The sequence below is a fragment of the Kocuria sp. CH-021 genome, from assembly GCF_049716185.1.
In the GTDB taxonomy this organism is placed as follows: Bacteria; Actinomycetota; Actinomycetes; order Actinomycetales; family Micrococcaceae; genus Kocuria; species Kocuria cellulosilytica.
The window spans coordinates 112,578-167,389 of record NZ_JBNAFK010000010.1 but is presented as its reverse complement, the minus strand read 5'-3'; the positions used below and the strand labels follow the sequence as shown (position 1 = coordinate 167,389).

Genomic DNA, 54,812 nt, shown 5'->3' with positions numbered 1-54,812 from the left:
GCCCTGCTGCTGGGCTTCATCGGGCTCTACGTGGCGGCGGCACCGCACACCTTCGACATCCCCGAGCTCGTCGCGGCCGCACCTCTGGCGGGCGATCCGCTCACCGGGGGGTTGGTGCTCGCGGCGATCCTGGTGGGCCTGGCCGTGAAGACCCCCACCGTGCCGTTCCACACCTGGCTCCCGCCGGCGCACACCGACGCCCCGGCCACCGGCTCGGCCGTGCTGGCGGGGGTGCTGCTGAAGATGGGCACCTACGGGTTCGTGCGCATCGCCATGCCGATCCTGCCGGAGGCGTGGCGGGCGTGGGCCTGGGTGATCGTGGCCGTCGGCGTCGTCTCGGTGCTCTACGGGGCGTTCGTGGCCCTGGCCCAGACGGATCTCAAGCGGATGATCGCCTACACCTCGGTCAATCACATGGGCTACATCGTCCTGGCCCTGGGCGCGGTCGGGGTCCTCGCCGAGGGCGCCGCTCAGGCCCGTTCCGTGGCGGTCACCGGCGCGGTGGTGCAGATGGTCAGCCACGGGCTGATCACCGCCGCCCTGTTCCTGCTCGCCGGGGTGATGCAGGACCGGGCCGGCTCCTACGACATGGGTTCCTACGGCGGGCTGGCCGCTCCCGCCCCGCGCTACGCGGCGCTGTTCGCGGTCGGGGCCTTCGCCTCCCTGGGCCTGCCCGGGTTCTCCGGGTTCATCGCCGAGTTCCAGATCTTCGCCGGCAGCGTGGCGGTCGCCCCGGTCACCGCGGTGGCCCTGCTGGGCATCCTGGTCACCGCCGCACTGTTCCTGCGGGCCCTGCAGCGGGTCTTCACCGGCCCCACGGCCGGGCACACCCCCGGGTTCGCCGACCTCCGGGCGCCGGAGCTGTGGTCCGCCGGTCCCCTGCTGGGCCTGTCCCTGCTCATCGGTGTGCTGCCCCGGGTGCTGCTCGAGGTGATCGAGCCGGCCTCGGCCGCCCTCGTGGGCCTGGTGGGACGGTAGCCGGTGGAGGCCTCGATGCAGATGCGCCCCGAGCTGCTGGTGCCCGAGATTCTCGTCTTCCTCGGCGCGCTGGTGGTGCTGCTGGGCGGATCCTTCCTGCCCCGCGACCGGCAGTGGATCGCCCGCGCCGCGGCGGCCCTGGCCCTGCTGGGTGCCGCGACCGCCGCGGCCCTCGCCATGGCCGGGCCCGCGCAGAGCGCCTTCAGCGGCACCTTCGCCGTGGACACCGCCACCGGCGCCGCCCGGGTGATCGCCACCCTGACCACCCTGCTGGTCCTGGGCGTGGCCTCCGGGGAGATCGCCGGGTCCCCACGGGAGTCGGACACGTGTGCGCTGCTGCTCCTCGCCACCACCGGGGTGATGGTCCTGGCCGGGGCCACCGACCTGCTCGTGCTGGTCGTGGGGTTCCTGCTGGCCAGCATCCCCCTGTACGGGATCGTCGGCCTCACGGGCGGGCGCGCCGGGGCGGAGGCCGCCATGAAGACCTACCTCATGGGGGCGCTGTCCGGGATCCTGCTCATGCTCGGGGTCACCGTGCTCTACGCCCTGGCCGGCGGCACCGACTACGCCCTGCTCCAGGAGGAGCTGCCCGCCGCCCCGGCAGCGGCCGTGGGCGCGGGCGTGCTGGGCGTGCTCGCCGGGCTGCTCTTCAAGGCCGGCGGGGTGCCCTTCCACTTCTGGGTGCCCGACGCCGCCCAGGGCACCGGGGCCACCGCCGCCACCTTCCTCACCACCGTGCCCAAGGTGGGCGCGCTGGTGGCCGTGTACCGGCTCGTGGCCGCGGTCTCCGCCGGGGACGGCTCCTGGCTGCTCGTCGCGGCGCTGCTCGCCACGGCCTCGATGTTCCTGGGCAACCTCGCGGCCTACTGGCAGACCGACCCCCGCCGGCTGCTGGGCTGGTCCACGGTGGCCCAGGTCGGGTTCCTGCTCGTGCCCGTGGCCGCGGCCGGGCGCAGCGACCTGGCCCTGCCCTCGCTGCTGTTCTACCTCGCCGCCTACGCCGTCACCAACGTCGCCGCGTTCGCCGTGACCGCCGCGCTGCCCGAGCACCGGGAGCTGGCCGCCTACCGGGGCCTGGTCCGCTCCCGCCCGGGCCTGGGACTGGCGCTGCTCGTGGCCCTGCTGGGACTGGTGGGGACCCCGCCGCTGGCCGTGTTCGTCGGCAAGCTCACCACCGCCACCGCGGCCTGGGACGGCGGGCACGGCTGGTTGGCCCTGGTGGTGGTGCTCAACAGCGTGCTCAGCCTGTTCTACTACCTGCGCTGGTTCGCCCCCGTCTTCGCCCGCCCGGACCGGGACGCCGCGGGGTTCCCCGGCCGCGGCGGGGCGGCCGCCTGGCCGGCCGTCACCGCCGGGGCCGCCGCGATCGCGAGCCTGGTGCTGGGCGTCCTGGCCGGTGTGCTGTGGGCGGCCCTCGACGGCCCCCTGCTCATGTAGGTGCGGCGCCGCCCGGGACGGCGCCCAACGGCCCGTCCCGCGCCCGCCGGCCCGGGACAGGAGCCGTCAGTGCTGCTCCGGCTCGTCCTGCTCGCTGTGCTGGGCCTCCTCGTCGGAACGGTGCCGCACGGTGAACCACTGCGCCACGACGATGACCAGGGCCACCACGGCGGTGACCACCAGGGTGAACGGGTCCGACTGCGCCTTCAGCAGCACGAACGGCACGAGCACCGCCACGTCGAGCAGGATCGCGACCCACGGGATCCAGGGTCTGGCCCCGACGTCGTCCCGGAGGTGGCGGAGGATGCCGAGGTGGATGGCGATGTCCATGGCCAGGTACAGGATGGCGCCGAGGGAGGCGATCTGGCCCAGGTCGAAGAAGGCGGCCATCAGGATCGCCAGCCCGGCGGTGATGAACAGCGACTGGTGGCCCTCCTTCCCCGGCAGGCCGGGGGCCTGGCCCATGTCGCGGAGCATGTCGTAGAGCTTCGAGACCGAGAACAGGCTCGCGACCAGCCCCGACAGCGTCGCGACCACGGCGATCAGCACGGTCAGCCGCACGCCCCAGGCGCCGAACATCGGCTCGGCCGCCTCGGCCAGGGCGTAGTCCCGGGCCTCGACGATCTGCGGCACGGTCAGGCTGCCGGTGACCGCCACGGTGATCAGCAGGTAGAGCACCGTGCACAGGGCGATGGAGATCATGATGGAGCGGCCGATGTTGCGCTCGGGCCGTTCGAGGTCCGCGCCCTGGTTGGTGATCGTGGTGAAGCCCTTGTACGCCAGGATGCACAGGGTGGTCCCGGCCAGGAAGCCCAGCCAGCCCGCCTCCGGCGGGGTGCGGTCGGCCGCGGTGAACAGCCGGCCCAGGGAGGACACCCCCGCGGCGAGGATGCCTGCGACCGCCAGCACGGCGATCCCCACGATCTTGATCGCCGCGGTCACCGTGGCGGAGCGCTCCACCCACCGGTTGCCCACCAGGTTCACCAGGGCGGCGGCCGCGATGGCGACCACCGCCAGCACCGCCACCCACACGGCGGAGCCCTGCAGGCCGAAGGGGCGCAGCAGGTAGGTGCCGAAGGTGCGGCCCAGCAGGGACTCGGCCAGGATCATCGACACGTACATGAACAGGGAGAACGAGCCGGCGACCACCCCGGGGCCGTAGGCGGCCTTGAGCAGCATCGCGATCCCGCCGGCGGACGGGTTGGTGGCCGAGTAGCGGATGTAGGAGTAGGAGCTGAACGCCACGACCACGGCGCCGGCGAGGAACGCCCAGGGCACCCAGCCGCCGGCCAGCTCGGCGACCTGCCCCACGAGGGCGAAGATGCCCGCGCCGATCATCACCCCCGTTCCCAGGGCGACGGAACCGGTCAGGGAGAGTTTCTGCTGCGTCTGCGTGCTCTGGTCCATGAGGAGGTGCACGTCCTTCCTGCCGGGCGGCGAGCGCCTCCCGGCGGTGGGGTGGATCGAACAGGGTCGGTGGGGTGGTCCGGACAGGGTCGGTGGGCCGGGCCCACGGTGTTCAGCGGGCCTCGACGGTGCCCATCATGCCGAGGTCCTCGTGGTCGAGGATGTGGCAGTGGTAGACGGTGCGGCCGCCGAAGTCGTCGAAGGCCACCCGGACCGTCACCTCCCCGAAGGCCGGGACGTTGACCACGTCCTGCCACGTCGGGGCGGAGACGTCACGGCCCGCCTCGGACACGACCTGCATGGGCCACACGTGCAGGTGCATCGGGTGGTCCATGGGACTGGAGTTGGTCAGGGTCCACTCCTCCACGGTGCCCACCCGGACCCGCTGGTCGGTGCGCTCGGCGTCGAACTGCTGCCCGTCGATCGTGAAGGACATCATCTGCCCGGGCCCGCGCATGCCGCCCATCATCCCGCCCATGCCTCCCATGCCCATGGCGAAGTCCAGGGTCCGCCGGGCCTCGACCGGCTCCTCGCGCAGGTCCCGCAGCGCCGGACCCGGGGGCACGGGGCCGGCCTCCGCGGCCCGGTCCCCGGTGACCGCCAGGGTGAGCAGCTCGATCGGCTCGTCGTTGCCGGGGCCGTCCCCCGGCATGGCCCCGCCCATCATGCCGCCCATGCTGCCGCGGTCCACGGGGGCGGCGGTCAGCGCGGAGGTGCCCTCGCGGGTGTCCACGAGCAGCTCCACCCGGTTGCCGGGGGCCAGGGTCACCTCGGTGAGCTCGACCGGCTCGGGCAGGCGGCCGACGTCGCGGCCGAGCAGCCGCACGGTCTGGCCGTCGAGGGTCAGGCGCAGGTACCGGGACGGGCAGGCGTTGACGACCCGCCACAGCTCCCGCTCCCCGGGGGCGGCGGTGGCCTCGGGACGGACCTGGCCGTTGACCAGCACCGTCTCGCCCTCCCGGCCCATCATCTGCTCGGGCGGGGAGACCTCGGCCAGGTTGCCGGAGCCGTCCAGGGTGATGTCGGAGACCACCAGCACGCGCTCGCGGGCCACCGGGACGGGGTCGGGGTCCTCGACGACGATGGCCCCGTAGAGGCCCGCCGCCAGCTGGTCGGCCACGTGCCCGTGCCGGTGCGGGTGGTACCAGTAGGTGCCCGGCGGATGGTCCTCCGGCAGGACGAACTCGTAGTCGAAGGACTCCCCCGGTCCGATGCTCACGAACGGGTTGTCCCCGTTGTCCTCCGGGGACACGTGCAGCCCGTGCACGTGCAGGTTCGTCGGGGCATCGAGGCCGTTGGTCATCGCCACCCGGACCGTGTCCCCGGGCCGGACCCGCAGGGTGGGCCCGGGCAGCGAGCCGTTGAACGCCTGCACGTGCGCCTCCCGCGCCCCGATCCGCACCCGGGCGGGGGCGGCCTCCAGGGCGAGGTCCAGGACGCCGTCCCGGCCGGCCAGCACCTCGGGCTGCACCAGTTCCCGGCCGCCGCCGAGGGCCTCGCCGCCGCCGCTGGTCCACCACAGCCCGGCCCCGCCCACGGCCGCGGCGCCGGCCCCGGCCGCGCCGAGGGCCAGCAGCTGCCGGCGCGTCAGCGGACTCACCGGTCGCCCTCCTCCAGGGTCCGCAGCCGCTCCCGGTACTCCTCGGTGCTGATCTCCCCGCGGGCGTAGCGCTCCTCGAGGATCTCCCGGGACCGGCGCGGTCCCGCGCCCGTCGGCGGCGGGGCGGAACCGCCCTGCCGCGTCCCGCCGCCCGAGCCGCCGGTGAGCGCCTTGACGAGCACGACCACCAGCACCACCGTGCCCAGGATCAGCAGGAGCCAGAACAGCCACATCCAGCCCATGCCCCCTCCCATTCCGTCGCCCCACATCATCACGGTCCTCCTTCGTCGATCGGTTCTGTGCTTCCCACCGGCCGCCGCACGAGTGCGACGACGCCGGGCGCCGGGGTGGTCAGGAACCCTCCGGCAGCTCCTGGAGCATCCGCTCCATCTCGGCGATCTCCGTCTCCTGCGCCCGGACGATCTCCTGCGCCAGCTCCACGGCCTGCGGGTTCGATCCGTCCTGGACCTGGTCCCGGGCCATCTCGATCGCCCCTTCGTGGTGCTGGGTCATCTGCTCCAGGTACAGCCGGGCGGCCGCGGGACCCTCCTCGGCCTCCCGGAGCCAGTTCATGCCCTGGTCGTCGACCATGCCGGAGCCGTGACCGCCGTGCGCGGTGGCCGGGTCCTCCGGGGTGGTGGGGGCGTCCCAGGCGGCGAGCATGGCGCGCATCTGCTCCATCTCGGGCGCCTGGGTGTCCCTGACCCGCTCGGCGAGGTCGCGGACGTCCTCGGGCACCAGGTCCTTGCCGAGCAGGATCTCGCTCATCTGCACCGCCTGCTCGTGGTGCGGGAGCATCATCTGGGCGAACATCACGTCCGCGTCGTTGTGCTCGGCCGCGATCCCGGCGGCAGAGCCGGACGGGGAGTCCGAGGCGGAGGCCGAGGGGGTGCTCGCGGTCCCCGTCGCGGCGGAGGCGGTCGCCTCGGCGCTCGTCCCGGAGTCCGCCGCGGGGTCCTCCTCGCCGGCGGAGCCGCAGCCGGCCAGGGCGAGGGCCGAGGCCAGGGCGAGGGTGCTGAGAGTGGTGGAGCGCTTCACAGGATGTCCTTCTTCTTCTCGAGGGGTGGGAACAGGTGGATCAGGGGGCGGGGACGGCGGCCGGCCGCCCGGTGCTGCGGTGGTCCTCGGCGCTGACGGCGGCCAGCCGGGCCGGATCGAGGTCGAGGCGGCGCAGCAGCTGGGCGTTGAGGGCCACCACGATGGTGGAGACCGACATCAGCACCGCTCCGACGGCCGGGGACAGCACGATCCCGATCGGTGCCAGGACCCCGGCGGCCAGGGGCACGGCGACGACGTTGTAGCCGGTGGCCCAGACCAGGTTCTGGACCATCTTCCGGTAGCTGGCCCGGGACAGGTCGATCATCGACAGCACGGCGCGGGGGTCGTTGCCGGCCAGGACCACCCCGGCCGACTCCATGGCCACGTCGGTGCCGGCGCCGATGGCGATGCCGACCTCGGCGCGGGCCAGGGCGGGGGCGTCGTTGACGCCGTCGCCGACCATGGCCACCGTCATCCCGCGGGACTGGAGCTCGGTGACCTTGCTGTCCTTGTCCTGGGGCAGGACCTCGGCGAAGACCTCGTCGATGCCCAGATCGGCGCCCACGGCCTCGGCGACCTGACGGGCGTCGCCGGTGATGAGGGCGACCTTCACCCCGCGCTCCTGGAGGGCGGCCACGGCGGCGCGGGACTCGGGGCGGACCCGGTCCTCGAGGGCCAGGGCGCCGATGACCTGCCCCTCGCGCAGCACGTGGAGCACCCCGGCGCCGCGCTCGACCCACTCGAGGGTGGTCGCGTCGATCGCCGCCGGCGTGGACAGCCCGCGCTCGCGGAGCATGTTGGGGCCGCCCACGACGACCTCGGTGCCTTCGACGACGGCCGTCACCCCGCGGCCGGTCGCGGCCGTGAACCCGGTGCCGCGCAGCCCCAGCCGGGACGCCTCGGGGTGCGCGCCGGCGGCGGTGACGATGGCGCGCGCCACGGGGTGCTCGCTGTCGGACTCGGCGGCCGCCGCCCAGGCGAGCAGTTCGCCCTCGGAGGTCCCGGGGACGGGGGCCGTCCCGGTGACGGCGTGCGCGCCCTCGGTGAGGGTGCCGGTCTTGTCGAAGAGCACCACGTCGATGGTGCGCATCCGCTCCAGGGCCATCCGGTTCTTGATCAGGACGCCGGAGCGGGCGGCGCGCTCGGTGGAGATCGCGATGACCAGCGGGATGGCCAGGCCTAGGGCGTGCGGGCAGGCGATGACCAGCACGGTGACGGTGCGGACGACGGCGTCGTCCGGGCTGCCGAGCAGCGCCCAGGCGACGGCGGTGAGGACGCCGGCGGTCAGGGCGAACCAGAACAGCCACGCGGCGGCGCGGTCGGCCAGGGCCTGGGCGCGGGAGGAGGACTCCTGGGCGGCGGCGACCATCCGCTGGATACCGGCCAGGGCGGTGTCGGCCCCGACGGCCTCGACCCGGACCCTGACGGTGTTGTCGGTGGCCACGGTGCCGGCCACCACGGTGTCGCCGGGGCCCCGGGGGACCGCCTGGGACTCACCGGTGATCATCGACTCGTCGAACTCGGCGGTCCCGCCGGTGATCGTCCCGTCCGCCGGGACGCGGGCCCCGGAGCGCACGAGCACGACGTCGCTCACCGCCAGCTCGGCCACGGGCACCGTGACGGTGTCCCCGTCGACGACCTTCTCGGCCTCGTCGGGCAGCAGCTCCGCCAGGGCGTCCAGGGCGGAGGAGGCCGCGCCCAGGGCGCGCATCTCCATCCAGTGGCCCAGCAGCATGATCACCACCAGCAGGGCCAGCTCCCACCAGAAGTCGAGGTCGAACCCGCCGATGCCCAGCGTGGTGACCCAGGAGGCGACGAACGCGACCGTGATGGCCATGGCGATCAGCAGCATCATCCCCGGCTGCCGGGACCTCAGCTCGGTCACGCCGCCCTTGAGGAAGGGCATGCCCCCGTAGACGAAGATGACGGTGCCCAGCACGGGAGGGATCCAGGTGGAGCCCGGGAACTCGGGGATGCGGTAGCCCAGCAGGTGTCCGACCATCGGGCTGAAGAACACCACCGGCAGCGAGAGCACGAGCGAGAGCCAGAACTTGTTCTTGAACATCGCCGTGGAGTGCCCCGCGTGCTCCCCGTGCTGGTGGACCTGGTGGTCCTCGTCGACCGCCGAGTGGGCGTGCTCGTGCGGCATGGCCTGCCCGTGGGTGTCGGCGTCGGCGTGCTGTTCGTGGCCGTCGGAGTCCGCGGGCCGGCCCGTGCCGAGCCCGGCGTGCGGTTGTTCCGGGGCGGTGGGGTGGCCGCGGCCGTGGTGCGGGGAGCGCATGATCGTCCTTCTGCGAGGGCTGGTGGCTGGTCGGTGCGGTGGTGCCGTTCGTCAGGCCGTGACCACGGTGTAGCCGGCCTCCTCGACGGCGGTCCGCACGGCCTCGGGGGCGACCGTGCCGCGCACGGTCACGGTGGAGACGCCGCCGGCCGCCAGGTCGACGTGCACCTCGGTCACGCCCTCGAGGGCGGTGATCTCCTCGGTGACGCTCCGGGCGCAGTGGCCGCAGGTCATGCCCTCCACCGGGTAGCTCGCGGTCGCGCCGGCCGCGGGGGACGCCGCGTCGGCCGCGGGAACGGCCTGCTCGGACGCCGGGGCCGGGGCGCAGCAGGCGCAGCCGGTGGAGACCATCGGCAGTGGCGTACGGGTCTCGGGGGTCATCTGGAACTCCTTCGGTCGGATCGTGCGGTGCGACGGGGACGGACATGGCCCCGACCTCTCCCAGGTATATACCCCTAGGGGGTATAGATCAAGGGGGTCATCGGGCGGCCTCCACCGGCGACGGACGCACGCGCTGACGGGTGGGCAGCTCCACGGTGAAGACCGCCCCGGCGCCGGGCCCGGGGGACGTGACGGTCAGCGTCCCGCCGTGGGCCTCGACCAGGGCCCGGGCGATGGTCAGGCCGATCCCGGAGCCGCCGCTGTCGCGGTCCCGGGCGCTGTCGCCGCGCCAGAAGCGCTCGAACACCCGGGACAGGTTCTCGGCGGCGATGCCGTCGCCGGTGTCGGCGACGCGGACGGCCACCCGCCCCGGACCCCGCCGGGAGACGCCGAGGACCACCTGCCCGCCGGGCGGGGTGTGGCGCAGGGCGTTGGTGAGCAGGTTGCCCAGCACCTGGCCCATCCGCTGGCGGTCCACCTCCACCACCCCGGCGTCGTCGTCGAGGTCCAGGACGAGCCGCACGCCCTTGGCGGCGTAGGCCTCGCGCTGGGCCTCCGCGGCGGAGCGGGCCAGCTCGCCGGCCGGCAGCTCGGTGCGGTCCAGGTCGATCCGGCCCTCCTCGGCCCGGGACACGTCGTGGATGTCCTCGACCAGGCGCGTGAGGCGCCCGAGCTGGTCGGCGACGAGCTCACCGGTGCTCTCGTCCCAGTGCGCCACCCCGTCCTGGAGCGCCTCGCAGTAGACGGTGAGCACCGAGATCGGGGTGCGCATCTCGTGGGCCAGGTCCGAGAGCATCCGCCGCCGCAGCTCCTCGGTGCGCTCCAGGCGCTCGGCCATGGCGTTGAACGAGGCCGCCACCGCGTCCACCTCGGCGCCGGCGGCGAGGGCCGGGACCCGGCTGTCGTAGCGGCCGCGGGCCACCCCCCGGGCCGCCTCGGTGAGGGCGGAGAGGGGCCGCCGGAGCCGGCGGGTGAAGAGCCAGGTCACCGCCGCGGCGCAGACCAGGGCGGTGCCCAGGGCCACGCCCAGGGTGATGACGCTGGCGTCGCGGTAGGCCCGTTCCACGTGCAGCAGCTCCGGGGAGTCCGCGGCGTGCCCGGCGATGACCAGGTGCTCGTGGAAGATCGGCGGGCCGGCCAGGGACGCGACCACCACGGCGGCGAGGATGCTCGCGGCCACCACGATGGCCTGGGCCAGGAAGAACCGGGAGGCCAGGCCGCGGGGGCGTCGCCGCCGGGTCATCGGGCCACCATCCGGTAGCCGACCCCGCGCACGGTGTCCACGAAGGCGGCCTGGTCCTCCCCGAGCTTCCGGCGCAGGTGCCCGATGTGCACGTCCACGATCCGCTCGTCGCCCACCCAGGCGGGGCCCCACACGACGTCGATGAGCCGGCGGCGGCTCAGCGCCTCGTGCGGCCGGTCCGTCAGGGCGGCCAGCAGCTCGAACTCGGTGCGGGTCAGCGCCACCGGTTCCCCGCCCACCCGCGCCTCGTGGGCCGCGAGGTCGACGGTCAGCTCCCCGAACACCCGGGCCGGCTCGACCGGGGCCACGGTGGTGCGGGGACGGCGCAGCACCGCGGCCACCCGCGCGACGAGCTCGCGCACGCTGAAGGGCTTGGTGATGTAGTCGTCGGCGCCGGCCGCCAGCCCGGCCAGCTTGTCCTCCTCGTCCCCGCGCGCGGTGAGCATCAGCACGTAGCACTCGGAGAAGCCCCGGATCCTGCGGCACACCTCGATGCCGTCCAGCCCCGGCAGCCCCAGATCCAGCACCACCACGTCCGGCCCCTGGCCACGGGCGGCCTCCACGGCCTCGGGCCCGGTGTGGACGGTGGCGACCTCGTAGCCCGCGCGGTCCAGGTAGGTGGCGACCATCCGGGCCAGGGGCTTCTCGTCGTCGACCACCAGCACCCGCCCGGCCGCTGCGTCAGTGCCAGGATTCATGACTTCAGTGTCCCCCTCCCCCGGGGCCCGGCGGCTCCCGGGGGCGGGCAGGGGCGGAATCTTCGTCAAACCTTCACGGAGACCGCCACGGGGTCCCGCACCGGCCGGTCGAGAATGGTGGGTGGCCTCGCGGCGCGGTGCGGTGCGGGCCGGAAAGGACGCATGGACCCCCTGACTCGCAGATCCCTGCTCATCGGCGGCCTCGGCCTGCTCGGCTCCGGCGCCCTGGCGGCGTGCGCGCCCCAGGCGGAGCCCCCGGCCTCCTCCTCCGACGACGACGCCGGTGGCAGCGCCGGGACCGCGATCACCCACGTGCACGCCATCACGCGCGACGCCGGCGCGGGGACGGTCCTGCTGGCCACCCACGAGGGCCTGTTCCGCCTGCAGGACCGGGAGCTGACCCGGGTGGGACCGGTCGTGGACCTGATGGGCTTCACCGTGGCCCCCGACGGCCGCTATCTGGCCTCGGGCCACCCCGGGACGGGGACGGACCTGCCCGAGCCGGTGGGACTGATCGAGTCCACCGACCGGGGCGAGACCTGGGAGGTGCTCTCCCGCGGCGGGGAGTCGGACTTCCACGCCCTGGCCGCGGGTCGGGACAGGGTGCTCGGCTTCGACGGACAGCTGTGGGCGAGCGCCGACGGGCGCTCCTGGGAGCCCCACGATATCCCCTCCGCCCCTGCCGCGCTGGCGGTCGCCCCGGGCGCCGGGACCGTCCTGGCCACCACCGAGGACGGCGTGCTGCGCTCCGAGGACGACGGCACCACCTGGGAGACCCTGAACACACCGCAGCTGATGTCCCTGGTGGCCTGGGCCGACGACCGGACGGTCGTGGGCGCCGGGGTCGACGGGCGCCTGCTGACCAGCCGTGACGCCGGGCGGACCTGGACCGCCGGCGCGGAGCCGGTCGGGGAGATCACCGCGCTGGGCGCCGGCACCACCGCGGACGGCGAGGTCGAGGTGCTGCTGGTGGCCGGCACCCGCGTCCTGCGCAGCACCGACAGCGGGGACTCCACCGAGCCCCTGCTCTGAGACTCCGAGCCCTCGTGGCGCTCCGGACGTTGCCGGTCGACGCCGGGAAGCGCGGGGAGGTCGGGGAGGTCGGGATCGCGCCCGGAGGAGTGAGCGCACCCAGGAGGACGGCGGCCGGGAGCACCACGCCGGGCGCGGTGCCGGAGTCACACTGCCGGCGGTGATGGGCAGCACGGGACGGACCGGCGCACACTGGCAGTGCCGACCCGGGCGGGCGGTCGGGTCCGCGGTGCGAGCCCGGCGATCGGCGCCGTACTGCCCACCTGCGGCCCCCGCCCGTGCGGGAGCCGCCCACGAAGGAGACGAACCGTGACGACCGTGCTGATGGTTCTCGGGGCCTGCTTGCTGGCCCTGTCGGTGGTGGTCCTGCGCCCGGTGCGTGCCTCGGCCCACTGCGACACGATGGACGGGCCCGCCGTCCAGGACGGGATGCGGGCCCTGGAGACGGGCCGTCCCGGCCACGCCCTGAAGTGGGTCGGCCCCGAGCAGGAGAACGAGCTGCGGGAGATCTTCGACCTGGCCCGGACGGCGCGGGCGCAGGGCGAGGAGGCCCGGGAGGTGGCCGACCGCTGGTTCCTGGAGAACCTCGTGCGCACCCACCGCGCCGGTGAGGGCGCCCCGTACACCGGCCTCAAGCCCTCGGGAGCGCCCCTCGCCGAGAAGGTGGTCGCCGCGGACCGCTGCGTCTACACCGGCACGCTGGAACCCCTCGCGGGCCTGGTGCCCGAGGAACAGGTCCCGGAGCTGGAGCAGCGCCTGGCGGCGGTGCTGGCGCGCAAGACCTACGACGTGGACGACCTCGAGGCCGGACGGGCCTACGTCGAGGCCTACGTCCGCTTCTTCAAACTGGCCGAGGGCGAGGAGCACGAGGACCACCACGCGCACACCGCGCACCGGCACTGACCCCGAGCCGGGGACGGACCCGTGGGACAGCAGCTGGTGACGGTGTCGACGGTGGCCCTGGCCGCCGTCCTGGTCGGCCTGGCCGTCCGCCGCTGGCTGGTCTTCGTGACGCAGGTCGACTCCGGGTCCATGGCCCCTACCCTGCTGCCGGGCGGGCGCCTGCTGACCCGGCGCGTGTGGCGGCGCGGACGGATCCGGCGCGGCGACGTCGTCGTCGTCGTCGACTCGCCGGAGCTGGGCCGGACGGTCGTCAAGCGGATCCTCGGCCTGCCGGGCGAGCAGGTGGTGATCGAGCCGGGCGGCCGGATCCGTGTCGACGGCCGCCCCGTGGCCGAGCCCTATGTGGTGCACCCCGGGGGCCCGTGCGGTGTCTTCCGGGTCCCGGCGGGCCGCCTGCTGCTGCTCGGGGACCACCGTGCCCGCTCCAGTGACAGCCGTACGTGGCGGGAGCCGTACCTGCCGGTGCGGGCCGTCCGCGGGAGGGTGCTCACCGGCCCCGCCCGGACCCGGGAGATGGCCTCGGGCACAACGTCTGCCCGGGGCCGATGACGGATTCCGGCACCTCCGCGGCGGGCGGCGGCGTCAGCGGGGCAGCCGGACGCTCAGCCGGGGCAGCAGGACCTGGACCAGCGGGCCGATGGCCAGCGCGTAGAGCACCGTGCCCAGCCCCACGGTGCCGCCGAGCAGCCAGCCGATCAGCACCACGACCGCCTCGATCGAGGTGCGCACCACACGCACGGAGCCCCCGGTGCGCCGCACCAGGCCGGTCATCAGCCCGTCCCGTGGACCGGGGCCGAGGTGCACCCCGATGTACGCGGCGGTCGCCACGGCGTTGAGGACCACGCCGGCGAGCACGAGCAGCACCCGCAGCCACATCGCCTCGACCGGCGGCAGCACCAGCAGGGTCGCGTCGAGCACCAGGCCGACCACCACCGCGTTGCTGAGGGTGCCGATCCCGGGCCGTTCGCGCAGCGGGATCCACAGCAGGAGGAGCAGCACGCTGACCACGATGACGACCGTGCCCATGCTCACCCCGAACTGCCGGGACAGACCCTGGTGGAGCACGTCCCAGGGGACCACGCCGAGCTCGGAGCGCACGAGCATCCCCATGGTGATGCCGTAGAGCACCAGCCCGGCGTAGAGCTGCACGAGCCGCCGGGGCAGCCGGCGCGGGTCCGGAGGGCGCGCCCCGGCCCGGTCGGTCGAAGGGATCGGGCGGCGCGGAGGACGGGTCATGGGCACCATCCTCGCCCCTGCGGGGCCCGCGCGGCGCCCACCCGGCGTTCCCGGATCGGAGCCCGGGGTCCGGACGACGGGCACCAGCCGGCCCGCGGCTCACCGGGAGGGCGTTCCGGCGGGGCTTCCCGGACCACCCGACCTCGGGGTTGACTGGGCACCGTGCCCGGCGTGCGCCCCGCCGTCGTCCGTCCCGCCCCGGGCCGGAGCACCGACCCCGAAGGAGAACCCGTCATGCGTGGAGTCCTGCTGCACACCCCCGGAGACGTCCGTGTCGAGGACCGCGAGCGCCCGGCGGTCGTCGAGCCCACCGACGCGATCCTGAAGGTCGCCGCCGCCTGTGTCTGCGGCTCCGACCTGTGGCCCTACCGGGGCCTCGAGGACGTCGACGGCCCCGCCCCGATGGGCCACGAGTACGTCGGCACCGCGGAGGAGGTCGGGGACCAGGTGCAGGACATCGCGGTCGGCGACTTCGTGGTCGGCTCCTTCTTCGCCTCCGACAACACCTGCGAGATCTGCCGGTCCGGCTACCAGACCCACTGCGTGAACCGGCAGCCCGGGGCGGCCACCGGCGCGCAGTCCCAGTACGTGCGGGTCCCGCTGGCCGACGGCACCCTGGTGGCCACCCCGGGACAGCCCGACCCGGAGCTGATCCCGTCCCTGCTGGCGGCCTCGGACGTGCTGGGCACCGGCTGGTTCGCCGCCGTGGCCGCGGAGGTCGGTCCCGGCAAGACCGTGGCCGTCGTGGGCGACGGCGCGGTCGGACTGCTCGGCGTGCTGGCCGCGAAGCAGCTGGGTGCGGAGCGGATCATCGCGATGTCCCGCCACGCGGACCGGCAGGCCCTGGCCCGCGAGTTCGGCGCCACCGACATCGTCGAGGAGCGCGGCGACGAGGGCGTCGCGCGGATCAAGGAGCTCACCGGCGGGCTCGGGGCGCACTCCGTCATCGAGGCCGTGGGCACCCAGGAGTCGATGCTGCAGGCCATCCGCTCCACCCGCCCCGGCGGCCACGTCGGCTACGTGGGCGTGTCCCACGACGTCTCGCTGCCCGGCCAGGAGCTGTTCTTCTCCGGGGTGCACCTGCACGGCGGGCCCGCCCCGGTGCGCCGGTTCCTGCCCGAGCTGATCCGGCTGATCTGGGACCGGGAGATCGACCCCGGCAAGGTCTTCGACCTCACCCTGCCGCTGGAGGAGGCCGCCGAGGCCTACCGGGCGATGGACGAGCGCCGGGCCATCAAGGTCCTGCTCACCACGGGCTGAGCTGCCGCCCGGCCCGGCGGATCGGCGGACCGCCGCCGCCCGGACGCAGGGGGGCAGCCCTAGGCTGGGAGGCATGCGCTTGCTGCTGATCCGCCACGGCCAGACCCCCTGCAACGTCTCGGGAGAGCTCGACACGGCGGTGCCCGGCGCCCAGCTGACGAGCCTGGGGCGGGCCCAGGCCCGCGCGGTGCCGGCCGCTCTCGGCCACGAGCGGATCAGCGGCGTCCACGCCTCGCAGCTGGTGCGGACGCAGCACACGGCCGCGCCGCTGGCCGAGGCCCGCGGGCTGGTGGTGCAGGTCCGGGCCGGCCTGGAGGAGATCCCGGCCGGGGAGCTGGAGATGCGCGGGGACCCTGACGCCCGCCGGGCCTACATCTCCTGCCTGCTGGCGTGGGTTCACGGCGACCTGGAGCAGCCCATGCCCGGCGGCCCGGACGGCCACGAGTTCCTCGGCCGCTACGAGGCCGCCCTGCAGCGGATCGTGCAGGACCACGACCCCGCGGACACGGCCGCCGTGTTCAGCCACGGGGCGGCGATCCGCGTCTGGACCGCCCTGCGCGCCGGGATCGACGCCGCCGAGGCGGCGGAGCTGGAGATCATGAACACCGGCGCGGCCGTGCTCGAGCACCGCGCCGGCGGCGGGTGGGAGCTGGCGGCCTGGCACCGCGATCCGCTCGGCGGCGCGGCGCTGGAGGACCCCGCCGCCGAGGACGTCACGGGCGAGAGCGCCGAGGACGTCCTCGAGGAGACCGCCGGGAGCGGCGCCGACGGGACGACGAGCTGACGGAGCCCCCCTGACGGAACAGCGCCGACGGCACGACGACGGCGGGCCCGTCCGCTCACAGCCCCTGCGGGCCGGGCACGTGCTCGAACACGAGACTGGTCTGCGTGGCGGCCACGACCGGGTTCGAGGACAGGTGCTCGATCACGAACTGGCGGATGTGCTCGGTGTCCCGCACCCGGACGTGGATCAGGAAGTCGTCCACCCCGCCCAGGAAGAAGTACTGCGAGACCTCGGGGACCGTCTTCAGTGACTCCCCGAAGGCGGCCATCTGCTGCCGGGCGCCGGGGCGCAGCCGCACGCTGATGAGCGCCTCGATGGTCTGGCCCAGGGCCTTGGGCTCGACCTCCACGGTGAACCGGCGGATCACCCCGGCCCGCTGCAGCGCCTTCATCCGGGCCAGGCACGTGGACGGCGCCACCCCGAGGGCCTCGCTGAGGGCCTGGTTGGTGGCGCGGGCGTTCTCGCGCAGCAGGCCGAGCAGCCGGAGGTCGAGGTCGTCGAGCTGGTGGGCGGGCCGCAGATCCTGCGGTGCGCGCGGTGTGGGGTACGTCACATGACGCTCCATTCTGCCAGTTCTGTCTGACCTGCCGAAGGACCTTCGATTCTAGTGCGCTGAAGGGGAAGAAATCGTAGTTTTTTCTCACCGCACCACCGTTTCTTCGGAAGGCACCGTCATGATCGTCTCCGTTCCCCGCGAAGTGAAGACCAACGAGTACCGGGTGGCCATCACCGCCCCGGGCGTGCACGAGCTGGTGGCCCACGGCCACGAGGTCCTCGTCGAGGCCGGGGCGGGCCTCGGGTCCGGGATCGACGACGACGCCTACACCGCCGCCGGCGCGCAGATCGTCGCCGACGCCGACGAGCTGTGGGCGCGGGCCGACATGGTCCTGAAGGTCAAGGAGCCGGTGGCCTCCGAGTACCACCGCTTCCGCGAGGGCCTGGTGCTCTTCGCCTACCTGCACCTGGCCGCCGAGCCCGAGCTGACCACCGCCCTGCTGGAGGCCGGGGTCACCGCGATCGCCTACGAGACGGTCCAGACCCCGGACCGGCGCCTGCCGCTGCTGGCCCCGATGAGCGAGGTCGCCGGGCGGCTGGCCGTCCAGGCCGGGGCCGCGGCCCTGACCGCCCCGGCCGGCGGCAAGGGCGTGCTGCTGGGCGGAGTGCCCGGGGTGCGCCCGGCCAAAGTCACCGTGCTGGGGGCCGGGGTGGCCGGCACCAACGCCGCCGCCATGGCCGTGGGCCTGGGCGCGGACGTGAGCATCCTCGACATCAACGTCGACCGCCTGCGCCAGCTCGACGACCGGTACGCCGGGCGCCTCACGACCATCGCCTCCAACGCCCTGGAGGTCGAGCGCGCCGTGACCGAGGCCGACCTCGTCGTCGGCTCCGTGCTCGTTCCCGGGGCGAGGGCCCCGAAGCTGGTCACCAACGAGATGGTCGCGGCCATGAAGCCCGGCAGCGTGCTGGTGGACATCGCCGTGGACCAGGGCGGGTGCTTCGCCGACTCCCGCCCCACCACTCACGAGGACCCGACCTTCCGCGTCCACGACACGGTCTTCTACTGCGTGGCCAACATGCCCGGGGCTGTGCCGTCCACCTCCACCTACGCGCTGACCAACGTCACCCTCCGCCACGCCGTGGCCCTCGCCGACCGGGGCGCCGAGGCCGCGCTGGCCACCGACCCGGCCCTGGCCGCCGGGCTCAACGTCCACGCGGGGCGGGTCACCCACCGCTCGGTGAGCGAGGCCCACGGCCTCGAGCACACCGACCCCGCGCTCGCGTCCGCCTGAGCGCGGGCACCCGGTCCCGGGGCGGCCCGTCGCCGAGCGCGGCGGGCCGCTCCGGCGAGCGCCCGGGGCCGGTGGATAGGCTTCGCGGATGAGCCTCTTCCCCGCAGCGGACCCGCACCTCCTCCGCAAGCTCGCCCTGCGCTCGGCGGCCGGCTTCGCCGCGGTGCAGGCCGCCGTCGTCGTCACCCTGGTCGGCACGGACGCGGTCAAGCGCCGGCAGCGCGTGCGGCGCAGCGGCTTCCCCCGGCCGGGGACCTTCGAGGGCGAGGTGGCCGGCACCGGCACCACGGCCTACACCTACGGCGAGGACCTCTACCGGGACATGCTCGCCGCGATCCGCGGCGCCGAGGAGCGCATCCTGCTGGAGACCTACCTCTGGAAGGACGACGAGGTCGGCACCGCCTTCCGCGACGCCCTCAACGAGGCCGCCGAGCGCGGGGTCGAGGTCTACGTGATCTACGACGGCTTCGGGAACCTCGTGGTGCCCCGGTCCTTCTACGCGTTCCACCCGGACGTGCACGTCCACCGCTTCCCCGCGGTGCACCTGCGCCGGCTGCTGACCCCGGTGCAGGCGTCCGGGCTGACGCACCGCAAGCTCCTCGTGGTCGACGACGAGGTCGGGTTCGTGGGCGGCTACAACATCGGCGCCCTGTACGCCACCGAGTGGCGCGACACCCACGTGCGCCTGACCGGGCCCGCCACCTTCGAGCTGAGCCACTCCTTCGCCGCCGTGTGGAACCACTCCTCCGCCCACCGCCCGGACCGGCTGCCGCACCTGAGCCCCGGCGAGTGGGACTCGCGCGTGCACGCGGTCAACAACATCCCGGCGAGCCTGGTGTACCCGATCCGCAGCGTCTACCTGGACGCGATCCACCGCGCGACGCACCACATCCACCTCACCACTGCCTACTTCATCCCCGACCAGCAGATCCTCGAGGCGCTGGTCGAGGCCTCCCACCGCGGCGTGGACGTGCGGGTCATCATCCCGGAGAACTCCAACCACGTCATCGCCGACTGGCTGGCCCGCGGCTTCTACTCGGCGCTGCTCGAGGAGGACATCACGCTGCTGCTCTACCGCAACGCGATGATCCACGCCAAGACGGTCACCATCGACGGGCAGTGGTCGCTGGTGGGCACCGCCAACATCGACCGCCTGAGCCTGGGCTTCAACTACGAGACCACCCTCGAGATCCACGACGAGGCCTTCGCCGCGGACATGGAGCGCATCTTCGCCGCCGACAGCGAGAACTGCCGGGAGCTCACGGCCGAGGAGTGGGACCGCCGCCACCCCGCGGCCCGCTTCGCGGAGGTGGTCCTGCGGCCGCTGTGGCGTTTCCTCTGAGCCGGCGGTTCCGGCCCAGCCGGCGGTTCCACTGAACCGACCGGGGTCGGTGCTCAGGACCCCGCGGCGGGGAGCATCGGCCGGTGCTCGTAGAACGTCTGCAGCACCACGGTGGTGCGGGTGCTGACGGAGGCCACCTGGCGCACCTCGTTGACGAGGGCCTCGAGGGCCTTCGGCGAGGCCACCCGGACGAACAGCATGTAGGAGGAGTCCCCGGCCACCGAGTGGCAGGCCTCGATCGCCGTGATGGACTGCAGGAGCTCGGGGGCATTGTCGGGCTGACGCGGGTCGAGCGGGGTGAGCTCGATGAAGGCCGCGAGCGGTTTGCCGATGGCCTCGGGGTCGAGGATCGCCTGGTAGCCGGTGATCACGCCGCTGCTCTCGAGCTTGCGCAGGCGCGCCTGCACGGCCGAGACCGAGAGGCCCACGCGTTCGGACAGCTGGGCCAGGGTGGCGCGCGGGTCGTGGGAGACCTCGGTGGCCAGTCGCACGTCCATGGGGTCGTCCATGGGCCGAACGCTATCAGCCGATCGTGCCGTGGGTGTTGACACCCCCCTGACCTCATGTGAATATTCCTGTGTGTGACCGGCATCACCGGAAAATTTCCGTTGACTTCACGACAGGAGGGTTTCAATGTCCACGTCTCTGCAGGCGGTTCAGGCCATCATCGGCGAGCCTGAGGTCGTCGAGGACGCCCGCACCGTGGAGTCGAGCCCCGCCTGGCTCCGGCTGAGGTCGGCGGCCACCGCCCTGCAGGCCCTGCAGGTCAAGGACGGGTCCGTCCCCGATCCCGCCGACCACGCAGCGGCGCGCGAACAGGTCGGGGTGATCGTGGAGTCGATCGCCGAGCTCGCCCCGCTGTTCCCGCACGACGCGGCGTACCTGGCGGCGCTGCCCGGCGACTTCGCGCGCTGGGCGGACGGCGGCTTCGGGGAGCCGGACTTCCTCGACTCCCTCGTCGAGTTCCACCCGCAGCGCCACCGCGTCGACGGCATCCGGCACCTCGTCGTGTTCCCGATGTACACCCAGAACGGCTCGGCGAACCGGCACGTCGAGGCCCTGCTCGTGGAGGCGATCTGGCCGGAGTTCATCGCCGAGCTCGAGGCCGGGGACTACGGCAACAAGGCGTTCGTGTCCCTGCGGCTGATCGACTTCACCCCGGGCTACGACTCGAACTCGGCGGTGCTGTTCCCCGAGACGGTCGCCGTGCGGGAGATCCCGGCCTTCACCTGGGGCGCGATCTTCCAGGACCGCGAGGCGGCGCGGTACCGCCGCGTGGTCACCGCGGCCGCCGGCATCACCAGGCTGGACCTGCCCGAGGACGCCGCGGCGCTGCTCGCCGACCAGGACCTCGCCGAGAAGACGTTCGTGATGTGGGACATCATCCACGACCGCACGCACATGCGCGGGGACCTGCCGTTCGACCCCTTCATGATCAAGCAGCGGATGCCGTTCTTCCTGTACTCCCTGGAGGAGCTGCGCTGCGACCTGACCGCGTTCCGGGAGTCGGTCACGATCGAGCGGGCGCTCACGGCGCGCAGCGCGGCCGGCGAGGAGCTCACCGGGACCGAGGAGCAGACCCGCCGGCACGGGAAGCTCGTGCAGTACGCGGTGATCTTCGACCGGATCTTCCGGTTCGCCCTCACCGGGTCGCGGGTGCGCAACTACGACGGGCTGGGCGGCCAGCTGCTGTTCGCCTGGCTCCACCGCAAGCACGTCCTGCAGTGGCGCGACGTCGAGCTCAGCTTCGACTGGGACCGGGTCGCCGACGCGGTCGTCGAGCTCGGCGAGGCGATCGACCAGCTGTACTGGGAGTCGATCGACCGGCCGAAGACCGTGCACTGGATGAAGGCGTACGAGCTGATCGCCTCCGTGGTGCCCCCGAACCCCGCGTCGGCGTGGGCGGAGGGGCTCCCCCGCGAGGTGCTGGCCGGCCCGCCCAAGGGCTACACGGACCTGGTGCTGGACGACGAGTTCCCGCTGTCGATGTTCTTCGAGGCGCTCGACAAGAAGCTGAAGGGCGTCATCGCCTCGACCACCGGCATCCGCGCCACGGACGTCTGAGCGATGACCGACCTGACCGGCCGCACCGTGCTGATCGCGGGCGCCACCAGTGCGTCCGGTCTGGCGGCGACGCGCGCCCTGACCTCGGCCGGGGCACACGTCGTCGCCACGGGGCGCCACCCGGACAAGCTCGCGCCCCTCGCAGCGCTGGGGGCGGACACGGAGACGCTGGACCTCGCGGACGAGCGCGCCGTGCGCGAGCTCCTCGTCCGGCTGCACGACCGCGGCTCGTCGCTCGACGGGCTGCTCCACCTCGTCGGCGGCTGGCGCGGCGGCGGCGGGCTCGCCGGGCAGACGGAGGAGGACTACCGCGCGCTGGAGTCCTCCTTCACCGCGCTGCGGCACCTGAGCCGCGCCGTCGACGACGACCTGCGGGCCTCCCCGGCCGGCCGGCTGGCGATCGTGTCCTCGACCGCGGTCGAGCGCCCGCTGGCGGGCGGCGCCAACTACGCCGCCGTGAAGGCCGCGAGCGAGGCGTGGACCCGGGCGGTGGCGCAGGGCTGGGCGAAGGCCGCCCGCGAGGCCGGCGAGCCGCTGCGCGCCGCCGCGGTGATCTTCCGGGTGAAGGCCCTGGCCGGCCTGGAGGACCGCCTCGCGGCCGCCTACGCCGGGCTGTGGGCCGCAGAGGCCCCGGAGCTCAACGACTCGATCATCGAGATCCAGGAACAGGTGAGGAACTGAATGAAGAAGATCCATGACGACCGGCTGCGGGGATTCGCCTCGGACAACTACTCCGGGGTCCACCCGGAGGTGCTGGACGCGCTGGCCGAGGCCAACGGCGGCCACCAGGTCGCCTACGGCGAGGACGAGTACACGGCACGGCTGCAGGACGTGATCGGGCAGCACTTCGGCGAGGGCACCTCGGTGTGGCCGATGTTCAACGGCACGGGCGCCAACGTGGTCGGGCTGCAGTCGATGCTCCCGCGCTGGGGCGCGGTGATCTGCGCGGACACGGCGCACATCCACGTCGACGAGGGCGGTGCGCCCGAGAAGTCCGCCGGCATCAAGCTCCTCCCCGTCCCCACGGGGAACGGCAAGCTCACGCCCGAGCTGATCGCGGCGGAGGCCTGGGGCTGGGGGGACGAGCACCGCGCCCAGCCGCTCGTCGTCCACCTCACCCAGTCCACCGAGCTCGGCACCCTCTACACGCCGGAGGAGATCCGGGCCGTCACGGAGTACGCGCACGCCCACAGCATGTCCGTCTTCCTGGACGGGGCCCGGCTCTCGAACGCGGCGGCCGCCCTGGGGCTGCCCCTGCGCGCCTTCACCACCGACGTGGGCGTCGACGTGCTCTCCCTGGGCGGCACGAAGAACGGGGCGCTGGGTGCCGAGGCCCTGGTGGTCCTGAACGAGGCCGCGTCCCAGGGCCTGGTCTACCTGCGGAAGAACCAGATGCAGCTGGCCTCGAAGATGCGGTTCGTCTCCGCCCAGCTGCTCGCGCTCCTGGACGGGGACCTGTACCTGCGCACCGCGGGCCACGCGAACGCGATGGCCCGGCGCCTGCGCGACGGCATCGAGGCGGGCATCGCCGACGGGTCGCTCCGCGGCATCGCCTTCACGCAGGAGACCCAGGTCAACTCCGTCTTCGCCACCCTCCCCGCCGGCCTCGCGGACCGGCTGCGCCGGCGGTTCCGGTTCTACGACTGGGACCCCGCCACGGGCGAGGTCCGCTGGGTGTGCAGCTTCGACACCACGGCCGAGGACGTCGACGCGTTCCTGGCCGCCCTGCGCTCCGAGCTCGCCCCGGTCGGCTGATCCCGGCGGGCACCCGCCCGCTCCGCGACACCGTGCCGGCGGGGGCAGTTCCCTGCCCCCGCCGGCCGAGCACGCCCTCGTCCGTCCGGCGAGCCTGCGCACCCGCAGCCCGTGCTCTCCCCTGCTCCGCACCAGGAGCCTCCCACCCGTGCCCGCACCCGTCCCTGCTCGGACCCGCGCCCGCACCCGCCCCTGCCCGAAGGAGACCCACCGTGACCACCACTTCCGCCCTGCGCGCCCGCGCCGGCACCGACCGGCCCGCCTACCGCAGCATCGACCCCGCCACCGGTCAGCTCGTGACCGAGGTCCCCACCGCCACGGACACCGAGGTCCAGGAGGCGCTCGCCGCCGCCGACGCCGCCTTCCGCGACTGGCGCTCCCGTCCGATCGAGGAGCGGGCCGCCGTGGCCGCCCGGGTCGGGGAGCTGTTCGCCGAGCGCGCCGACGAGCTGGCCGTCATCGCCACCCAGGAGATGGGCAAGCCGGTCTCCGAGGCCCGCGAGGAGGCGCAGTTCTGCGCCGAGATCTTCGGCTACTTCGCCGAGCACGGCCCGGCCCTCACTGCCGACCAGGCCCTGCCCACCCCGCACGGGTCGGGGCGGGCCGTGATCCAGAAGCGCCCGGTCGGGGTGCTGCTGGGGATCCTGCCGTGGAACTACCCCTACTACCAGGTGGCCCGCTTCGCCGCCCCCAATCTCGTGCTGGGCAACACGATCCTGCTCAAGCACGCCGAGTCCTGCCCGCGCTCGGCCGTGGCCCTCCAGCAGCTGATGGACGACGCCGGCGTGCCCGCCGGGGTGTACACGAACCTCTTCGCCTCCCACGCCCAGATCGAGGACGTCATCGCCGACCCCCGCGTCCAGGGCGTGTCCCTGACCGGCTCCGAGCGGGCCGGGGCGGCGGTCGGGTCGCTCGCCGGGCGGCACCTGAAGAAGGCCGTGCTGGAGCTGGGCGGGTCCGACCCCTACGTGGTGCTCGACACCGACGACGTCGCCGCCTCCGCCCGCGCGGCCTTCGCGACCCGGATGGGCAACACCGGCCAGGCCTGCAACTCCAACAAGCGCATGATCGTCACCGCCGGGATCTTCGACGAGTTCGTGGCCGAGCTGACCCGCCTGGCCGCCGCGCTGGTGCCCGGCGACCCCGCCGTCGAGGCCGACGGCACCTACGCCCCGATGGCCTCCCGCGCCGCCGCCGAGCACCTGGCCGGCCGGCTCCGCGAGGCCGTCGAGGCCGGGGCGACCCTGCACACCGGCGGGACCCTCGCCGAGGGTCCCGGGGCCTACCTGGCCCCGGCCGTGCTCACCGGCGTCACCCCGGGCATGGCCGCCCACCACCAGGAGCTCTTCGGCCCCGTCGCGGTGGTCTACCGGGTGGCCGACGACGACGAGGCGCTGACCCTGGCCAACGACACCCCCTACGGCCTCGGCGGGGCGGTCTTCAGCACCGACCCCGAGCGCGCCCGGCGGGTCGCCGAGCAGCTGGAGTGCGGCATGGCCAACGTCAACGCCGCCGAGGCCGAGGGCGCCGGGATGCCCTTCGGCGGGGTCAAGCGCTCCGGCTACGGCCGCGAGCTCGGCCCGCTCGGCATGGACGAGTTCGTCAACAAGCGCCTGCTCTACATCAACGACTGACCCGGGCCGGGGCGGTCGGACACCGCCCCGGCCTCCCCCCGGCGTGCAGACCCGCCACCTCCGAGGAAAGGTTCCCGTGGACACCATCGCACCGCCCCAGACGACCGCCCCGAACAGACCGGGAGCACCGACTCCCGCAGAGACGCACGCACGGCTGCGCCGCAGCCTCAAGCCCCGCCACCTGACCATGATCGCGATGGGCGGGGCCATCGGCACCGGCCTGTTCGTGGCCTCGGGCAACACCATCGCCACCGCCGGCCCCGGCGGGGCGCTGCTGGCCTACGTGGCCATCGGCTTCATGGTCTTCCTGCTGATGCAGAGCCTGGGCGAGATGGCCACCTACTTGCCGGTCTCCGGCGCCTTCGAGGAGTACTCCACCCGCTTCGTCAGCCCCTCCTTCGGCTTCGCCATCGGCTGGAACTACTGGTACAACTGGGCGATCACCGTGGCCGCCGAACTCGTGGCCGCCGCGCTGATCATGCGCTACTGGCTGCCCGACGTGCCGTCCTGGATCTGGTCGGCGCTGTTCCTGGCGATCCTCTTCGGCCTCAACGCCCTGTCCACCCGCGCCTACGGCGAGAGCGAGTTCTGGTTCTCCCTCATCAAGGTCGCCACCATCGTGATCTTCCTCGTCCTGGGCGTGCTCATGATCGTGGGCATCCTGGGAGGCTCCTCCCCCGGCTTCGAGAACTGGACCACCGGGGACGCCCCGTTCGTCGGGGGCGGGGCCGGGATCCTCGCGATCTTCATGGTGGCCGGCTTCTCCTTCCAGGGCACCGAGCTCGTCGGCGTCGCCGCCGGCGAGGCCGAGAACCCGGAGAAGAACGTGCCCCGGGCCATCCGCACCGTGTTCGTGCGGATCCTGCTCTTCTACGTCGGGGCCATCACCATCGTGGGGTTCCTCATCCCCTACACCAGCCCCTACCTGCTGGGCAGCGGCGTGGAGGACATCTCGATCTCCCCCTTCACCCTGGTCTTCGAGAACGCCGGGGTGCTGGCGGCGGCCTCGGTGATGAACGCGGTGATCCTCACCGCGATCCTCTCGGCCGGCAACTCGGGGCTCTACGCCTCCACCCGCATGCTCTGGGCGCTGGCCGAGGGCGGCAAGGCCCCGAAGTTCCTGGCGAAGGTCAACCGCCGCGGCGTGCCCATGAACGCGCTGCTGGCCACCACCGTGGTGGGGGCCGCCTGCTTCCTCACCACCCTGATCGGCGACGGCGCGGCCTACGTGTGGCTGGTCAGCGCCTCCGGGCTGGCGGGGTTCATCGTGTGGATGGGCATCGCCTGGAGCCACTACCGCTTCCGCAAGGCCTACACCGCCCAGGGCCACGACCTCGCCGACCTCCCGTACCGCGCGAAGTTCTTCCCGCTCGGGCCCATGATCGCCCTGGTCCTGTGCGCCGTGGTGATCCTGGGGCAGAACTACCAGGCCGTCATCGGGGACATCGACCTCGTGGCGGCCCTGTCGGCCTACATCGGCCTGCCCCTGTTCCTGGCCCTGTGGCTGGGCCACCGCCTGGTGACGGGCTCGAGGATGGTCCGCTACGAGGACGCCGACCTCACCCGCGCCACCGACTGACCCGCCCTCCCGCCGAGTCCCCACGCTCCGGACCAGCGCTCCCGCCGAGTCCCCAGAGACCGGGCGGCCTTTCCGCCGAGTCCCCAGGCTCCGGGCCAGCACCCCCGCCGAGTCCCCAAAGACCGGGCGGCCTTGCCATCGAGTCCCCAGTGCTGTCGCGCATCCCCAGGTTCGATCGTGGGGAAACGCGACAGGACTGGGGACTCGCCGCATCGGGCGAGTGGGGCGTGGGGGTTCGGCGGAGGAATCAGCGAGGGAGAGAGGGAGAGCGAGAGGGAGAGCGGGAGGGCAGGAGAGGGCCCAGGAATCAAGGCGCGGGGGCTGCTGCCGGCTCAGACGGCCCCGCCGGCGGCCTCCGGGGCGCCCGAGCCGTGGCCGTGCCCGCCGTCGCCGACGTGCTCCCGGGCCACGAAGTTCTCGAGGTCGAAGAGGTTCTCGGCCCGGCGCGCGACGTTCACCAGGGTGGTCATGGAGGCGACCTCCTCGACCTGCTCCTTCAGGAACCAGAGCATGAACTGCTCCCCCAGCGCGTCCCCCTCGGCCCGGGCGGCGGCGAACAGCGCCTTGATCTGCTCGGTGACCTCCTGCTCCTGGGACAGCGCCAGGGCCAGGGGCTCACGGACGTCGGCGAAGTCGTTGCGCACCTCCCCGACCGCAGGGATGGTCAGGGGCAGGTCCCGGTCCAGGATGTACTGGACGATCATCATGGCGTGGTTGCGCTCCTCCAGGGACTGCCGGTAGAAGTGCCGGGCCAGCTGGGGAAGGTCCTGGCCGTCGAACCAGACCGCCACGGCGATGTACTGGTGGGAGGCGGCGAACTCGTGGCCCACCTGGCGGGTGAGCAGGTCGTTGAAGGACTCGGGGGCCATCGGGATCTCCTGACATCGGCGGGGCCACAGGGTGACGACGTGCCGGCCGCTCCACCGGTGCGAGCCTGGGCGGATCAGCGGGAACGGTCGCCGAGGGTGGGAGTTCGAGCCTAGCGCGGTGGCGCCGCCGGGTGAAGGCCGGTCACCGGGGACGTCCCACGACACCGCGGTCCGCATCGTCCCCGGCCACGGGCACCGGCACCGGCACCGGCACGGCCACCGCCTCCGGCCACGGGCACGGGCACCGGCACGGCCACCGCCCCCGGCCACGGGCACTGACACCGGCACGGGCACGGGCACGGGCACGGGCACGGGCACGGGCACGGGCACGGGCACGGGCAGAGTGCCATGCCCTCGCTCGCCCCGTCCGTCAGACCGCGCGGATCGAGGTGAGGTCGTAGACCCTGGCCGAGCTCGTCGCCGCGCCGCGGCAGGTCAGCTGGTGCGGCGGGGCGGATCGGGCCTGCAGTTCGACGTCGATGCGGTCCGGCCGGGGCGGGCTGCCGGTGAGACGGATCCGCCAGCGGTCGCCGTCGCGGAGGGTCTCGGCCACCGTGTAGTCGTGCCGGCCGGCCGGGCCGAAGCGTTCGAGCGCGGCGGCGACGGCGGCCTGCTGCGGCGGGAAGAGGTCGGTGTACCCGCGCAGGTGCTCCGCGGAGATCCGGCCGGCCAGGTGCTCCTCGACCGTGGTCACGGAGGACTCCGCGTCGAGCCCTCCGTAGTAGACGCCGTCGGGGACGACGACGACGTTGGCGGCGAACCGGTCACCGCCGACGTGCGAGCACTCCCAGACCAGCTCCGGCCAGCGCTCGCTCAGGGCCTCCCCCACGGGGCGACCGCGCACGGCGCAGCAGGGGTCGTGCTGACTGTGCGCGCAGACCAGGAGGACCGGCGGACCGCCGGTCTCGCCGGGGCAGTCCAGCGCTGCGGCGATCTCCGTCAGGTCCTCGTCGCGGCGCCACGTGCCCCAGTGCTGACGGCTGGCGCCGGAGCCGTCGTGGCGCAGCACGGCCCACCGGGTGGGGCCCTCCTCGTGCCGGCGGCGGCCGTGGCGCCGGATCAGGAGGATCCGGGCCTGTGCCGCCTGCGCGGCGGAGAACACGCGGGCCTTGGTCTCCGGCTCGAGCTCGAGACCGTCGAACCCGTTGACCGGCCAGCCGCCCCGGTGCTCGATGAGGACCCAGGCCAGGCCGCGCGGGGCCGTGCCCGCCATCGGGTCGCCGCGCACCCGGGCGGCCTCGGCGCAGAAGAAGCGCTCCGCAGCAGTCACGGCGCCGTCACGGGGCGGCGGGAACGAGGACTCCCGCGCGCAGCAGTCGTTCGGCGAGCTCGACGCCGAGCTCACCGGCGGAGTGGACCTCGCCGTCGAGCAGGCACGAGACGGAGGGCAGATCGGCCTCCGGGAAGTCGAGCCACCCCACGCGCGTGCTCAGGCGCGAGCCCTCCAGCCGTGCCTCCAGGGCACCGCGCAGCCGGACGGGGGACCCGGGGCCCAGGCCCTGGACCGCCGCGAGCTGGGCCAGCGGCCCCAGCGGGGCCGGGCGCCCCTGTCCTCGCCGGGTGCGGTGGAACCGGGGGGCGGGATCGGCCTCGGCGAGCGCGGCGACCAGGCGCTCGCGGACGGCGTCGAGCTCCCCGCCCGGCCCGTCGACGCCCAGGGGCAGGGACCGGCGCATCGCGGGGTCCTCGGCCAGCGCCGCCAACGCCTCCAGGGCGAGCTGTTCGGCCAGGCCGTGGCGGGTCCAGGTGTGGATCCCGAGCGTGAGGTGGATGGAGACCGCCCCCTGCGCCTGGGCGGCGTGCAGCCAGCCGCGCGGCAGGTAGAGGGCGTCGCCGGGCTCGAGCACGACGTCGAGGTGCGCCTCGCCTCCCGCGGCCTCGGCCACGGCGGAGCGGTGGTCGGTCCAGGGCTGGTCCCGCAGCGGATCCGGGTGCACCGGCTCGTGCAGGACCCAGCGCTTCGTCCCCTCGATCTGCAGGACGAAGACGTCGTGGACGTCGTAGTGGTCGTCGAACCCGCGGTTCTGCGGCGGGGTGATGTAGGCGTTGGCCTGCACCGGATGCCCGAGCTCGCTGCTCAGCGCGGCGGTGAGGTCCCCGACCGGCTCCCACGTGCGGTGCAGGGCCTGCAGCACCAGCGTGGCGCCGTCGGCGAACCGACGCCACAGCGCGGTGTCGTCGAGCTGGTCGGGAACGGTGGCGCCGACCCCGGCGGGCGAGGTGAAGGACGAGTCGGGGAACGTCGACCCGTCCTTGGCCACGCGCAGGAAGGGCGTGCGCAGCCCGCGGCGGGAGATCAGCTCGTCGACGGCGTCGGCGGAGAACAGATCGGCGAAGCCGCCCGCCCGGCGGGTGAGCAGCGGGGCCCGGCCCCAGACGTCACGGGCGAACCGCTCGCGGCCGATGTCGATCAGGCGGGTCTCCAGGACCCCGGCGCCGCTCCGGGCGCCGGGGTCCTGCCCGTCAGTGCGGACGGCTTCCACGCTCAGAGGCCTCGTGCTCCGGCTTCTCCGTCGGCGCCACCGTCAGCGCCGCCATCGGCACCGCCGTCCGCGCCACCGTCCTGCACGCCCGGAGTGCCACTGGCCCCGCCGTCGGCCGGACCTTCGGCACCGCCATCGGCGCCACCGTCCTGCACACCCGGAGTGCCACTGGCCCCTCCGTCAGCCGGACCTTCGGCACCACCGTCGGCGCCACCGTCCTGCACACCCGGAGTGCCACTGGCCCCTCCGTCAGCCGGGCCCTCGGCCCCACCGTCAGCGCCGCCATCGGCACCGCCGTCGTGGACGCCCGGGGTGCCGGCCGCTCCGCCGTCGGCCGGGCCCTCGGCGCCGCTGTCCGCGCCGCCGTCCGCTCCACCGTCGGAGACACCCGGAGAGCCGAAGGCTCCGCCGTCGGCGGGACCTTCCTGCTGGTTCGGATCCTGCTGTGCATCAGTCATGCTGGCCTCCCAGATTTCGAGTGACCGTGCCGTCACCGGCCGGTCACCAGGACAGGCGATCCCGGAGCGGCACCGCCCATCTCGAGGCTATCGGTGCGGCGCAGGTGAGGGAACAGTCGGCCCTCAGGTGATCCGGACCAGGACCGGCACGACGTGCGCCGCCTCCGCCGGGCGCACGATCTCCGAGCGGCCTCCGGAGGTGGAACAATGCACCCGTCCCCTGCTCGCGACCGGGAGGTGCGTCATGACCGGCCTGGAGCTCGCCGTGGTCGCGCTCGTGGTGAGCATCGCGTCCTGCCTGCAGGGCGCGATCGGCTTCGGCGTGGCCCTGCTCTCCGCCCCCGTGATCGCCCTGTTCGACCCCACCCTGCTGCCCGGTTCCCTCCTCCTGGTGGTCACCGGGCTCACCGCGCTCGGCGTGCTGCGGGACCGCGCCGCCGTGGACGTCAAGGACGCGGGCTGGGCCGTGGCGGGGCAGATCCCCGGCACCGTGGCGGGTGCCCTGCTGGTGGCCGCCCTGTCCGCCCGGACCCTGGCCCTCGTCCTGGCGAGCACCGTGCTGCTGGCCGTGCTGCTCAGCGTGTGCGGCTGGCGGCCGCGGCCCCGGCCCGCGGCCGTCGTCGTCGCCGGGGCGGCCTCCGGTCTGCTGGGGACGGCCACGTCCATCGGCGGCCCGCCCATGGCGCTCGTGTGGCACGGGTCCTCGCGGGCCCGGATGCGCGGCACCATGAGCGCCTTCTTCCTGGTCGGGGCTGTGATGGCCCTCGTGGCGCTGACCGTGGTGGGGTCGATCGACCGCCGGACCGTGCTCTTCGCGGCTGCTCTGCTGCCGGCCATGGTCCTGGGCTTCGCGGTGTCCGGAGCGGTCAACGCGCGGATCAACCGGCGCATCGTCCGGCGGGTGGGCCTCGGCGCCTCCGCGCTGGGCGCCGTGCTGGTCCTGCTGCAGGCGCTCTGACGCACGCCCTGCCGGGACTCCCCGGACGGTCTCAGAGCTGGTCGATCCGCCGGTAGCGGGACGGCGTGGTGCCCGTGGTGGCCCGGAAGTGCCGGTTGAAGTTGGAGAGGTTGGTGAAGCCCACCCGGTAGCAGATGTCGGAGACCGGCAGGTCGGTGCCGCGCAGCAGCCGGCAGGCCTCGGTGAGCCGCATCCGGGTGACGGTGCGGTTGAAGCCCACGCCGGTGGCCTTGGCGAAGAGCCTCGAGAACGCGTCCCGGCTCAGGCCCACGGCCTCGGCCACCTCGGGCACGAGCATCCGGCCGTCCAGGTGCTCGGTGATGTAGCTCAGCGCCCGGTTGAAGACCTCGGCCTCGGAAGCGTCCAGGCGGTAGGTGCCGCCGCGGCTGTCCAGGTAGCGCCGCTCGGTCTCCGGGGACTCGGCGAGGAGGCCCAGCAGCTCGGCCACCGCGGCCAGCCGGCGGAGACCGAAGGTGCCGTTGACCGCCTCCATCGCCGCCGCGCCCTGGGCGGCGGTGCGGCCGGTGAACTCGATGCCCCGGGCCGCGGCCTCCAGCAGCGGCCGCAGGGCCTCGAGCTCGGGCAGCGTCCCGGCCGCGGCGAAGAACCGCTCCTGGTCGAACTGGAGCACGGCGTCCCGGTTCCGGACCACGGCGCGGTCGTCGCGGTGGGAGATCCAGTTGTGCGGCAGGAAGGAGCCCATGATGCTGAGGTGGCCGGGACCGAAGGGCCCGGCCCAGTCCCCGGCCATCACCGTCCCGGAGGACTCCCGGATCAGGTGCACCTCCACCTCGGGGTGGTAGTGCCAGCGGGCCAGGGGGTGGGGCCAGTCGTGCTGGTGCCACCGCACGGAGCTCTGCGGATCCGGGATGACGAGCTCCCGGACCGGGGAGGTGACGTCCTCCGTCGTCGTGCTCCGTGCGGTGGCGTCCACGCTCAGGCTCCGGCCACGCGGATCTGGATCTTGGTGTCGGTGGACCGGCCCTCGGCGCCGCGCTCGAACGCGGCCACGGCGTCGGCGAACGGATAGGTGGCGCTGATCAGCGCCGCCAGGTCCACGGCGGGGGACGCGGCGAGCTCGATGGCCCGCTGGTAGGAGTTGGCGTACCGGAACACGGTCTCGATCCGCAGCTCCCGGGCCTGGGCCGCGGCGACGTCCAGCGGCACCGGATCCACGGGGATGCCCACCAGGACCACGGTCCCGCCGGGCGCGGGGAGCTCCCACAGGTCGCCGAAGACGTGCGGGCTGCCGCTGGCCTCGAAGACCACGTCCGCGCCCCAGCCGCCGGTGGCCTCCCGCACCGCCTCGCCCAGGTCCTGACGGGAGACGTCCACGGGGTGGATCGTGGGATAGGCCTCGATCTTGGCGAACTTCTCCGGCGCCACGTCCGAGATGTACACCCGGGACGCCCCGCTCGCGGCGGCCGCGATGGCGGTGAGCACGCCGATGGTGCCGGCGCCCACCACCACGACGACGTCGCCCGGCGCCAGGCCGGCCTTGGTCACCGCGTGCACCGCCACGGCGAAGGGCTCGATCAAGGCGCCCTCCTCCAGCGAGAGCTGCTCGGGCAGCTTGTAGGTGAAGTCGGCGGGGTGCACGATCTCGGGCTGCAGGCAGCCGTCCACCGGGGGCGTGGCCCAGAACTGCACGTCCGGGTCCACGTTGTACATGCCCAGGCGCGCGGCCCGCGAGCGCGGGTTGGGGATGCCCGGCTCCATGCAGACCCGGTCCCCCACGGCCAGGTGGTCCACGCCCTCGCCCACCTCCAGCACCGTGCCGGAGGCCTCGTGCCCGAGGACCATCGGATGCTCGACGACGTAGGGCCCGATCCGACCGTGCGTGAAGTAGTGGACGTCGCTGCCGCAGATGCCCACGGTGTGCACGCCGATGCGCACCTCGCCGGGGCCCACCGGGCGCAGGCAGGGGACGGGCCGAACCTGGATCTCGTGCTGGCGTTCGAGGACGACGGCGTCCATGGTGCTCTCCTGGTCTGCTTCGGTGGCGTCGATGACGGTCGGGGTGGCGGTGAGCGTGGTGGGGTTCATGATCTCAGGTCCTTTCAGGCGGCGACGGCGAGGCGATCGCGGCGCGGGAGCATCCGGCCGGTCTCGGTGGTGATGCCGGGCTGGGGCGGGTGGATGAAGAAGGTGGTGGCGGTGCCGAGGAGCATCAGGGCCGCGAAGACCCAGCACACCCCGACCGGGCCGAGGACGGGCAGCAGCAGGGTGGCGATCCCGGGGCCGAGGAACGTGGTCAGCCCGGAGGCGAGGTTGTGGGCGGAGATCGCCGCGCCGCGGTGCTCGGGGGCCAGGGCCGGGAAGATCGCGCCCATCGGGACGAACGCGGTGACGGACAGGGCGAAGAGCACGGCGGCTCCGACCATCGCCGGGAAGCTGGGGCCGAACCACACCGGGACGTAGGCGAAGGCGAGAACCGCGAGGGCCATGCCGCCGAAGCCGAACCAGCGCATCTGGCGCATCCAGCCGTAGCGGTCCCCGAGCCGGCCCCAGACGATGTTGGCGCCGATGGTGATGGTGTTCATGATCGCCCACAGCATCATCCACTCGGGCAGGGTGAACCAGGACGCACCGCCGATCTCGCCGGTGGTCAGGTACAGCGGCATCATCATCGGGAACGCGTAGAGGGTGAGGTTGCACAGCACCCGGATGACCACGGAGAGGGCGATCTGCCGGTTCTCCACCAGGATGGTCACCCCGCGCAGCAGCTCCCGGGTGCGCTCCGCGCCGTGCAGCTTCTGGGAGAGGTCGGTCTCGGGCGGGGCGCCGGGGACCAGGAAGGCGCACATCAGGGTGCCGGCCGCCACGAAGGGCAGGGACGCCCACAGGGTGGCGTACTCGCCGATGACCGGGACCAGGAGGCTGGGCACGTAGGCGCCCATCACCCCGATGCCCAGCGAGAAGGACGCCCAGAACCAGCCCATGGCCGAGGCCAGGCGGCTGGGGTGCACCGACTGCGCGATGAGCACCACGAAGGAGTACATGAAGAGCGGGTAGGCGACCCCGCGCAGGGCGTAGATGAGGATGGTGCCGAGCACGCTCTCCAGCCCCACGGTGAGGAACAGGACGTGCAGCACTATCCAGAGGACGCCGCCGAGGACCATGAGGCGCTTGGCGCCCACGACCTCGGCGAGCACCCCGGTGGTCCACGCCGAGATGGCGACCACCAGGCCGTAGACGGTGAAGACGAGGCCGGCCTGGGTGGGCGTGAAGCCGTTCTCGACGAGGAAGCGGGACAGGAACGTGAGCTCAAAACCATCACCGGTCATGAAGACGGCGAGGGCGAGATAGCCGAAGAGCAGGCGGCGGGGCATGCCGAACATGCGGGTACTCCTTCGTGGACACCAAGTGGAAGGCACCTGGCGAGCAGAAGAGCGGGCAGCCGGTGCGCGATGCCCTCAACGCTACGGAGGTGTGACGCGGGCCACTAGCCGATTAATCCGGCGCGGACTGATACTTCTGCGCACATGCCGGTGCTGCTTTACAGGACTCCCACATCCTCACCTACCCTGCCGTAGCTTTAGGCCGTACACCCCGGCAGGCTGTCCCAATCCTCGGCGCGACGCGTCACGTCTGCTGACCCGGCACTCACCGTTCCGGGATGTCGGCAACCCTAAGCTGCCCCTATGGGTCAATTGCACAATGCCAACGCCGTCCGTCTTTCCCCTGGCTTGTATGAGCTCCTCGAAGACTCAGCATTGGCGACGGAACTTACGGAGTGGCCGGAGGGCAGTGCCGCTCTGGATACCGTGGACCCGGCCGACACCCCTCACGTTCTCGCGCGCTATCTCCGCGACCGCATTCTGTTCCACTTAGAGTCCATACCCGCTGCCACCCGTGTACACGAAGCCAATCGCATCCTGGCGGCCCTTAACGACGAAATGCAGGATCCGGCGCGCATCAGCGAAGGTCCTCGACAACTCATGTCGCTCGCGCCGGCGACCGGTGCTGCGGTACGAAAGCCAGCAACTCCGCTATCTGACGCAGCTCTGCTAACCAATACACCGCATGAGCCGCAGGTCGGTCGAGAGATCGCCAAAGAGCTCGAAAGCGCTGATCGTGTGGATCTTCTCATTGCTTTCGTCAAATGGTCTGGCTTGCACGTCATGGACAAGGAGCTCCAGTCACTGAAGGACCGGGGCATTCCGTTCCGCGTCCTGACCACTGTCTACATGGGTGCCAGTGATGCCAAGGCGATCAACGCACTGGCGCGCAAGTACGGCGCGGAAGTTCGAGTTAGCTACGAGACCCGCAATACGCGACTGCACGCAAAGGCGTGGATGTTTCACCGCAAGACCGGCTTCAGCACGGCCTATGTCGGTAGTTCGAACCTGTCGCACGCCGCCATGCTCGACGGCCTCGAGTGGAACGTGCGCCTGTCGTCCGTCGCGACGCCGGCGCTCCTCCAGAAGTTCGAGGCGACCTTCGAGAGCTACTGGGCATCCGAGAGCTTTGAGTCCTACAACCCGGATGATGACGGCGAGCGTCTGGCGAGGGCGCTCTCCGAAGGAGGCGGACGGGTGTCTTCGGACGTGTCCATTGCACACCTGGATGTCCAGCCCTATCCCTACCAAGCTCAAATGCTCCAGGAGCTGGAGGCCGAGCGTGTTATTCACGACCGCCACCGGAATCTCGTGGTCGCCGCGACGGGCACTGGAAAAACCATCCTCGCGGCTTTGGACTATCGCAGGCTGCAGGCCGGAACCCCTGGTGAGCTATCACTGCTTTTTGTGGCCCACCGCCGAGAAATTCTCGAGCAGGCACGCCAGACCTATGCCACAGTTCTCCGTGACGGCGCCTTCGGTGAGCTCATGGTCGATGGCTATCAGCCGGTCAGAGGCAAACACGTTTTTGCGTCGATTCAATCTCTTAACGCCAAGAGCCTGGACCGCTTCGCCCCTGAGTCGTTTGACATGGTAGTCATCGACGAGTTCCACCATGCCGATGCTCCGACCTACCGCAAGATCATTGAGCACTTCCAGCCTCAGGAACTCCTCGGTCTCACCGCCACTCCGGAGCGCGGCGACGGCGTCAACGTCGCAGAGAAGTTTTTTGGAGGCCGCATTGCGAGCGAACTGCGCCTGTGGGATGCCCTCGATCAGCAGTTGCTGACGCCGTTCCACTATTTCGGCGTCTCAGATGGCGTCGACCTGTCTTCACTTCAGTTCCGGCGGGGTCGGTACGAGGACAAAGAACTGGATGCCGTCTACACGGGTAATGACGCACGCACGGCCAAGGTGTTGCAGGCTCTCAACGACAAGGTGCTCGATCCGCACCGCATGAAAGCCATTGGCTTCTGCGTCTCCGTTAAACATGCGGAATATATGGCACGGAAGTTCACGGCGGCCGGGCTGCCGTCCGCGGCACTGTCCGGGGAGAGTTCCAGCGACGAGCGGCGGACTGCCCTCAAGGCGCTGCAGCTCGGAGAACTGCGTGCCGTCTTTGCCGTCGATCTGTTCAACGAAGGCCTTGATATTCCGCAGGTCGACACCATTCTCATGCTCCGGCCGACGCAGTCCTCCACGCTGTTTCTGCAACAACTGGGACGCGGCCTGCGGCTAGCTCCCGATAAACCCGTACTCACCGTTCTGGATTTCATCGGGTTCCAGCACCGAGAGTTCCGGTTTGACCTGAAATACCGTGCCGTGACGGGATCGAGCCGGACGCGCCTGGCCAAGGACCTGGAGGAGGGTTTTTCCTTCCTCCCCTCTGGAACGCAGGTCGTCTTCGATACTGTCGCCCAGTCCGTGGTACTCGACAACGTGAAGCGTCAACTGCGCCTGACGACCCGGCAAGTGGTCGACGAGATTAGGGATTTGGCGGCGCAGCAGCCGTCGCCCGAGTCGTACACCCTGCGTCAGTACCTGACAGATTCCCTCTCAGAAGCATCGGACATCTACCGACGGAACAAGTTTGAGGGTCGGCCGACGACCTGGAACACCTTGCGTCGTGCCGGTGGACTGGTCCCCGATGTTCTGTGGCCCGCCGAGGATCAGGAGACGGAGGTCCTCGTTTTGCTACAGCGCGCCAAGGCGTTTTTGAACGTGGATGACCCCGCCAGACTACGGTGCTACGAGGATTTGCTTCGCCCGGATGCCCCGCCGGTGTTGTATCTGCCGCTCAGAGAGCAGCGAATAGCGCGCATGCTCTACTACTCCTTCTGGCCACAGGGTCCGAAAAGCGGCGGGCCGGGCGATTTAGAAAGCGGCCTCCAGCTGCTCCGGTCGCACGCCATCCTGCGGAACGAGCTGACGCAGCTCATCGACGTCACCGCCGACGGCGCACGCAACCTGCCGCGTTCACTGGGACAGGACTACGCCGACATTCCCCTGCAGACACATGCGCACTACACCCGGGAGGAACTTTTGGCCGGTCTGGGCATGGGAGAAGAAGGACAGCGCACTCCCGGCACAGTGCGCGAAGGCGTGTCCTGGATTCCGTCATCACGCTGCGAGGCGCTTCTCGTCACGCTCCACAAGTCGGAGAAAGACTTCTCGCCCAACACTATGTACAAGGACTACGCGATCTCGGAGACGCTCTTCCACTGGGAGTCGCAGAACCAGACGACTCCGGAATCCACAGCGGGACAGCGTTATCAGCACCACACCGTACAAAACAGCCACATCATGCTGTTTGTCCGTGAGTCCCCGACTCAGGAGGCCGGCACCTCGCCGTACGTCTTTTTGGGCCCCGTCGATTATGTGTCGCACGAAGGGTCCAAACCCATGTCGATTATTTGGAAATTGCGCCGTCCGATGCCGTCCCCGGTGTTCTCGGCCGCGAGCACGGTAGCGCCTCTCAGTTAGAGCCGCGGACGGCGGGGCTTAGAACTCGATGACCTGCCGCACCGCCCGCCCCGCGTCCAGCTCGTCCATCGCCTCGTTGATCTGGTCCAGCGTGATGTGTGAGGTGATGAGCTTTTCCAGCGGCAGCACGCCGTCGCGCCACATCTGCTCGTACTTGGGGATGTCCACCGCCGGCACGGCGGAGCCGAGGTAGCTGCCGATGATCTGGCGGGCCTCGGCGGTGATCTTCAGCGGCTCGATCTGGGACATGGCACCGGGTGCCGGCAGGCCCACGGTGACGGTCACCCCGCCCACGGCGGTGGCGTTGAACGCGGTCTCGAACGCCCGGGGATGACCCGCCGCCTCGATGACCACCCGCGGCTTGTCCTCGAGCGCCACGAGCTCGTCCGGGGTGAGCGCCTCGTCCGCGCCGAACTCCTGGGCCATGCCCAGCTTCTCCGGCAGGGCGTCCACGGCGATCACCCGGCGGCAGCCCACGGCCTTGGCGACCAGCACCGCGGCGAGTCCCACGCCGCCGAGGCCGACCACGGCCACGACGTCGTCGGGGGTGGCCTGCGCCGCGTTGATCACGGCCCCTCCCCCGGTGAGCACCGCGCATCCCATGACGGCCGCGATGGGGGCCGGGACGTCCTCGCCCACGGGCACCACGGAGCGCCGGTCCACCACGGCGTGGGTGGCGAACCCGGAGACCCCCAGGTGGTGGTAGACGTTGCCGCGGGCCTCGGAGCGCAGGTGCGTCGAGCCCTCGATGAGGGTGCCGGAGGCGTTGGCCTTCGAGCCGACCGTGCACGGCAGCAGTCCCTCGGTCCTGCAGGCCGCGCACTCGCCGCAGCGCGGCAGGAACGCCATCACCACGTGCTGGCCGACCTCCAGGTCGGTGACCTCGGCGCCCACGTGCTCGACGACGCCGGCCGCCTCGTGCCCCAGCAGCATCGGCAGGGGCCGCGGCCGGTTGCCGTTGACCACGGAGAGGTCGGAGTGGCACACCCCGGCGGCCGTGATCCGCACCCGCAGCTCGGTGGGGCCGGGCTCGCCGAGCTCGAGCTCCTCGACGCGCAACGGCTGCGACTCGGCGTACGGGGCGGAGGCCTCCATGGTCTCCAGGACGGCTCCACGAATCTTCACGACGACCTCCGGTATCGGTGCACGGGTGTGACGCCGTTCACCGTACCGCCCGGTCGGCCGGTGATCGAGGAGCCGTGCCACCGGCGGTCCCGCCGGAGCGGCGGAACGGTCCAGGGATTCGACGAGCGGTCCTCCCGGCGCGGCGGGCCGGACGGCTCCTGCGGCGCCCTTTTCCGTCACACAACAGGAGGCCCCGAAGAGGGGACAGGGTGCATCCCGGTGCACCGGCGGTCTCCGGGCGCGAGGGAAGACGTCGCTGACCTGGTCTCTTGCAGGAGGGCCGTCGATCACCGGCCGGAGACCCCGGTCCGGCAGTCGGAACACTGGGCCGCCCGCACGCCGCGCGGTGGTCGTCCCGAGAAGCAGTACGAGTAATCTAATTGCTTAAGCAACAACACGTTTCCGGGGGATCCAGATGACCGCCACCACCCCGCTGCCCGCGCTCCTTCCGGAGCTCCTGCAGCTCGTCCAGCCCGTGGGCCTGTTCTTCGCCGCCCTGGGCCTCATCGTGCTGGGCCTGCGGCTCGTCTACGTGCTGGGCAGCGCCGTGACGACCTCGGTGCGGACGATGTTCACCAGCTCGGAGCACTCCCCGTCGCCGCGGGCCGAGCACAAGGCCGTGGCGGCGGCCCGGCGAGCCGGCGCGGAGGACATGCGCACCGCCTGGCTCCAGTGGCACCTCCGGCCCAGGACCGCCCACACGGCGGTCAGCGAGCTCGCCTCCCTGCCCAGGACGCTGGCCGTGGTGCCGCGGGCCGACTGGAGCGTCGACCGGTTCCGCGAGCACGGCGCGGACGTCTGGGCCGTCCGGCCGCTGGCCGTGACGCCCACCTGGCGCCAGAAGGCCGACGCCCGCCTGGACTGGATGGCCGCCATGGTCTCCGACCTGGCCGAGAACCCGTTCGACTCCGCCCGGGGCCAGACCAGCGAGCAGTACCTCTACCACCAGGACCGGGAGGTCCGCGACGCCTACCTCCAGGGCGGCACCGAGGCCGCGGAGCGGATCATGGAGACCATCACGGACGCCCGGGACCGGGTCCGCCAGGACGCCGCCACCGAGGGCGCCGCGGCCTTCCTGGCCCAGCAGCGCAATGCCGCGTTCGACCGGCTGCGCAGCACCTACCGCCCCACGAAGACCCGGGACGCCCACGCCGCCTGGGACGCCGCGGCCGAGGACCTCGGCCGGTGACCCGCGCGGACCACCGGGTGGCCCCGACGCCGGCGGCGCCTGGACCGGGCCCCAGGACCGGCACCGGCCGGGACGCCCCGGACCCTTCTCGTTCCCCAGGAGCAGCATGAACCCCGCCCGTCATCCATCCCCTGATCCCGGGCGCACCGCCTTCACCGCCCACCCCGGCTTCCGGGCCGGCCGGTGGCTCCTGGCCGTGCCGGCGCACCTGACCATGGTGGCCGGCGTCCTCGCCGTCGTGGTCACGGCGGCACCGACCGCCCTGGTCGCCGAGTCGTCCCCGCTGCCGCCCGAGGCCGTCGCCGCCACCCCGGCGCCCTCCCCGTCCCCCACCGGGACCGCGGGCACGGAGGTCACCGGGGTCACCGCCTCGCCGGAGCCCACCGACGGGTGGGACCCGGCGTCGGAAGCCCTGGTGGCCCTCCACAGCCTGGAGGTGGCCGACACCGGCTCCATGGCCGGCTACGACCGCTCCGCCCGGTTCGGCGACTGGATCGACGCCGACGACGACTGCGCGAGCACCCGCGACGAGATCCTCGCCCGGGACCTGACCGACATGACGACCGAGGACGGCTGCACGGTGGCCTCGGGGACACTGGACGACCCCTACACCGGCGAGCTGGTCCGCTTCACCCGCGGGGTCACCACGTCCTCGGACGTGCAGATCGACCACGTGGTGGCCGCCGGCAACGCGTGGGCCTCCGGAGCGCGCGACCTCTCCCAGGCCGAGCGGGTGGCGTTCTACAACGACCCGCTGAACCTGCTGGCCGTGGCCGGCCCCGTCAACGCCTCGAAGTCCGACTCCCCGGCCGACGAGTGGCTCCCGCCCGAGGAGTCCTTCCGCTGCGAGTACGTGGCCACCCAGATCGCGGTGAAGGCCGAGTACGGGCTGCAGGTGACCACTGCGGAGAAGGCAGCCATGGCCGGCGTCCTGTCCACGTGCCCCGGCCAGGAGCTGCCCACCGACCACCGGAACGAGGACCCGAGGTGATCCATGACACCACCGTCATCGGTGCGCCCCGTGCGGGGACGAGAAGCTCCCGCAGGCAGCGCGGCCACCGGAACCCGACCGACGCCTGGCTCCTGTGGATGTTCTTCGGCTGGCTGGGCCTGCACCGCTACTACCTCGGGGACTGGAAGAAGGGCCTCGCCATGACGCTCACGCTCGGCGGGCTCGGCCTCTGGTCCCTGCTGGACGGCTTCTTCCTGACCCGGCGCCTCCGGCGGATCAACAGCGGCCGGCTGTGATCGAGCGCCCCGCCGGGCGGGAGCGCCGTCCGTGACTCGGTCCGCGGTGCGGACCGGGTCACGCGCCCGGCCTCAGGCAGTCGCCTTCAGGCGGCCGGCGGCGGCACGGCCCGGTGCTGCAGCCCCGCCCGCCGGCCGAGGGCGGTCAGGACCGCCGCGATGGCCACGATGACGACCATCGGCGCCAGCATGAACGGGCCGCCCACCCCGGCCGAGCGGTCCATGCCCTCGCTCATCTGCCCGGTGAACGTGGAGACCAGGAACAGCAGCACGTTGTTGGCCGCGTGCACGAGCACGGCCGCCTCGAGCCCGCCGGTGAACTGGGTCAGCAACGACATCGCGATGCCGAAGACCACGTAGTAGGCGATGAGCCACCCGTCCGTGGCGAAGTGGGCGAGGGCGAACAGCACCGAGCTCACCAGGGTGCCCAGCACGAAGGACGGCACGGCCCCGGGGGCCCACGAGCCCGCGGCGCGCTGGATCACGCCGCGGAACATGTACTCCTCGGACGCCGCCTGCAGCGGGGTGGTCAGCAGGACGATCGCGAGGAAGGCCCAGGTGGTCGCGTCCAGGACGATCGGCCCCGGTGTCTCCACGAGGACGATGACCACCACGTAGGCCACGAACAGCGGGACGACGACGACGGACGCCCGCCCCAGCCAGTCCCACCGGAGACGCCCGGCCACCGAGTGGAGGGTGCCCACCGGCTGCCGGTGCAGGTACCGGTGCAGGAGCACCGCGACGGCGGCCGAGGCGATCAGGGACAGGTTGGTGGCCAGCAGCAGCGCCGGGGTGAGGGTGATCCGGCCGCTCGCCAGCTCCTCGGTGGTGGTGGTGCCCAGCAGGAGGTCGATCGCCACACCGGCGAAGGACAGCACGATCGAGAACACGGCGATCGCCGCGACGACGGCCAGGATGCTGAGCAGGCCCTTCCACCAGCGGTTCCGCGGCGTGCGGTAGAACTCCGCGAGGGTGAGCGGCGGCGGCGTTGTCGGACCGCCCGCGGGCGGAACGGGGCCGCGCGGAGGACCCGGGTACGGGACGGGCGCCTCCGTGCCGCCAGGGAGCGGGACGGTGCGGCCGGGGCCCGGGGGACCGTGTCCGGCCGGTCCCGGGGACTGCCAGGGGGCCGGTCGCCGCGGAGGGTTCGAGGTCATGGGCCCAGGCTAGTTCCCGGCCGAGGGCGGTCGACCGTCGGCGTCGGGGGTCGGCAGGTAGTGCGCCAGCGGGAAGAGCTCCGGCTGCGAGGAGGGGTCGCCCGCGGCGTGGGCGCCCACCGCGTTGGCGGCCCGCAGCGCCGTCGCGGAGTCCGCCCCGGAGACGAGGGCGAGCACCAGCGCGGCGCAGAACGCGTCCCCGGCACCGACCGTGCTGACCACGTCGACCTGCTCCGCGGGGGCGGACGCGACCTGCCGCCCGCGCTCGAGGATGGCCGAGCCCTCGGCGCCGTAGGTCACCGCCACCAGCTTGGCCTCGGCCAGCTCGGGGATGAGGGCGTACTCGGACTCGTTGACGATGATCAGGTCGCACCGGTCCACCAGCTCCGCCGGGAGGGGCAGGGCCGGGGCGGCGTTCAGGGCGAAGAAGCCCGGGGTCCGCCGGGCGGTCTCGCGCACGGTGTCGAGCTCGATCTCCAGCTGGCAGAGCACCGCCTCCTCCGGCGCGAAGGTCACGTCCTCGAGGGACACCTCGGCGTTGGCGCCGGAACAGACCACGATCTGGTTCTCCCCGTCCCGGTCCACGGCGATGAGGGCGGTGCCGGTCGGCGCCGGCACCCGGGCGACACCGGTGGTGTCGACCCCGGCGGCCGCCATGCTGCGCAGGACGGCGCTGCCGTCCGGGTCCTCGCCGACGGCGCCGATCATCCGGGCGCGGCCGGCGAGCCGGGCCGCGGCCACCGCCTGGTTGGCGCCCTTGCCGCCCGGCTCCCGCTGCAGAGCCGCGCCGCCGACCGTTTCTCCCGGGGCCGGCAGCCGCTCGCACACCGCCGTCAGGTCGATGTTGATGCTGCCCACCACGGTGAGCGCCGGAGGCTCGGGCTCCGGCGGCTCCGCCGGTGCGGACGCGCCGAGCCGGCGGAACGCGGCCAGGAGGTGCGGCGCGAAGTCCTCGGCCAGCTCGAGCACCACCCGGCACCGGGCGCCGGCCGCGGCGGGGTGACCGGCGTAGCGGCCGCGCAGGTCGCAGATCGTCTGGCCGCGCCCGGGGCCGCCGGTCGTGTCGACCTCGACCCGGACCGTCGGGGCGAGGCCGGTCCGGACGGTGCCGGCCGCCACCGCGGCGGCCAGCGGGTCGTGCAGGGCGGAGACCGGGCGGCCGAAGACCTCGGTGTAGAAGCCGGCGTAGTGCTCGAGCATCGCGGCGAGCGCCGGCATCACCGGATGGTCGACGGCCGCGATCTGCTGCCGCTGGTCCTCGTCCAGGGGGTGCTCCATGGTGACGTCCAGCGGCACCAGGGTCACCTCCCACGGGGCGGCGAGCACCTCGGCGGCCGCTTCGGGGTCGTGCAGGATGTTGGCCTCGGCCACCGGCGTGCGGTTGCCGGGGGCCAGGGCGGCGCCGCCCATGACGGTGACGCCGGCGACCAGCTCGGGCAGGGCGGGCTCCTGCCGGAGGGCCCGGGCGAGGTTGGTCAGCGGGCCGGTGGCCAGCACGTGGAGCTCGCCCGGGTGCTCGTGGGCGAGCCGGATGAGCATCGCCTCCGCCGGTTCGGCCACCGGTGCGGCGGCCGCCCTCGGCAGCTGCACGTCCCCGATGCCGCGGGTGCCGTGCACCTCCGGGGCTCCTCCGCCGGACCGGCCGGCGAGGGGGTGCTGGGCGCCGACCGCGACCGGTGTGCCGGGGCGGTCCAGCAGGGCCAGCAGGTCCAGGGTGTTGCGGGCGGCGGTCACGGCGTCGGTGTTGCCGCTGACGGTGCCGATGCCGCGCAGGTCCACCGAGGGCGTGGCCACCAGGTAGGTCAGGGCGAGGGCGTCGTCGATGCCGGTGTCGCAGTCGAGGTAGAAGGGCCGGGCTTCCGGATCGGCCATCGCTCGCACCCTCCGAGTCGGTCGAGGCAGTCGAGGCAGTCCCGAAAAAAAGAAACAGGGGACCGCGCAGCGCTGCGGTTAGAGTACCCCGTACCACGCCGGCGTCGCCGTCAGCACGAGGCGGAGCCCGCACCGACGTCGTCGCCGGCATCCTGGGCACGCCCGACGGAAGGACAATTCACTTGCTGGACGTGCTGTGGGGCATCGGCGGGATGATCGCGCTCCTCGCCATCGCGGTCCTGTTCTCGGTGGACCGCCGCAGGATCCGGATCCGGACCGTCGCCCTGGCGCTGGCCCTGCAGGTGACCTTCGGCGTGCTGGTGCTCTACGTCCCGGCCGGCCGCGCCGTGCTCCAGACCATCACCCAGGCGGTCCAGGCCGTCATCGACTCCTCCGCCGCGGGCATCGACTTCCTCTTCGGCCCGATCCTGCCCGAGGAGGGGGCGGTCTTCGCCTTCCAGGTGCTGCCGGTCATCGTGTTCTTCGCGGCCCTGACCTCGGTGCTGTACTACCTGGGCATCCTGCAGTGGGTCGTGAAGATCATCGGCGGCGGGCTGGCGAAGCTGCTCGGCACCACGACCCCGGAGTCGATGAACGCGGCCGCCAACATCTTCGTGGGGCAGACCGAGGCGCCGCTGGTCATCCGGCCCTACGTGGCGGGGATGACGCGCTCCGAGCTCTTCGCCGTGATGTGCGGCGGGCTGGCGACCGTGGCCGGCTCGGTGCTCGTGGGCTACTCCCTGCTCGGGGCGCCGCTCGAGTACCTCATCGCGGCCTCGTTCATGGCGGCCCCGGCCGCGCTGCTCATGGCCAAGCTCCTCGTCCCCTCCGGGGCCCTGGAGGAAGCACGGGAAGGAACACGCGCGGAGGCGCCGGCGGCCGGCGCCGCACGGGCCCCGGGCGCTGCCGGCGGGCCGGCGGGCACCGACGACGGCACCGGCGCGGGCGCTGCCGAGAGCACCGACGGCACCGGCGTGGGCGCTGCCGAGGGCACCGACGGCCCGGCGCAGGGCGAGCCGGCGCGGGATGAGCGCGGCGGCGCGCGGCGGTGGCTGGCCCGCGGTGCCCGGCGCGGGGCGACCTCGCACGCGGCGCTCGAGATCGCCCGGCGGCAGGACGCCCAGGCCGCGGGCCGGAGCGAGGGCGACGCCGCCCGGCCCGGCGACGTCGCCCGGTCCGCCGACCCGGAGGGGGTCTCCGCCACGGACGCGGCCGGGGACCCCGTCGAGGAGGAGGAGCCGCCGGCCAACGTCATCGACGCCGCCGCCCGCGGCGCCTCGGACGGCCTGAGCCTGGCCCTCAACGTCGGCGCGATGCTCATCGCCTTCATCTCGCTCATCGCGCTCATCAACGTCATCCTGGGCTCGATCGGCGGTCTGTTCGGGCTGGGCGACCTCACCCTCGAGCAGCTCTTCGGCTACGTCTTCGCGCCGGTGATGTTCGCCGTCGGGGTGCCCTGGGCCGAGGCGCTCGACGCCGGCAGCTTCCTCGGGCAGAAGCTGGTGCTCAACGAGTTCGTGGCGTTCGCCGGCTTCGCCCCGCAGATCGAGGACTACTCCGCGAAGACGCAGGCCATCGTGACGTTCGCCCTGACCGGGTTCGCGAACTTCGGGTCCCTGGCGATCCTCCTCGGCGGGCTCGGCGGCATCGCCCCGAGCCGCCGCCGGGACATCGCCCAGCTCGGCCTGCGAGCCGTGCTCGGCGGGACGCTCGCCAACCTCATGAGCGCCGCGATCGCGGGCATGCTCATCGGCTGAGCCCTACCCCTCGGCGCGGTCCTCCCCGAGGACGTGGCCGCGCTGCTCGGCGTAGAACTCCGCCTCCGCGGGCTCGGGGCGGTCCTGGCCGTTGAGCAGCCGGTGCCACAGCGGGTAGTAGGCGGGCAGCTGGGACGCGGACGTGATCCGGTCCCGGGCCTCCTGCGGCAGCGTGAGCTCGGCGGCGTCGAGGTCCTCCTGCAGGTGCTCGAACCTGCGGGCGGCGATCACGGTCCCGTCGATGCCCGGCCGGTCCAGGATCCAGGAGATCACCACCTGGGGGATCGTCCAGCCCAGCTCCCCGGCGATCTCGTCGAAGAGCTCGATCAGGCCGTAGGCGCGGTCCCGGTCCACCACGTGCGGCTCCGGCCAGCCGGTGCCCTGGCGGGTGTCGGACGGGGTCTCGGTCCCGCGGCGGACCTTCCCGTTGAGCAGCCCCTCCCCCAGCGGGCTCCAGCCGAAGGTCGCGAGCCCGAGGTCGCGGGCGGCCGGGACGATCTCGTACTCGATCTCCCGGGCCTCCGGGGTGTAGTAGGCCTGGTGCGCCACCGGGGCCTCGAGCCCGGCCAGCCGCGCCTCGTAGACCGTCTTGGCCAGCTGCCAGCCGTTGTAGTTGGAGACGCCCCAGTACCGGATCTTCCCGGCCCGGATCAGCTCGTCGGCAGTGGCGATGGTCTCGGTGATCGGGGTCTGCCCGTCCCACTGGTGCAGGTAGAGCAGGTCGAGGTGGTCGGTCCGCAGCCGCCGGAGGCTGTCCTCGACGGCCCGGGTCACGTGGATCCGGCTCGCGCCGCCGTCGTTGGGGCCGTCCCCGGTGGGGGTGCGCGCCTTCGAGGTGAGGACGACGTCGTCCCGCTTGTCCCCGAGCACCTCGCCCAGGACGCGCTCGGCGTCCCCGGCCGAGTACAGGTTGGCGGTGTCGATGAAGTTCACGCCGCGGTCCAGGGCCTCGTCGATCTGCCGCTTCGCCTCGTCCGGGCCGAGCCCCGCGATCTTCTCGAAGCCTCCGCCGGAGCCGAAGGGGATGGTGCCGAGGGCCAGCCGGGAGACGTACAGGCCGGAACTGCCGAGTCGGGTGTACTCCATGAGGAACTCCTCTGCTCGTGATGCGGTGCTGGTGCGTGCTGCCGGTGCCACCGGGCAGCCGGCGGACCGGTCCCGGGGCACGGCATGCGGGAACGACGAACCGGTGCTCAGGTATTCCGGGGGCACGCCTCGGCGGTGGTCAGCCCGTGGGCCAGCGTGGTGAACTCGCCCACCGACCCGGTCCAGTCCTCCAGGAGCACCCACAGGTCCAGGCCCTGGCTCCTGCGCTCCTCGCACCGGTCCGCGAGGGTCGCGAAGATCGCGGCGCGCAGCTCGGTGTTGATGTTGACCTTGCCGATGCCCGCCAGGGGCGCGCGGACCAGCATGGTCTCGGGGATCCCGGAGGCGCCGTGCAGCACCAGCGGGGTCCGGCCGGCGGCCTCGCAGATCTGTTCCAGGCGGCCCCAGTGCAGCCGCGGGATGCCCTGGTAGTGCCCGTGCACGTTGCCCACGGCCACGGCCAGCAGGTCCGCCCGGGACGCGGCCAGGAACCCGGGGACCTCGTCGGGGTCGGTCATGCCGCCGGGCCCGGTGGTCCGGGCCGTGTCCTTGGTGCCGGGGAGGCTGCCGAGCTCCCCCTCGAGCACCACGCCGGGGCCCACGACATCGCGGGCCCGAGCGACGAGCTCGGCGTTCTCCGCGGCGGGCAGGGCCGAGCCGTCGGCCAGGACGGCGTCGGCACCGGCCGCCGCGGCCTGCTCGATCAGCCCCAGGTCCACGGCGTGGTCCAGCTGCACGCACACGGGGGTGGCGGCGTCGTCGGCCAGGTGGCGCAGCGCGGTGACGAAGCGTCGCCCGCCGGTCCCTGCGGCCGCCTTCGACGGGACCAGGAGGATCACGGGGCGGCCCGCGCGCTCGCTGGCCTCCACCACGGCCTGGGCCGTGGCGAAGTCGTAGGTGCTCAGCGCCGGCACGGCGGTGCGGGCGTCGAGGGCGGTGGTGACGACGTCGAGCATGTTGGCGCGCATGGGCGGAGTCCTTCGTCAGGAGTCGTTCAGCGGTCGGCCGGGAAGCGGTCCCCCAGCACGTAGGTCTTCAGGTCGGCGAGCGTCTGCTGCAGGTGCTGGTCCATGGCCTGGCGAGCCCGGGCGGGGTCGGCGGAGGCCAGGGCGGCGACGATCCTGCGGTGCTCGGCGACGGCGTGGGCCTGGATCTCGGGCACCCGGGAGGTCTGGGCGCGCCGCTCCGCCAGCACGCGGTGCAGCGGTTCGAACAGGACCGCGACGAACACGTTGCCGGAGGCCTGCAGGATCCGCTCGTGGAAGCGCAGGTCGGCGGCCACGAAGGCCGCCACGTCCTGGGCGCGGTGGGCGTCGGCCATGGCGTCGGCGTCCCGGGCCAGTTCGTCCAGCTCCTCGGCGGAGAGCCGCCCGGCGGCCAGCTCGCAGGCCCCGGACTCCAGGAAGCGGCGCAGCTCGATGAGCTGCACGGCGGCCGCGGCGTCGTCCTGTCCCTCGGAGACGGCCCGGATGACGGCCTCGAGGGACGCCCACCGGGACACGGGGTTCACGAAGGTGCCCCGGCCGCGCTCCACGCGCAGGATGCGCTGGGCGCCCAGGGTCCTGATCGCCTCCCGCACGGTCATGCGGCTGACCTGGTGCTGCGCGCTGAGCTCGATCTCCCCGGGGACCGCCGCCCCCGGAGGGAAGTCCCCGGCGATGATCCGGTCGAGGAGGGCGTCGGCGACCTGGTCGACCAGGGACGGTCGTGCCATGGCGCTCCTCCTCGGTGCGGCGGACGGCGGGCGGCGGCTCCGGTGCCGGCTCCCGCCCTGACAGGGAAGTCTACCCACCGGCGATCATCGGAGGTCCGATGCTCCGGCGGCGGGCGCCTCCCCCGGCGGCGTGGACGACGTGTGCCGTGCCACGTAGAATGTCTGACATCTTACAGGTGGAGCGTCGGCCCGGAGATCGACGAGGATCTGCCGCCCGCCCTGGCCTCTTCCCGAAAGGAAGTCCCCGCATGACCACCGCGCGCACCCTGCTCGTGCTCGACGACGACCCCACCGGGTCCCAGTGCGTCCACGACGTCGACGTCGTCCTCGAACTCGATCCCGGTCCGGTCCTGGACGTCGTCCGCCACCCCGGGCGCACGTGCTTCGTGCTCACCAACAGCCGGGCCCGGCCCGAGGCGGAGGCCGTGGCGCTCAACACGGACCTCGTCTCGTCGGTCCTGCAGAGTCTCGCCGCCGAGGGCCTGCCGCTGCCCCACCTGGTCTCCCGCAGCGACTCGACCCTGCGCGGGCACGTCATCGCCGAGCCCACCGCCCTGGCGGACGTGCTCGCCCAGCACGGGACGGCCGTGGACGGGTTCCTCTTCGCCCCGGCCATGCTCGAGGCCGGCCGGTACACCGAGGGCGACGTCCACTATGCGGTCATGCAGGGGAAGCCGATGCCCGTGGGCGAGACCGACTTCGCCGCGGACGCGACCTTCGGCTACTCCGCCTCCGACCTCAAGGACTTCCTCGTGGAGCGCTCCGGCGGGGCACTGGACCGGGACTCGATCCTGTCGATCGGCCTCGACGAGATCCGCTCGGGGGGCGTGCCGGCCGTCGCGGAGATCCTGCGCCGGGCCCGGGACCGGGCCTGGGTGGTGGTCAACGCCACGGAGTACGCGGACCTCGACACCGTGGCGGAGGCGCTCGCGGTGCTCGAGTCCGAGGGGCGGACCTTCGTCACCCGGTGCGGGCCGTCCTTCGTGCGCCCGCTGGCCGGGCTCACGGACTCGCGGGAACTGGGCCCCGAGGACATCACGGTGGGCCCGGACCGCCTGCCGCACGGGCTCGTGGCCGTGGGCTCCCACGTGGGGCTCACCAACCGCCAGCTCGCCGAGCTGCGCACCCGCCGCGACCTGTACGAGGTGGAGCTGGACGTGCCCACCCTGCTCGACGACGCCTCCCGCCCCGGCTACGTGGCCGACGCCGTCGCGCGGATCACCGACGCGCTGGCGGGCCGCGACGCGGTGGTGTGGACCAGCCGGGAGCTCGTGCGCACGGAGGACTCCGACGAGTCGCTGGCCATCGCGCGCTCGGTCTCGGACGCGCTCGTGGCGGTCGTGCACGGCGTGGCGCAGTCCCGCCCGGCGTGGGTCGTGGCCAAGGGCGGGATCACCTCCCACGAGGTGGCCCACCGGGGCCTCGGGATCCGCCGGGCCACCGTCACCGGACAGTTCTTCCCCGGCCAGATCTCCCTGTTCCAGCCCACCGACGCCCCGGAGACCACCCAGGGCGGACCCTATGTGGTCTTCCCCGGCAACGTGGGCGGGGAGAGCGCCCTCGCCGACGTGGTGGAGGTCCTCGACGGGGCCGCCGAGCGCGCCCGCTCGGCCGGCCGGGGCACCCCGTCCAGCACACCCGCTTCCCAGGAGGACCCCTCATGAGCTCACCCCTGTCCGTCGGCTTCCTCGGCCTCGGCGCCATGGGCGCCCCCATGGCCCTCACCCTGGCCCGCGCCGGCTTCCCCGTCCGCGGCTTCGACGTCTCGCCCCGCGCCCAGGAGCAGGTGGGCGACGCCCTCGAGTTGCTGGCCGACCCCCGCGAGGCGGCGGCCGGCGCGGACGTCGTCGTCGTCATGGTCGCGACCGGGGCGCAGCTGCACGACGTGCTGTTCGGCGAGCGCGGCGTCGCCGAGGCCCTCGGCCCGGACACGGTGCTGCTCGTGATGGCGACCGTCGGGCCCCAGTCCGTGGAGTCCTGCGCGCAGGGCCTCGAGTCCCGCGGCGTGCGGATCGTGGACGCACCGGTGTCCGGCGGGACGGCGCGCGCGGCCACCGGGGACCTGCTCGTGATGGTCGGCGGCGCCGAGGAGGACGTCGTCGCGGTCCGGCCGCTGCTGGACGCGATGGCCGCCAACGCGCCGCTCGTCGGGCCCCGGGTGGGCGACGGGCAGCGCTTCAAGGTGGTCAACCAGCTGCTGTGCGGAGTGCACATCGCCGTGGCGGGCGAGGCCCTGGCCCTGGCCGACTCCATGGGCCTGGACGCGGCGCAGTGCCTGGAGGTCCTCTCCACCGGGGCCGCCACGTCCTTCATGTTCGAGGACCGCGGGCCGCGGATGCTGCAGGGCGAGGAGGCGGAGGTCCGCTCCGCCCTGGACATCTTCGTCAAGGACATGGGCCTGGTCACCGACGCCGCCCGGGCGGTCGCCCAGCCGGTGCCGCTGGCCTCGGCGGCCGAGCAGCTCTACGTGCGCGGCCGCCGCGAGGGCCACGGCCGGCACGACGACTCCTCGGTCTTCGACGTCCTGCGCTCCCGGTAGGCCCGGCCCGTCAGCCCGACGGCGGAGCGGCGACCAGCTCGTCCTTCATGTCGGCCACCGCCGCGCGGATCGCGGTCATGACGGCCTGCACGGCGGGCCGGCGGAGCAGGTCGGCGCGCGAGACCACCCAGTACTCCACGGGGAACCAGAGCTCCTCGGGGAAGAGCCGCACCAGGTCCCCGGCCCGCTCGGCGAGGTAGCAGGGCAGCAGGCCGATGCCCGCGCCGGCGCGGGTGAGCTCCACGTGCACCACGGAGGACGTGGCCCCCACGCCCTGGCGCATCCGCGGGAACCGCCGGCGCGGGATGTCCAGCTCGGCGACGTCCTGCATCGACTCCACGAAGTAGATGAGCGGGTGCTCCTGCACCTGCTCGGGCGTGCGCAGGGGCGGGTGGGCGGCGAGGTAGCCCCGCGAGGCGTAGACCCCCAGGGAGTAGTCGGCCAGGTGGAAGGCCTCCTTGCGGGAGACCTCCGGGCGCCCCACGACCACCTCGAGGTCGATGCCCACCGGGTTGGTCTGCGCCCGCCGGGCCGCGTTGATCATCTCCAGCCGCACCCCGGGGTGCTCCTCGATCAGCCGCCGCATGGCCGCGCCCATGACCACGCCGCCGAAGCCGTCCGGGGCGAGCGCCCGCACCACGCCGCTGACCGAGTTGCCGCGTCCGCCCGGGCCCAGCGGCAGCGAGCCCATCGCGGACTCGATCTCCTCGCCGGCGGACACGAACTTCCGGCCCAGCTCGCTGGGCTCCCACATGTCCCCCGAGCGCACGAGCAGCCGGGCGCCCACGGTCCGCTCGAGGGCCGCCATGCGCCGCGACACGGTCGTGTGGCTGAGCCCGAGGTCGGCGGCGGCGCCCGCGTAGGAGCCGTGGCGGACCACGGCAAGCAGGAGCAGGAGGTCGTCGGCACCGTGCGACAAGGGGCAACTCCTCCGGATGGCGGGACCCGCACCGGACAGTGCACACGACCGGACGGTATGTGCATTTTTGCACAGGCACGGCGAGCGCATGGTCATTGTGAAGGGGGCCACAGATCCGCACACTGTAGGCAAACATTGTGACCACCGTCACCGTTTCCCCAGCAAGAGGAGAACCCCATGAGCACTGAGGACAGGGTCGCCGCCTCGGCGGACCCGAACGACTCCCCCGAGAACCGGGGCGGGCTGAAGAAGGTCGTCGCGGCCTCGATGGCCGGCACGGTCGTGGAGTGGTACGAGTTCTTCCTGTTCGCCACCGCGTCCACCCTGGTCTTCGGCCAGCTCTTCTTCGTGGACACCGGCAACCCGCTGGACGGCATCCTCAAGGCGTTCCTGATCTACGCGGTCGGCTTCATCGCCCGCCCGCTGGGCGGCATCGTCTTCGGCCACTTCGGCGACAAGTACGGGCGCAAGCACCTGCTGCAGATCTCGATCGTCATGGTCGGCGCGGCCACCTTCCTCATGGGCTGCCTGCCCGGCTTCGAGCAGGTCGGCTACTGGGCCCCCGCCATGCTGGTGGTGCTGCGCTTCGTGCAGGGCTTCGCGGTGGGCGGCGAGTGGGGCGGCGCCGTGCTGCTCGTGGCCGAGCACTCCCCCAACAAGGAGCGCGGCTTCTGGTCCAGCTGGCCGCAGGCGGCCGTGCCGCTGGGCAACCTGTTGGCCACCGTCGTGCTGCTCACCCTGTCCTTCACCCTCTCCGAGGAGGCCTTCCTCGCCTGGGGCTGGCGCGTGGGCTTCTGGCTCTCGATCGTCATCGTGGCCATCGGCTACTACATCCGCACCCACGTCACGGACGCCGCGATCTTCAAGGAGGCCCAGCAGGAGGTCCGCGAGGAGAAGTCCGCGGCCTACGGCGTGGGCGAGGTCTTCCGCCGGTACCCCCGCGGCGTCTTCGGCGCCATGGGCCTGCGCTTCGCGGAGAACATTCTCTACTACGTGGTGGTGACCTTCTCGATCACCTACCTGTCCACCCAGCGGGACGTGGACACCAGCCGGATCCTGCTCCTGCTGCTGATCGCCCACGTCATCCACGCGATCTGCGTGCCGCTGGTCGGCCGGGCCACCGACCGGGTGGGCCGCCGCCCGATGTACGCCGCGGGCGCCGCGCTGGGCATCTTCTGGGCGTTCATCGCCTTCCCGATGTTCGACACCGACAACAGCTTCATCATCCTGGCGGCCATCACCCTCGGCCTGATGATCCACGCGCTCATGTACGCCGGGCAGCCGGCGATCATGGCCGAGATGTTCCCCACCCGGATGCGCTACTCGGGCGTCTCCCTGGGTTACCAGGTGACCTCCATCGTGGCCGGATCCCTGGCCCCGATCATCGCGACCGCCCTGCTGCGCGAGTTCAACTCCTGGGTGCCGATCGCGATCTACATCGCCATCGCCTGCCTCATCACCCTGTTCGCGGTGTGGACGCTGCGCGAGACCAAGGGCATCTCCCTCCAGGACGTCGACGCCGAGGACCGGCGCCGGCTCTCCGAGGAGAAGGCCGCCCGGGACCGGACCTCCTGATCCGCACCGGCACCAGCACCCGAGCGCGCCCAGCGGCGGACCGGCCCCCCGGTCCGCCGCTGGGCGCGCTGCGCACGACCCCCGCCGTCCGGCACCCCGCCGCCCGGGACCTCACCGCTCGACACCCCGCAGTTCTCGACCCCGCAGAAGGGACTCCCCGATGACCACCATCACCTGGATCGGCCTCGGCCACATGGGCAACCCGATGTCCGGCAACCTCGTCAAGGCGGGCCACGACGTCCGCGGCCACGACGTCAGCGCCGCCGCCATGGCGGCCGCCCGCGACCACGGGGTGCAGACCTTCGACACCCTGGAGGAGGCGCTGCAGGGCGCCGAGGTGGTGTTCACGATGCTCCCCAAGGGCGAGCACGCCCGTGCCGTCTACCTCGGCGACAGCGGCGTCATCGCGCTCGCGCCGAAGGACGCGCTGCTCATCGACAGCTCCACGATCGACGTGGAGACCGCGGAGCACCTGCACGGGGCGGCCGAGGAGGCCGGCTTCCGCTTCGTGGACGCGCCGGTCTCCGGCGGGATCAGCGGCGCGGCGGCGGCCACCCTGACCTTCATGGTCGGCGGGAAGCCCGACGTCGTCGAGCA

49 protein-coding genes and 1 pseudogene (1 of these 50 only partly in view) are annotated in these 54,812 nt (G+C 72.9%); 24 read left to right on the top strand and 26 right to left on the bottom strand.

What is annotated here, in order from left to right:
• Both ACPYN7_RS09950 and ACPYN7_RS09945 read left to right on the top strand, forming a co-directional pair.
• The coding region (locus ACPYN7_RS09950) for a complex I subunit 4 family protein (RefSeq protein WP_424347541.1) at positions 1–978 on the top strand (978 nt) is incomplete at its 5' end.
• A 15-nt stretch (positions 979–993) separates the two neighbouring features.
• Entirely contained in the window at positions 994–2,415 is a 1,422-nt protein-coding gene (locus ACPYN7_RS09945; protein WP_424347540.1) for an NADH-quinone oxidoreductase subunit N, read from the top strand.
• A 66-nt stretch (positions 2,416–2,481) separates the two neighbouring features.
• On the opposite strand, the gene ACPYN7_RS09940 is transcribed toward ACPYN7_RS09945, so the two are convergent.
• From ACPYN7_RS09940 to ACPYN7_RS09905, 8 genes are all read right to left on the bottom strand, one after another.
• Positions 2,482–3,822 carry an APC family permease gene (locus tag ACPYN7_RS09940; protein ID WP_424347539.1) on the bottom strand — a complete coding sequence of 447 codons (1,341 nt, stop codon included), beginning with the start codon at positions 3,820–3,822 and terminating at the stop codon, positions 2,482–2,484.
• A 112-nt stretch (positions 3,823–3,934) separates the two neighbouring features.
• On the bottom strand, positions 3,935–5,422 hold the full coding sequence (locus tag ACPYN7_RS09935; protein WP_424347538.1) for a multicopper oxidase family protein: 1,488 nt from the start codon (positions 5,420–5,422) through the stop codon (positions 3,935–3,937).
• Positions 5,419–5,694 carry an SHOCT domain-containing protein gene (locus ACPYN7_RS09930; protein WP_058875152.1) on the bottom strand — a complete coding sequence of 92 codons (276 nt, stop codon included), beginning with the start codon at positions 5,692–5,694 and terminating at the stop codon, positions 5,419–5,421. The genes ACPYN7_RS09935 and ACPYN7_RS09930 overlap by 4 nt, the downstream gene beginning before the upstream one ends.
• Positions 5,695–5,773: 79 nt before the next feature.
• A complete protein-coding gene (locus ACPYN7_RS09925) occupies positions 5,774–6,460 on the bottom strand; it encodes a DUF305 domain-containing protein (RefSeq protein ID WP_424347537.1) in 687 nt (228 codons plus the stop codon).
• Between the two features lie 40 nt (positions 6,461–6,500).
• A complete protein-coding gene (locus tag ACPYN7_RS09920) occupies positions 6,501–8,525 on the bottom strand; it encodes a copper-translocating P-type ATPase (protein WP_424347545.1) in 2,025 nt (674 codons plus the stop codon).
• A gap of 267 nt (positions 8,526–8,792) precedes the next feature.
• Positions 8,793–9,122 carry a heavy-metal-associated domain-containing protein gene (locus tag ACPYN7_RS09915; protein ID WP_424347536.1) on the bottom strand — a complete coding sequence of 110 codons (330 nt, stop codon included), beginning with the start codon at positions 9,120–9,122 and terminating at the stop codon, positions 8,793–8,795.
• Between the two features lie 97 nt (positions 9,123–9,219).
• Positions 9,220–10,365, bottom strand: coding sequence for a sensor histidine kinase (locus ACPYN7_RS09910; RefSeq protein ID WP_424347535.1), 1,146 nt, complete (start codon positions 10,363–10,365; stop codon positions 9,220–9,222).
• Positions 10,362–11,063 carry a response regulator transcription factor gene (locus ACPYN7_RS09905; protein ID WP_368827246.1) on the bottom strand — a complete coding sequence of 234 codons (702 nt, stop codon included), beginning with the start codon at positions 11,061–11,063 and terminating at the stop codon, positions 10,362–10,364. The genes ACPYN7_RS09910 and ACPYN7_RS09905 overlap by 4 nt, the downstream gene beginning before the upstream one ends.
• Before the next feature lie 162 nt (positions 11,064–11,225).
• Between ACPYN7_RS09905 and ACPYN7_RS09900 the strand changes: the two genes are divergently transcribed.
• From ACPYN7_RS09900 to lepB, 3 genes are all read left to right on the top strand, one after another.
• Positions 11,226–12,095: a F510_1955 family glycosylhydrolase gene (locus ACPYN7_RS09900; protein WP_424347534.1), complete on the top strand. Its 870-nt coding sequence runs from the start codon at positions 11,226–11,228 to the stop codon at positions 12,093–12,095.
• A 309-nt stretch (positions 12,096–12,404) separates the two neighbouring features.
• A complete protein-coding gene (locus ACPYN7_RS09895) occupies positions 12,405–12,998 on the top strand; it encodes a DUF6448 family protein (protein ID WP_424347533.1) in 594 nt (197 codons plus the stop codon).
• 21 nt (positions 12,999–13,019) lie between these two features.
• A complete protein-coding gene (gene lepB, locus ACPYN7_RS09890; protein ID WP_424347532.1) occupies positions 13,020–13,547 on the top strand; it encodes a signal peptidase I in 528 nt (175 codons plus the stop codon).
• Positions 13,548–13,580: 33 nt separating this feature from the next.
• Here the strand turns inward: lepB and ACPYN7_RS09885 are convergent, their stop codons facing one another.
• Complete coding sequence (locus tag ACPYN7_RS09885; RefSeq protein WP_424347531.1) at positions 13,581–14,243, bottom strand: YczE/YyaS/YitT family protein; 663 nt, start codon at positions 14,241–14,243, stop codon at positions 13,581–13,583.
• 225 nt (positions 14,244–14,468) lie between these two features.
• On the opposite strand from ACPYN7_RS09885, the gene ACPYN7_RS09880 reads away from it, so the two are divergent.
• Positions 14,469–15,494 (top strand): zinc-dependent alcohol dehydrogenase family protein, encoded by a 1,026-nt coding sequence (locus ACPYN7_RS09880; RefSeq protein WP_424347530.1) that lies wholly within the window; start codon positions 14,469–14,471, stop codon positions 15,492–15,494.
• Between the two features lie 73 nt (positions 15,495–15,567).
• Positions 15,568–16,278, top strand: coding sequence for a histidine phosphatase family protein (locus ACPYN7_RS09875; RefSeq protein ID WP_424347529.1), 711 nt, complete (start codon positions 15,568–15,570; stop codon positions 16,276–16,278).
• Between the two features lie 55 nt (positions 16,279–16,333).
• On the opposite strand, the gene ACPYN7_RS09870 is transcribed toward ACPYN7_RS09875, so the two are convergent.
• On the bottom strand, positions 16,334–16,831 hold the full coding sequence (locus ACPYN7_RS09870; protein WP_408669430.1) for an Lrp/AsnC family transcriptional regulator: 498 nt from the start codon (positions 16,829–16,831) through the stop codon (positions 16,334–16,336).
• Positions 16,832–16,952: 121 nt separating this feature from the next.
• Here ACPYN7_RS09870 and ald point away from each other — a divergent pair, with 121 nt between their 5' ends.
• Together ald and ACPYN7_RS09860 are read left to right on the top strand one after the other, a co-directional pair.
• A complete protein-coding gene (gene ald / locus ACPYN7_RS09865; protein WP_424347528.1) occupies positions 16,953–18,068 on the top strand; it encodes an alanine dehydrogenase in 1,116 nt (371 codons plus the stop codon).
• Positions 18,069–18,156: 88 nt separating this feature from the next.
• Positions 18,157–19,410: a phospholipase D-like domain-containing protein gene (locus ACPYN7_RS09860; RefSeq protein WP_424347527.1), complete on the top strand. Its 1,254-nt coding sequence runs from the start codon at positions 18,157–18,159 to the stop codon at positions 19,408–19,410.
• Positions 19,411–19,463: 53 nt separating this feature from the next.
• Here ACPYN7_RS09860 and ACPYN7_RS09855 read toward each other — a convergent pair whose 3' ends face one another.
• A complete protein-coding gene (locus ACPYN7_RS09855; RefSeq protein ID WP_424347526.1) occupies positions 19,464–19,919 on the bottom strand; it encodes an Lrp/AsnC family transcriptional regulator in 456 nt (151 codons plus the stop codon).
• 124 nt (positions 19,920–20,043) lie between these two features.
• On the opposite strand from ACPYN7_RS09855, the gene ACPYN7_RS09850 reads away from it, so the two are divergent.
• The 5 genes from ACPYN7_RS09850 (at position 20,044) to ACPYN7_RS09830 (ending at position 26,442) form a co-directional block, all read left to right on the top strand.
• The gene (locus tag ACPYN7_RS09850) at positions 20,044–21,474 is read left to right on the top strand and encodes a DUF6421 family protein (protein WP_424347525.1); all 1,431 of its coding nucleotides are present in this window, start codon (positions 20,044–20,046) and stop codon (positions 21,472–21,474) included.
• Positions 21,475–21,477: 3 nt separating this feature from the next.
• Complete coding sequence (locus tag ACPYN7_RS09845; protein WP_424347524.1) at positions 21,478–22,155, top strand: SDR family NAD(P)-dependent oxidoreductase; 678 nt, start codon at positions 21,478–21,480, stop codon at positions 22,153–22,155.
• Positions 22,156–23,229 carry a threonine aldolase family protein gene (locus ACPYN7_RS09840; RefSeq protein ID WP_424347523.1) on the top strand — a complete coding sequence of 358 codons (1,074 nt, stop codon included), beginning with the start codon at positions 22,156–22,158 and terminating at the stop codon, positions 23,227–23,229. It begins immediately after the preceding gene.
• Between the two features lie 212 nt (positions 23,230–23,441).
• Positions 23,442–24,863, top strand: a complete 1,422-nt coding sequence (locus tag ACPYN7_RS09835) for an NAD-dependent succinate-semialdehyde dehydrogenase (protein WP_424347522.1) — start codon at positions 23,442–23,444, stop codon at positions 24,861–24,863.
• A gap of 76 nt (positions 24,864–24,939) precedes the next feature.
• Positions 24,940–26,442 (top strand): amino acid permease, encoded by a 1,503-nt coding sequence (locus tag ACPYN7_RS09830; protein WP_424347521.1) that lies wholly within the window; start codon positions 24,940–24,942, stop codon positions 26,440–26,442.
• Between the two features lie 332 nt (positions 26,443–26,774).
• On the opposite strand, the gene ACPYN7_RS09825 is transcribed toward ACPYN7_RS09830, so the two are convergent.
• The 4 genes from ACPYN7_RS09825 to ACPYN7_RS09810 form a co-directional block, all read right to left on the bottom strand.
• Positions 26,775–27,311, bottom strand: coding sequence for a ferritin (locus tag ACPYN7_RS09825; RefSeq protein WP_424347520.1), 537 nt, complete (start codon positions 27,309–27,311; stop codon positions 26,775–26,777).
• A 370-nt stretch (positions 27,312–27,681) separates the two neighbouring features.
• Positions 27,682–28,524, bottom strand: coding sequence for a sucrase ferredoxin (locus tag ACPYN7_RS09820; protein ID WP_424347544.1), 843 nt, complete (start codon positions 28,522–28,524; stop codon positions 27,682–27,684).
• 64 nt (positions 28,525–28,588) lie between these two features.
• Positions 28,589–29,794, bottom strand: coding sequence for a cupin domain-containing protein (locus ACPYN7_RS09815; RefSeq protein WP_424347519.1), 1,206 nt, complete (start codon positions 29,792–29,794; stop codon positions 28,589–28,591).
• 2 nt (positions 29,795–29,796) lie between these two features.
• On the bottom strand, positions 29,797–30,252 hold the full coding sequence (locus ACPYN7_RS09810) for a BatC protein (RefSeq protein ID WP_424347518.1): 456 nt from the start codon (positions 30,250–30,252) through the stop codon (positions 29,797–29,799).
• A 244-nt stretch (positions 30,253–30,496) separates the two neighbouring features.
• On the opposite strand from ACPYN7_RS09810, the gene ACPYN7_RS09805 reads away from it, so the two are divergent.
• Positions 30,497–31,210 (top strand): sulfite exporter TauE/SafE family protein, encoded by a 714-nt coding sequence (locus ACPYN7_RS09805; RefSeq protein WP_424347517.1) that lies wholly within the window; start codon positions 30,497–30,499, stop codon positions 31,208–31,210.
• A 31-nt stretch (positions 31,211–31,241) separates the two neighbouring features.
• Here the strand turns inward: ACPYN7_RS09805 and ACPYN7_RS09800 are convergent, their stop codons facing one another.
• From ACPYN7_RS09800 to ACPYN7_RS09790, 3 genes are read right to left on the bottom strand one after another with little or no spacing between them, the layout of a single operon-like run.
• On the bottom strand, positions 31,242–32,144 hold the full coding sequence (locus ACPYN7_RS09800) for a helix-turn-helix domain-containing protein (protein ID WP_424347516.1): 903 nt from the start codon (positions 32,142–32,144) through the stop codon (positions 31,242–31,244).
• Between the two features lie 2 nt (positions 32,145–32,146).
• A complete protein-coding gene (locus tag ACPYN7_RS09795) occupies positions 32,147–33,256 on the bottom strand; it encodes an NAD(P)-dependent alcohol dehydrogenase (RefSeq protein ID WP_157571458.1) in 1,110 nt (369 codons plus the stop codon).
• Between the two features lie 14 nt (positions 33,257–33,270).
• Positions 33,271–34,551, bottom strand: coding sequence for an MFS transporter (locus ACPYN7_RS09790; RefSeq protein WP_424347515.1), 1,281 nt, complete (start codon positions 34,549–34,551; stop codon positions 33,271–33,273).
• A gap of 303 nt (positions 34,552–34,854) precedes the next feature.
• Here ACPYN7_RS09790 and ACPYN7_RS09785 point away from each other — a divergent pair, with 303 nt between their 5' ends.
• Positions 34,855–38,034: a DUF3427 domain-containing protein gene (locus tag ACPYN7_RS09785; protein ID WP_058875112.1), complete on the top strand. Its 3,180-nt coding sequence runs from the start codon at positions 34,855–34,857 to the stop codon at positions 38,032–38,034.
• Between the two features lie 18 nt (positions 38,035–38,052).
• Here the strand turns inward: ACPYN7_RS09785 and ACPYN7_RS09780 are convergent, their stop codons facing one another.
• Positions 38,053–39,159 (bottom strand): zinc-binding dehydrogenase, encoded by a 1,107-nt coding sequence (locus ACPYN7_RS09780; protein WP_424347514.1) that lies wholly within the window; start codon positions 39,157–39,159, stop codon positions 38,053–38,055.
• 415 nt (positions 39,160–39,574) lie between these two features.
• On the opposite strand from ACPYN7_RS09780, the gene ACPYN7_RS09775 reads away from it, so the two are divergent.
• The 3 genes from ACPYN7_RS09775 (at position 39,575) to ACPYN7_RS09765 (ending at position 41,596) form a co-directional block, all read left to right on the top strand.
• Positions 39,575–40,348: a hypothetical protein gene (locus ACPYN7_RS09775; RefSeq protein ID WP_424347513.1), complete on the top strand. Its 774-nt coding sequence runs from the start codon at positions 39,575–39,577 to the stop codon at positions 40,346–40,348.
• A 106-nt stretch (positions 40,349–40,454) separates the two neighbouring features.
• The gene (locus ACPYN7_RS09770) at positions 40,455–41,339 is read left to right on the top strand and encodes an HNH endonuclease family protein (protein ID WP_058875109.1); all 885 of its coding nucleotides are present in this window, start codon (positions 40,455–40,457) and stop codon (positions 41,337–41,339) included.
• Positions 41,336–41,596 (top strand): NINE protein, encoded by a 261-nt coding sequence (locus ACPYN7_RS09765; RefSeq protein ID WP_197412725.1) that lies wholly within the window; start codon positions 41,336–41,338, stop codon positions 41,594–41,596. The genes ACPYN7_RS09770 and ACPYN7_RS09765 overlap by 4 nt, the downstream gene beginning before the upstream one ends.
• Positions 41,597–41,682: 86 nt before the next feature.
• On the opposite strand, the gene ACPYN7_RS09760 is transcribed toward ACPYN7_RS09765, so the two are convergent.
• The 3 genes and pseudogenes from ACPYN7_RS09760 to ACPYN7_RS09750 all read right to left on the bottom strand — a co-directional run.
• Complete coding sequence (locus ACPYN7_RS09760) at positions 41,683–42,753, bottom strand: lysostaphin resistance A-like protein (RefSeq protein ID WP_424347512.1); 1,071 nt, start codon at positions 42,751–42,753, stop codon at positions 41,683–41,685.
• Between the two features lie 9 nt (positions 42,754–42,762).
• Positions 42,763–43,614 carry a ribokinase gene (locus tag ACPYN7_RS09755; RefSeq protein WP_424347543.1) on the bottom strand — a complete coding sequence of 284 codons (852 nt, stop codon included), beginning with the start codon at positions 43,612–43,614 and terminating at the stop codon, positions 42,763–42,765.
• 111 nt (positions 43,615–43,725) lie between these two features.
• Positions 43,726–44,625 (bottom strand): annotated as a pseudogene (locus tag ACPYN7_RS09750) (nucleoside hydrolase); the annotation flags it as partial.
• A 182-nt stretch (positions 44,626–44,807) separates the two neighbouring features.
• Between ACPYN7_RS09750 and ACPYN7_RS09745 the strand changes: the two are divergent.
• Positions 44,808–46,382 carry a NupC/NupG family nucleoside CNT transporter gene (locus tag ACPYN7_RS09745; protein WP_424347511.1) on the top strand — a complete coding sequence of 525 codons (1,575 nt, stop codon included), beginning with the start codon at positions 44,808–44,810 and terminating at the stop codon, positions 46,380–46,382.
• Between the two features lie 3 nt (positions 46,383–46,385).
• Here ACPYN7_RS09745 and ACPYN7_RS09740 read toward each other — a convergent pair whose 3' ends face one another.
• The 3 genes from ACPYN7_RS09740 to ACPYN7_RS09730 form a co-directional block, all read right to left on the bottom strand.
• Positions 46,386–47,468, bottom strand: a complete 1,083-nt coding sequence (locus ACPYN7_RS09740; RefSeq protein WP_058875106.1) for an aldo/keto reductase — start codon at positions 47,466–47,468, stop codon at positions 46,386–46,388.
• A 107-nt stretch (positions 47,469–47,575) separates the two neighbouring features.
• Positions 47,576–48,436, bottom strand: a complete 861-nt coding sequence (locus ACPYN7_RS09735; protein WP_058875105.1) for a class II fructose-bisphosphate aldolase — start codon at positions 48,434–48,436, stop codon at positions 47,576–47,578.
• A gap of 26 nt (positions 48,437–48,462) precedes the next feature.
• Positions 48,463–49,182, bottom strand: coding sequence for a FadR/GntR family transcriptional regulator (locus ACPYN7_RS09730; protein ID WP_058875104.1), 720 nt, complete (start codon positions 49,180–49,182; stop codon positions 48,463–48,465).
• Positions 49,183–49,430: 248 nt separating this feature from the next.
• On the opposite strand from ACPYN7_RS09730, the gene ACPYN7_RS09725 reads away from it, so the two are divergent.
• On the top strand, positions 49,431–50,846 hold the full coding sequence (locus tag ACPYN7_RS09725) for a four-carbon acid sugar kinase family protein (RefSeq protein WP_424347510.1): 1,416 nt from the start codon (positions 49,431–49,433) through the stop codon (positions 50,844–50,846).
• Complete coding sequence (locus ACPYN7_RS09720; RefSeq protein ID WP_424347509.1) at positions 50,843–51,721, top strand: NAD(P)-dependent oxidoreductase; 879 nt, start codon at positions 50,843–50,845, stop codon at positions 51,719–51,721. Before ACPYN7_RS09725 ends, ACPYN7_RS09720 begins: the two co-directional genes overlap by 4 nt.
• 10 nt (positions 51,722–51,731) lie before the next feature.
• Here the strand turns inward: ACPYN7_RS09720 and ACPYN7_RS09715 are convergent, their stop codons facing one another.
• Positions 51,732–52,640, bottom strand: a complete 909-nt coding sequence (locus ACPYN7_RS09715) for a LysR family transcriptional regulator (protein WP_058875101.1) — start codon at positions 52,638–52,640, stop codon at positions 51,732–51,734.
• A 177-nt stretch (positions 52,641–52,817) separates the two neighbouring features.
• On the opposite strand from ACPYN7_RS09715, the gene ACPYN7_RS09710 reads away from it, so the two are divergent.
• Both ACPYN7_RS09710 and mmsB read left to right on the top strand, forming a co-directional pair.
• The gene (locus tag ACPYN7_RS09710; RefSeq protein ID WP_058875100.1) at positions 52,818–54,215 is read left to right on the top strand and encodes an MFS transporter; all 1,398 of its coding nucleotides are present in this window, start codon (positions 52,818–52,820) and stop codon (positions 54,213–54,215) included.
• A gap of 160 nt (positions 54,216–54,375) precedes the next feature.
• Positions 54,376–54,812 carry the 5' portion of a 3-hydroxyisobutyrate dehydrogenase gene (gene mmsB, locus ACPYN7_RS09705; RefSeq protein WP_058875099.1) on the top strand. Its footprint extends 484 nt past the window's final position, so only the first 437 of its 921 coding nucleotides appear in the window; the start codon lies at positions 54,376–54,378; its stop codon lies beyond the right edge, outside the window.

Coding starts and splice junctions, on each gene's coding strand:
- ACPYN7_RS09945 (WP_424347540.1), top strand. CDS start 994: ATGCAGATGCGCCCCGAGCTGCTGGTGCCCGAGATTCTCGTCTTCCTC.
- ACPYN7_RS09940 (WP_424347539.1), bottom strand. CDS start 3,822: ATGGACCAGAGCACGCAGACGCAGCAGAAACTCTCCCTGACCGGTTCC.
- ACPYN7_RS09930 (WP_058875152.1), bottom strand. CDS start 5,694: ATGATGTGGGGCGACGGAATGGGAGGGGGCATGGGCTGGATGTGGCTG.
- ACPYN7_RS09920 (WP_424347545.1), bottom strand. CDS start 8,525: ATGTTCAAGAACAAGTTCTGGCTCTCGCTCGTGCTCTCGCTGCCGGTG.
- ACPYN7_RS09915 (WP_424347536.1), bottom strand. CDS start 9,122: ATGACCCCCGAGACCCGTACGCCACTGCCGATGGTCTCCACCGGCTGC.
- ACPYN7_RS09910 (WP_424347535.1), bottom strand. CDS start 10,365: ATGACCCGGCGGCGACGCCCCCGCGGCCTGGCCTCCCGGTTCTTCCTG.
- ACPYN7_RS09905 (WP_368827246.1), bottom strand. CDS start 11,063: ATGAATCCTGGCACTGACGCAGCGGCCGGGCGGGTGCTGGTGGTCGAC.
- ACPYN7_RS09900 (WP_424347534.1), top strand. CDS start 11,226: ATGGACCCCCTGACTCGCAGATCCCTGCTCATCGGCGGCCTCGGCCTG.
- ACPYN7_RS09885 (WP_424347531.1), bottom strand. CDS start 14,243: ATGGTGCCCATGACCCGTCCTCCGCGCCGCCCGATCCCTTCGACCGAC.
- ACPYN7_RS09880 (WP_424347530.1), top strand. CDS start 14,469: ATGCGTGGAGTCCTGCTGCACACCCCCGGAGACGTCCGTGTCGAGGAC.
- ACPYN7_RS09875 (WP_424347529.1), top strand. CDS start 15,568: ATGCGCTTGCTGCTGATCCGCCACGGCCAGACCCCCTGCAACGTCTCG.
- ald (WP_424347528.1), top strand. CDS start 16,953: ATGATCGTCTCCGTTCCCCGCGAAGTGAAGACCAACGAGTACCGGGTG.
- ACPYN7_RS09860 (WP_424347527.1), top strand. CDS start 18,157: ATGAGCCTCTTCCCCGCAGCGGACCCGCACCTCCTCCGCAAGCTCGCC.
- ACPYN7_RS09855 (WP_424347526.1), bottom strand. CDS start 19,919: ATGGACGACCCCATGGACGTGCGACTGGCCACCGAGGTCTCCCACGAC.
- ACPYN7_RS09850 (WP_424347525.1), top strand. CDS start 20,044: ATGTCCACGTCTCTGCAGGCGGTTCAGGCCATCATCGGCGAGCCTGAG.
- ACPYN7_RS09845 (WP_424347524.1), top strand. CDS start 21,478: ATGACCGACCTGACCGGCCGCACCGTGCTGATCGCGGGCGCCACCAGT.
- ACPYN7_RS09840 (WP_424347523.1), top strand. CDS start 22,156: ATGAAGAAGATCCATGACGACCGGCTGCGGGGATTCGCCTCGGACAAC.
- ACPYN7_RS09825 (WP_424347520.1), bottom strand. CDS start 27,311: ATGGCCCCCGAGTCCTTCAACGACCTGCTCACCCGCCAGGTGGGCCAC.
- ACPYN7_RS09820 (WP_424347544.1), bottom strand. CDS start 28,524: ATGGCGGGCACGGCCCCGCGCGGCCTGGCCTGGGTCCTCATCGAGCAC.
- ACPYN7_RS09810 (WP_424347518.1), bottom strand. CDS start 30,252: ATGACTGATGCACAGCAGGATCCGAACCAGCAGGAAGGTCCCGCCGAC.
- ACPYN7_RS09805 (WP_424347517.1), top strand. CDS start 30,497: ATGACCGGCCTGGAGCTCGCCGTGGTCGCGCTCGTGGTGAGCATCGCG.
- ACPYN7_RS09795 (WP_157571458.1), bottom strand. CDS start 33,256: ATGAACCCCACCACGCTCACCGCCACCCCGACCGTCATCGACGCCACC.
- ACPYN7_RS09790 (WP_424347515.1), bottom strand. CDS start 34,551: ATGTTCGGCATGCCCCGCCGCCTGCTCTTCGGCTATCTCGCCCTCGCC.
- ACPYN7_RS09785 (WP_058875112.1), top strand. CDS start 34,855: ATGGGTCAATTGCACAATGCCAACGCCGTCCGTCTTTCCCCTGGCTTG.
- ACPYN7_RS09775 (WP_424347513.1), top strand. CDS start 39,575: ATGACCGCCACCACCCCGCTGCCCGCGCTCCTTCCGGAGCTCCTGCAG.
- ACPYN7_RS09770 (WP_058875109.1), top strand. CDS start 40,455: ATGAACCCCGCCCGTCATCCATCCCCTGATCCCGGGCGCACCGCCTTC.
- ACPYN7_RS09760 (WP_424347512.1), bottom strand. CDS start 42,753: ATGACCTCGAACCCTCCGCGGCGACCGGCCCCCTGGCAGTCCCCGGGA.
- ACPYN7_RS09740 (WP_058875106.1), bottom strand. CDS start 47,468: ATGGAGTACACCCGACTCGGCAGTTCCGGCCTGTACGTCTCCCGGCTG.
- ACPYN7_RS09735 (WP_058875105.1), bottom strand. CDS start 48,436: ATGCGCGCCAACATGCTCGACGTCGTCACCACCGCCCTCGACGCCCGC.
- ACPYN7_RS09730 (WP_058875104.1), bottom strand. CDS start 49,182: ATGGCACGACCGTCCCTGGTCGACCAGGTCGCCGACGCCCTCCTCGAC.
- ACPYN7_RS09725 (WP_424347510.1), top strand. CDS start 49,431: ATGACCACCGCGCGCACCCTGCTCGTGCTCGACGACGACCCCACCGGG.
- ACPYN7_RS09720 (WP_424347509.1), top strand. CDS start 50,843: ATGAGCTCACCCCTGTCCGTCGGCTTCCTCGGCCTCGGCGCCATGGGC.
- ACPYN7_RS09710 (WP_058875100.1), top strand. CDS start 52,818: ATGAGCACTGAGGACAGGGTCGCCGCCTCGGCGGACCCGAACGACTCC.